This is a genomic window from Occultella kanbiaonis (genome assembly GCF_009708215.1).
GTDB lineage: Bacteria > Actinomycetota > Actinomycetes > Actinomycetales > Beutenbergiaceae > Occultella > Occultella kanbiaonis.
Map to the genome: position 1 here is coordinate 5,586,496 of NZ_CP046175.1, position 57,671 is coordinate 5,644,166.

48 protein-coding genes (1 of these 48 running past the window's edge) are annotated in these 57,671 nt (G+C 71.2%); 18 read left to right on the forward strand and 30 right to left on the reverse strand.

The genetic code is table 11. The features are described from left to right. The 6 genes in view from GKS42_RS25615 to GKS42_RS25640 are tightly spaced (at most 13 nt apart) and all read right to left on the reverse strand, a layout consistent with a single transcriptional unit that may run on beyond the window. A protein-coding gene (locus GKS42_RS25615) for a putative baseplate assembly protein (protein WP_154796409.1) crosses the window boundary here: on the reverse strand, positions 1 to 1,403 show its 5' portion. Its footprint begins 547 nt before the window's first position; the window shows 1,403 of its 1,950 coding nt (coding positions 1–1,403); it begins with the start codon at positions 1,401 to 1,403; its stop codon lies off the left edge, out of view. Position 1,404: 1 nt separating this feature from the next. Further along, positions 1,405 to 1,815 (reverse strand): GPW/gp25 family protein, encoded by a 411-nt coding sequence (locus GKS42_RS25620; RefSeq protein ID WP_154796410.1) that lies wholly within the window; start codon positions 1,813 to 1,815, stop codon positions 1,405 to 1,407. Between the two features lie 13 nt (positions 1,816 to 1,828). Further along, positions 1,829 to 3,664, reverse strand: coding sequence for a VgrG-related protein (locus tag GKS42_RS25625; protein ID WP_154796411.1), 1,836 nt, complete (start codon positions 3,662 to 3,664; stop codon positions 1,829 to 1,831). Next, on the reverse strand, positions 3,651 to 4,448 hold the full coding sequence (locus GKS42_RS25630; protein WP_154796412.1) for a CIS tube protein: 798 nt from the start codon (positions 4,446 to 4,448) through the stop codon (positions 3,651 to 3,653). Before GKS42_RS25630 ends, GKS42_RS25625 begins: the two co-directional genes overlap by 14 nt. 7 nt (positions 4,449 to 4,455) lie before the next feature. Continuing rightward, complete coding sequence (locus tag GKS42_RS25635) at positions 4,456 to 4,893, reverse strand: phage tail protein (RefSeq protein WP_154796413.1); 438 nt, start codon at positions 4,891 to 4,893, stop codon at positions 4,456 to 4,458. A 13-nt stretch (positions 4,894 to 4,906) separates the two neighbouring features. Further along, positions 4,907 to 6,121, reverse strand: coding sequence for a hypothetical protein (locus tag GKS42_RS25640; protein ID WP_154796414.1), 1,215 nt, complete (start codon positions 6,119 to 6,121; stop codon positions 4,907 to 4,909). Positions 6,122 to 6,869: 748 nt separating this feature from the next. Between GKS42_RS25640 and GKS42_RS25645 the strand changes: the two genes are divergently transcribed. After that, entirely contained in the window at positions 6,870 to 7,829 is a 960-nt protein-coding gene (locus GKS42_RS25645; RefSeq protein ID WP_154796415.1) for a hypothetical protein, read from the forward strand. A gap of 635 nt (positions 7,830 to 8,464) precedes the next feature. Here the strand turns inward: GKS42_RS25645 and GKS42_RS26085 are convergent. From GKS42_RS26085 to GKS42_RS25685, 9 genes are all read right to left on the reverse strand, one after another. Further along, entirely contained in the window at positions 8,465 to 8,623 is a 159-nt protein-coding gene (locus GKS42_RS26085) for a DUF6760 family protein (RefSeq protein ID WP_163541680.1), read from the reverse strand. Next, positions 8,620 to 9,069, reverse strand: coding sequence for a hypothetical protein (locus GKS42_RS25650; protein ID WP_154796416.1), 450 nt, complete (start codon positions 9,067 to 9,069; stop codon positions 8,620 to 8,622). Before GKS42_RS25650 ends, GKS42_RS26085 begins: the two co-directional genes overlap by 4 nt. After that, positions 9,069 to 9,515: a phage tail protein gene (locus tag GKS42_RS25655; protein WP_154796417.1), complete on the reverse strand. Its 447-nt coding sequence runs from the start codon at positions 9,513 to 9,515 to the stop codon at positions 9,069 to 9,071. Before GKS42_RS25655 ends, GKS42_RS25650 begins: the two co-directional genes overlap by 1 nt. A 13-nt stretch (positions 9,516 to 9,528) precedes the next feature. After that, a complete protein-coding gene (locus GKS42_RS25660; protein ID WP_232847849.1) occupies positions 9,529 to 10,971 on the reverse strand; it encodes a phage tail sheath family protein in 1,443 nt (480 codons plus the stop codon). Positions 10,972 to 11,208: 237 nt separating this feature from the next. Next, a complete protein-coding gene (locus GKS42_RS25665) occupies positions 11,209 to 11,913 on the reverse strand; it encodes an eCIS core domain-containing protein (RefSeq protein ID WP_154796419.1) in 705 nt (234 codons plus the stop codon). A 198-nt stretch (positions 11,914 to 12,111) separates the two neighbouring features. Beyond that, entirely contained in the window at positions 12,112 to 14,349 is a 2,238-nt protein-coding gene (locus tag GKS42_RS25670) for an ATP-binding protein (RefSeq protein ID WP_232847850.1), read from the reverse strand. Beyond that, a complete protein-coding gene (locus GKS42_RS25675) occupies positions 14,346 to 15,035 on the reverse strand; it encodes a Pvc16 family protein (RefSeq protein ID WP_154796420.1) in 690 nt (229 codons plus the stop codon). The genes GKS42_RS25670 and GKS42_RS25675 overlap by 4 nt, the downstream gene beginning before the upstream one ends. Positions 15,036 to 15,037: 2 nt before the next feature. Then, positions 15,038 to 18,304: a DUF11 domain-containing protein gene (locus tag GKS42_RS25680; RefSeq protein WP_154796421.1), complete on the reverse strand. Its 3,267-nt coding sequence runs from the start codon at positions 18,302 to 18,304 to the stop codon at positions 15,038 to 15,040. A gap of 165 nt (positions 18,305 to 18,469) precedes the next feature. Then, complete coding sequence (locus GKS42_RS25685) at positions 18,470 to 19,072, reverse strand: response regulator transcription factor (protein ID WP_232847851.1); 603 nt, start codon at positions 19,070 to 19,072, stop codon at positions 18,470 to 18,472. 190 nt (positions 19,073 to 19,262) lie between these two features. Here GKS42_RS25685 and GKS42_RS25690 point away from each other — a divergent pair, with 190 nt between their 5' ends. Together GKS42_RS25690 and GKS42_RS25695 are read left to right on the forward strand one after the other, a co-directional pair. Beyond that, the gene (locus GKS42_RS25690) at positions 19,263 to 20,588 is read left to right on the forward strand and encodes a COG1470 family protein (RefSeq protein ID WP_154796423.1); all 1,326 of its coding nucleotides are present in this window, start codon (positions 19,263 to 19,265) and stop codon (positions 20,586 to 20,588) included. Between the two features lie 11 nt (positions 20,589 to 20,599). Then, positions 20,600 to 20,917 carry a PAAR domain-containing protein gene (locus tag GKS42_RS25695; RefSeq protein WP_174791125.1) on the forward strand — a complete coding sequence of 106 codons (318 nt, stop codon included), beginning with the start codon at positions 20,600 to 20,602 and terminating at the stop codon, positions 20,915 to 20,917. A gap of 118 nt (positions 20,918 to 21,035) precedes the next feature. Here the strand turns inward: GKS42_RS25695 and rplI are convergent, their stop codons facing one another. The 5 genes from rplI to GKS42_RS25720 form a co-directional block, all read right to left on the reverse strand. Then, positions 21,036 to 21,482 (reverse strand): 50S ribosomal protein L9, encoded by a 447-nt coding sequence (rplI, locus tag GKS42_RS25700; RefSeq protein WP_154796424.1) that lies wholly within the window; start codon positions 21,480 to 21,482, stop codon positions 21,036 to 21,038. Positions 21,483 to 21,499: 17 nt separating this feature from the next. After that, on the reverse strand, positions 21,500 to 21,745 hold the full coding sequence (rpsR, locus tag GKS42_RS25705; protein ID WP_133105668.1) for a 30S ribosomal protein S18: 246 nt from the start codon (positions 21,743 to 21,745) through the stop codon (positions 21,500 to 21,502). Positions 21,746 to 21,804: 59 nt separating this feature from the next. Next, positions 21,805 to 22,368 (reverse strand): single-stranded DNA-binding protein, encoded by a 564-nt coding sequence (locus GKS42_RS25710; RefSeq protein ID WP_154796425.1) that lies wholly within the window; start codon positions 22,366 to 22,368, stop codon positions 21,805 to 21,807. A gap of 34 nt (positions 22,369 to 22,402) precedes the next feature. Beyond that, positions 22,403 to 22,693, reverse strand: coding sequence for a 30S ribosomal protein S6 (gene rpsF / locus GKS42_RS25715; protein WP_154796426.1), 291 nt, complete (start codon positions 22,691 to 22,693; stop codon positions 22,403 to 22,405). Positions 22,694 to 22,896: 203 nt separating this feature from the next. Beyond that, positions 22,897 to 25,236 carry a transglycosylase domain-containing protein gene (locus GKS42_RS25720; RefSeq protein ID WP_232847852.1) on the reverse strand — a complete coding sequence of 780 codons (2,340 nt, stop codon included), beginning with the start codon at positions 25,234 to 25,236 and terminating at the stop codon, positions 22,897 to 22,899. Between the two features lie 385 nt (positions 25,237 to 25,621). On the opposite strand from GKS42_RS25720, the gene GKS42_RS25725 reads away from it, so the two are divergent. Together GKS42_RS25725 and GKS42_RS25730 are read left to right on the forward strand one after the other, a co-directional pair. Next, entirely contained in the window at positions 25,622 to 26,287 is a 666-nt protein-coding gene (locus GKS42_RS25725; protein WP_154796428.1) for a PadR family transcriptional regulator, read from the forward strand. Next, positions 26,284 to 27,363 carry an inositol-3-phosphate synthase gene (locus GKS42_RS25730; protein WP_154796429.1) on the forward strand — a complete coding sequence of 360 codons (1,080 nt, stop codon included), beginning with the start codon at positions 26,284 to 26,286 and terminating at the stop codon, positions 27,361 to 27,363. The genes GKS42_RS25725 and GKS42_RS25730 overlap by 4 nt, the downstream gene beginning before the upstream one ends. Before the next feature lie 77 nt (positions 27,364 to 27,440). On the opposite strand, the gene GKS42_RS25735 is transcribed toward GKS42_RS25730, so the two are convergent. Next, positions 27,441 to 28,406: an NADP-dependent oxidoreductase gene (locus tag GKS42_RS25735; RefSeq protein WP_154796430.1), complete on the reverse strand. Its 966-nt coding sequence runs from the start codon at positions 28,404 to 28,406 to the stop codon at positions 27,441 to 27,443. A 93-nt stretch (positions 28,407 to 28,499) separates the two neighbouring features. Here GKS42_RS25735 and GKS42_RS25740 point away from each other — a divergent pair, with 93 nt between their 5' ends. After that, a complete protein-coding gene (locus tag GKS42_RS25740) occupies positions 28,500 to 29,099 on the forward strand; it encodes a TetR/AcrR family transcriptional regulator (RefSeq protein ID WP_154796431.1) in 600 nt (199 codons plus the stop codon). 91 nt (positions 29,100 to 29,190) lie between these two features. Here GKS42_RS25740 and GKS42_RS25745 read toward each other — a convergent pair whose 3' ends face one another. Then, complete coding sequence (locus GKS42_RS25745) at positions 29,191 to 29,520, reverse strand: TFIIB-type zinc ribbon-containing protein (RefSeq protein ID WP_154796432.1); 330 nt, start codon at positions 29,518 to 29,520, stop codon at positions 29,191 to 29,193. A 247-nt stretch (positions 29,521 to 29,767) separates the two neighbouring features. Here GKS42_RS25745 and GKS42_RS25750 point away from each other — a divergent pair, with 247 nt between their 5' ends. From GKS42_RS25750 to GKS42_RS25760, 3 genes are all read left to right on the forward strand, one after another. Continuing rightward, positions 29,768 to 31,015: an RNA polymerase sigma factor gene (locus GKS42_RS25750; RefSeq protein ID WP_154796433.1), complete on the forward strand. Its 1,248-nt coding sequence runs from the start codon at positions 29,768 to 29,770 to the stop codon at positions 31,013 to 31,015. 43 nt (positions 31,016 to 31,058) lie between these two features. Then, positions 31,059 to 32,300 carry a low temperature requirement protein A gene (locus GKS42_RS25755; protein WP_168217988.1) on the forward strand — a complete coding sequence of 414 codons (1,242 nt, stop codon included), beginning with the start codon at positions 31,059 to 31,061 and terminating at the stop codon, positions 32,298 to 32,300. A gap of 87 nt (positions 32,301 to 32,387) precedes the next feature. Beyond that, a complete protein-coding gene (locus GKS42_RS25760) occupies positions 32,388 to 33,164 on the forward strand; it encodes a glycerophosphodiester phosphodiesterase (protein WP_168217989.1) in 777 nt (258 codons plus the stop codon). Positions 33,165 to 33,414: 250 nt separating this feature from the next. Here GKS42_RS25760 and GKS42_RS25765 read toward each other — a convergent pair whose 3' ends face one another. The 4 genes from GKS42_RS25765 to GKS42_RS25780 form a co-directional block, all read right to left on the reverse strand. Then, a complete protein-coding gene (locus GKS42_RS25765) occupies positions 33,415 to 34,155 on the reverse strand; it encodes a glycerophosphodiester phosphodiesterase (protein WP_168217990.1) in 741 nt (246 codons plus the stop codon). Continuing rightward, on the reverse strand, positions 34,152 to 35,537 hold the full coding sequence (locus GKS42_RS25770) for an extracellular solute-binding protein (protein ID WP_154796437.1): 1,386 nt from the start codon (positions 35,535 to 35,537) through the stop codon (positions 34,152 to 34,154). The genes GKS42_RS25765 and GKS42_RS25770 overlap by 4 nt, the downstream gene beginning before the upstream one ends. Before the next feature lie 63 nt (positions 35,538 to 35,600). Further along, a complete protein-coding gene (locus tag GKS42_RS25775; RefSeq protein WP_232847853.1) occupies positions 35,601 to 36,551 on the reverse strand; it encodes a carbohydrate ABC transporter permease in 951 nt (316 codons plus the stop codon). Further along, positions 36,548 to 37,315: a carbohydrate ABC transporter permease gene (locus GKS42_RS25780; protein WP_232847854.1), complete on the reverse strand. Its 768-nt coding sequence runs from the start codon at positions 37,313 to 37,315 to the stop codon at positions 36,548 to 36,550. The genes GKS42_RS25775 and GKS42_RS25780 overlap by 4 nt, the downstream gene beginning before the upstream one ends. A gap of 436 nt (positions 37,316 to 37,751) precedes the next feature. On the opposite strand from GKS42_RS25780, the gene GKS42_RS25785 reads away from it, so the two are divergent. Beyond that, entirely contained in the window at positions 37,752 to 39,083 is a 1,332-nt protein-coding gene (locus tag GKS42_RS25785; RefSeq protein WP_154796439.1) for an MFS transporter, read from the forward strand. A gap of 101 nt (positions 39,084 to 39,184) precedes the next feature. After that, the gene (locus GKS42_RS25790) at positions 39,185 to 39,853 is read left to right on the forward strand and encodes a dihydrofolate reductase family protein (RefSeq protein WP_232847855.1); all 669 of its coding nucleotides are present in this window, start codon (positions 39,185 to 39,187) and stop codon (positions 39,851 to 39,853) included. Between the two features lie 15 nt (positions 39,854 to 39,868). Here the strand turns inward: GKS42_RS25790 and GKS42_RS25795 are convergent, their stop codons facing one another. Both GKS42_RS25795 and GKS42_RS25800 read right to left on the reverse strand, forming a co-directional pair. Further along, positions 39,869 to 40,228 (reverse strand): hypothetical protein, encoded by a 360-nt coding sequence (locus tag GKS42_RS25795; RefSeq protein WP_154796440.1) that lies wholly within the window; start codon positions 40,226 to 40,228, stop codon positions 39,869 to 39,871. A 51-nt stretch (positions 40,229 to 40,279) separates the two neighbouring features. Continuing rightward, entirely contained in the window at positions 40,280 to 41,749 is a 1,470-nt protein-coding gene (locus GKS42_RS25800; RefSeq protein ID WP_232847856.1) for a CCA tRNA nucleotidyltransferase, read from the reverse strand. A 135-nt stretch (positions 41,750 to 41,884) separates the two neighbouring features. Here GKS42_RS25800 and GKS42_RS25805 point away from each other — a divergent pair, with 135 nt between their 5' ends. The 7 genes from GKS42_RS25805 to GKS42_RS25835 all read left to right on the forward strand — a co-directional run bounded on the left by GKS42_RS25805 (position 41,885) and on the right by GKS42_RS25835 (position 52,937). Then, positions 41,885 to 42,409, forward strand: coding sequence for an NUDIX hydrolase (locus tag GKS42_RS25805; protein WP_154796441.1), 525 nt, complete (start codon positions 41,885 to 41,887; stop codon positions 42,407 to 42,409). A gap of 22 nt (positions 42,410 to 42,431) precedes the next feature. Continuing rightward, positions 42,432 to 44,687 carry a DUF6049 family protein gene (locus GKS42_RS25810; RefSeq protein WP_154796442.1) on the forward strand — a complete coding sequence of 752 codons (2,256 nt, stop codon included), beginning with the start codon at positions 42,432 to 42,434 and terminating at the stop codon, positions 44,685 to 44,687. Beyond that, complete coding sequence (murJ, locus tag GKS42_RS26840; RefSeq protein WP_290368039.1) at positions 44,684 to 48,979, forward strand: murein biosynthesis integral membrane protein MurJ; 4,296 nt, start codon at positions 44,684 to 44,686, stop codon at positions 48,977 to 48,979. Before GKS42_RS25810 ends, murJ begins: the two co-directional genes overlap by 4 nt. 74 nt (positions 48,980 to 49,053) lie before the next feature. Continuing rightward, complete coding sequence (gene trxB, locus GKS42_RS25820; RefSeq protein ID WP_154796443.1) at positions 49,054 to 50,049, forward strand: thioredoxin-disulfide reductase; 996 nt, start codon at positions 49,054 to 49,056, stop codon at positions 50,047 to 50,049. Between the two features lie 37 nt (positions 50,050 to 50,086). Next, complete coding sequence (gene trxA / locus GKS42_RS25825; RefSeq protein ID WP_154796444.1) at positions 50,087 to 50,416, forward strand: thioredoxin; 330 nt, start codon at positions 50,087 to 50,089, stop codon at positions 50,414 to 50,416. 298 nt (positions 50,417 to 50,714) lie between these two features. Further along, a complete protein-coding gene (locus tag GKS42_RS25830) occupies positions 50,715 to 51,947 on the forward strand; it encodes an aminotransferase-like domain-containing protein (RefSeq protein WP_232848146.1) in 1,233 nt (410 codons plus the stop codon). A 12-nt stretch (positions 51,948 to 51,959) separates the two neighbouring features. Next, positions 51,960 to 52,937, forward strand: a complete 978-nt coding sequence (locus GKS42_RS25835; RefSeq protein ID WP_154796446.1) for a D-alanine--D-alanine ligase family protein — start codon at positions 51,960 to 51,962, stop codon at positions 52,935 to 52,937. Positions 52,938 to 52,962: 25 nt separating this feature from the next. Here GKS42_RS25835 and GKS42_RS25840 read toward each other — a convergent pair whose 3' ends face one another. Then, on the reverse strand, positions 52,963 to 54,222 hold the full coding sequence (locus GKS42_RS25840) for a ParB/RepB/Spo0J family partition protein (RefSeq protein ID WP_154796447.1): 1,260 nt from the start codon (positions 54,220 to 54,222) through the stop codon (positions 52,963 to 52,965). Continuing rightward, positions 54,219 to 55,238, reverse strand: a complete 1,020-nt coding sequence (locus GKS42_RS25845) for a ParA family protein (RefSeq protein WP_210769456.1) — start codon at positions 55,236 to 55,238, stop codon at positions 54,219 to 54,221. Before GKS42_RS25845 ends, GKS42_RS25840 begins: the two co-directional genes overlap by 4 nt. Positions 55,239 to 57,671 lie beyond the last annotated feature (2,433 nt).

Genomic DNA, 57,671 nt, shown 5'->3' on the forward strand with positions numbered 1-57,671 from the left:
CCGGGCGCCGCCGCGCGGGCGAGCTGTTCGTAGTCCTCGGCCGTGATCGCCCGGTCCCGGGTCCGCAGCGCCAGCGGTCCACGAAGGCGCGCCTCGGCCACCGATTCCGCCGCCACCCCGCCGAGCGCCGGGCGCCGGTTCTCGACCCGGTCCACGAACGGGACCGTGGCACGCATCACGCTGATCGTCCGGGCGCCCACGTTGCCCGCCGGGCCGCCCCCGGTGCGGTAGCTGCGCACCCGTAGGGGCGCGCCCTTGGGCGGCACCGCGCCGTACCCGCGCAGCGAGCCGTCCACCTGACGCACCGCCGGACCGAGGTGCACCGCCCCCTGCGCCCGGTCGACCCAGAAGACGTGGTCATCCCGGCCGGCACCCGCGAACGAGTCCACCTCCGTCCAGCGCTGCCAGCCACCGCCGTCGGCCACATCGAGCTCGATCGGCGGGCCCCCCGCCACGACCGGGCGGTGCTCGAGCGGGAACACCTGCGCGGGCGTCCCCTCGGACAGGCCGAGCACCTCCTCGTCGATGGTCTCCGCGTGGACCACCGCCACCGTGCCGCCGATGGTGAAGGCACTCGCGGCGCTCATGGTCGGGGAGGCGCTGTAGAACGGGTAGCCCTCGTCCGCGGGAATCACCCGGCACCGCAGCCAGCCGGCGCGGATCCGCCCGATGACCGAGGCCGTGTGGGTCTCGGGGACATGCACCACGACGTCCCCGGCCCGGTTCAGCCCGCCGGTCCCGTCACTGTCCAGGTCACACCCGACCCAGCGCCGTCCGTCCCAGGCCTCCCAGACCAGGGGCGGGTTCCGCGGGTCGACGCCCACACCCTGCACGTCGCACTCGAAGCGCAGCACCACCGCGCACGACGGCGCCGGCTCGTCGAGGCCGAGGAGCAGCACATCGTCCTCGACCGGCTTCCCGGAGAAGACCTCGAACCCGTCCCCGCCGAGCAGGTCATCGTCGCGTGACAGCGGTTCGCCGTCGGCGCCGTGGGTCAGCACGTGCGCGAGGCGGCGCGGCGGCACCTCCAGCGGGCGGACCGTGGCGAACCTCGTGGCCGGGTCGTCCTCCGTGCGCAGCGTCGAGACCTCGAACCCCTCCGGCACCACGACCGTCTCCGGCTGCTCGGCGGAGAGCCAGAACGTGGCGTCCGCCGTGGCCGCCGTGGGTGGGAGCAGGCTCATCCCGAGCAGGTCCAGGAACGTGAGGTAGAGGCGGTCCGGGACCCGATTGAGCCGGTAGAACAGCTCGTCGGTCATGAACGCGACCGTCTCGATCAGCGTCACCCCGGGGTCGGACACGTTGTGGTCCGTCCACTCCGGGTTGTGCCGTTGGACCATCCGCTTGGCGTCGTCGACGAGGTCCTGGAAACGGCGGTCGTCGAGGTTCGGGGTGGGCAGCATGTCAGGCTCCGGCCTCGTCATGGGTGGGGATCACGTAGAACGGGAAGACCAGGTTGCGCGGCTCGTTGGTGCCGCGGACGGAGTAGACGACGTCGACGTACAGCACGCCATCGTCGACGGCGTCGAACCGCACCACCACGTCCTCGAGGTCGATGCGTGGCTCCCACCGCTCGAGCGCGACCCGCACGACGTAGGCGATGTCGCCCGCCGTCGCGGCATTCGCCGGTGCGAAGACATAGTCGTGGATGGCGCACCCGAACTCCGGGCGCATCGGCCGTTCGCCCGGCGAGGTCGCCAGGACGAGCCGGATGGCCTCCTCGATCTCGCGGGTCTCGCGGACCAGCGCGACCCGGCCGGTCCGGTCGAACCGCAGCGGGAAGGACCAGCCGGCCCCGATGAACTCCTGACCCATGCCTGCCTCCCGCCTAGTTGATCTTCACGAGGGCGCCGCGAATGGTCGCCATGGCGCCGGCGGAGAGCTCGGCCGAGGCCTGGCCGTTCACCTTCACGTTGGCGGCGGTCAGCTCCGCAGTCGCCTGGCCGGCGACCTTCACGGTGGCGCCCCCGGCCTCGAACCCGGCGCTGGCCTTGAGCTTGATGTTGATCGCCTCCATGGTGATGTCACCGCCGACGCTCTTCACCGAGATGTTGTTCTGCGCCTCGACGGCCACATCCTGCTTCGCCTTGATGCGCACCGGCCCCTCGGAGAAGATCTCGATGCCCGCCTGCTGCTTCTGGGTGAGGGTGATGCGCTGCTGGCCGGCGTTCGTGCTGATCACGAGGGACTCCTCGCCGGGCTTCTCGAGGAACTCCACCAGCATCCCGGTGCGCGAGACGAAGGCCCGCCGGGTGACCTTGCCGTCGCTGCCGACGTGCTGGGACCAGGCCTTGTCCGGCCGGTCCGGGCCGTTGTACAGGCCGCCGAGGATGTACGGCGAGCCGAACTCCCCCTCGGCGAACGCGACGAGCACCTCGTCGCCGACCTCGGGCAGCACCACCGTGCCGCGCGCCGCACCCGCGCCCACCTGGACGAGGCGGGCCCACTCGCTCTCGTAGTCGCCCGAGTAGGTCGGGAGCTTGATCTTCACCCGGCCAAGGCCGTCCGGGTCCTTGAGGTTCGTCACGATCGCCGGGATCACGCCCGACCGGACCTCCGAGCGGTCCTCACCGCGGGTGACCCCGAACAGGGACCGCTCGGAGGCACCGGAGGCGGTGAACGACGTGCGGAACCCCTCCGCGGTGAACTCGTGCCGGACCTGGGTGAGCGTGTACGTCCCCTCGAAGGTCTTCCCCACCCCGGCCACGCGCACGGCGACCCCGGCCGCGAGCGCCGGGTTGCCGAACCCGCCGCCCTCGATCTCCGCGAACCCGCCGCTGATCCGCTCGGTGAGCGCCGCCGCCTCGCCGTCGCACTCCGCCTGGGTGCTCAGCGCGGCGCGGGAGACCACGTGGCTGGCGGCACCGACCGTCGACGCGAGCTTGGCCGGGCTGTCCGCACCGGCGAGCGTGGCCACCTGGGTCCGGGCCGTGGCCAGCCCGACGAGTTCGCGCTTCTGGCCGGGGTCCCAGCCGCGGACCTCGACCTTGGGCACCTGACCCGCGGATGTCACCGTGGCCCTCACCCACTCGAGGTCGACACCCCGCTCGATGACCAGCGGGTTGTCGCGCCCACCGGGCGCGGGCGCGGAGGAGGAGTCGGTCGGGGCGACGAAGTCCAGCGCGCCGTCGCGCACCTTCGCCCGGGCGCCGACCCGGTCCCCGATCCTGGCGAGGAAGTCCCAGTCGCTGATCCCGTCCTGGGTGATGTGCGTGAAGATCGGCTTGCGCACGTCGATCTTCCCCACGCTCAGCCCGTGCGCCCCGGCGATGGTGCTGACGATGTCGCCGGGACCGACGTTCAGGTAGGCCTTGATCCGGGTGCCGTGCTGGAGCTTGTGGGAGGCGTCCAGCCCACGCACGATCGCGAACATGCCGGTCGGCCCGAGTTCCGTCTCGAGGGCGGTGACGTCACCGGTGAGCAGCTCCGTGGGTCCGCCGGGACCGCTGGTCTGCACCTTCAGAGCGATCTTGGACCCGATCTTCAGGCCCGCCTTCTCGATCAGGTCGGCCTGCGGGTCGGCGAAGCGCAGCGAGAACACGGCCGGCAGGCGGATCGCGTCCTCGATGTGCCCGGACACCAGCGCGGCCGCGAGGAGCGGGGACAGTGGCGACCCGTCCACAGTCACGATCAGGGCCGAGGTGAAGGTCTCAGTCGCCGGCACGGGCCACCTCCCGCGCTCGCTCGCCGCCAGGCAGGACCGCGCGCGGCAGTTCGTCGGCCGCGGGCAGCAGGAGCCGGCGCCCGGGCCTGAGCCGGACCGGGTCGTCCACCCCGTTGAGCTCGGCCACCGCCCGCCACAGCGACGGGTCCCCGTACTCGGCGTAGGCGATGCCGGCCAGCGTGTCCCCCGCCCGGAGCACGTGCTCCCGGCGCGGCACGAGCCCGCCCGAGGTGGGGTTCTGCCCGGGCTGCTCCCCGGCGATCTCGTTCAGGGTCACCGCGCACGTGGCCCGGACCGGCAACCCGGCGGACGTGAACAGGGTGTAGGTCGCCGTGACGGACTCGATGTAGGCGAGGAACCCGGTCAGGGCGCCCCACCGGAACAGCACCCACGGAGGTGAGGCCTTCTTCTGCCCGAACGACGCCGAGGTCGGCACACAGCAGGAGAACAGCCTCTCGACCTTCTTCACCACCGAGGAGTCCAGCGTGTCCGAGGCGTCGAAGAACATCTCCAGGGTGAGCGAGGTCGGCTGCGGCCCGGTGTACTGCGGGGGTCCGGCCTTCTTGTTGCCGGTGGCGGGGCTCTCCTTCCACACCGCACGCTTCGACAGGCTCAGCTCCTTGGGGTTGAACTGGAAGTCGATCCGGTCCAGCTTCGGCCCCGGCTTTGACAGCGATCCGTCCAGGGAGGGCTCGTGCAACTGCAGGTAGGCGTGCTCGAGCCGCGCGGGGGAGCCGGCACCGCCGGCCCCGGCGGCCTCGAACGCTACGGGTGCGGGAGGCATGACGTCCTCACTTCGATCCAGGGGCGAGGAACCCGTGGTGGGCGATCTCCACCGACTCGGTCAGCACGGCCGGGGAGTCCGGGTTGAACGTGGGGCCGGACCAGCGCACCGGAACGATGTCCATGAGCCCCCAGCTGGCGATCACCCGCCCGTCGACGGTCTTCGCCTCGATGGCTCCGGTGCGGCGCTTGTACCCCTTGGCGATGGAGGAGAACCACTCGGCGACCTTCGTGGTGTCCTTGCCGAGCGGCCGCGACAGGGTGATGTTCGGGTACTTCAGGCGGGTCGGCAGCTGCCACGGGTTGCCGTTGTTGCCGCCCTCCTCGCGCACCTCGATCACGACCTCGCAGCCCAGGCCGCTGCACGAGCTGAACGAGCCGAGGTCGACTCCGTCGAGTTTGACGGTGTACTGCACCCCGATGCCGGTCTCGATGTCTTCGAGCATGTTCGTCCTCTCCCTACCGCAGGTCCGTGCGCATGCCGCGGCGTTCACGGTCCACGAGCAGTTGCGTCCGAAGCCGTCGCAGGATCGGGCCGGCCAACCGATCTGCCAGTTCGTCGACGGCGCCCGCGGACAGGTCCCGCAGGCCCGCCGACCCACCGTCGGGCGGTGGTTCCGAGCGGGAGACCGTGGTCACCTCGGGCGTGGCTGCGGCAGCAGCCGGGGCGACGGCGGGGGTCGGGTTCGCCGTGGGGGCTGCGGTCGACGGCGGGCCGGGTTGGGCCGCGGACTGGTTCAGCGGCATCGCGGCGGACTGGGCGGCGCCGGATCCGTCGTCCGGCACGGTCGCGCCGGGCGCCGCGCCGCGACCGCGGTGGCCGCCGAGGAAGTTGGACCGCGCCCGCGGGGACGGACGGCTGGGTGGGCGGTTCGGCGCGAGGCTGGTCTCGATCCCGTCGATGCCGACCGCCCGCGCGACGGGCAGCTCGTCGGCGCCGACCGCTGTCCGGGACACGACCGGGCCGTCGACCGTGGTGGGCGAGGACCAGTCCTCCGACGCCGGATCCCAGTCCGGCGCGACGGGCGACGGGGCGGCCCGGCCGCCCGCAGCCCGGGCCTGGTCGGAGGCGGGTGGACCGGAGGCGGACATGCCGTCGGCGGCGGTCCGGGAGAGCATGGCCAACGGACCACGGCCGCTGTCCCCGATCAGGCCGATCGGACGCGGGGTCGACGCTGGGCTCGTCGTGGCCAGCGCAAGCCCTGCGGACCCAAGCCCTGTAGCCGGCGCGCCGGAGCGGGCCGCCCCGGAGGCGACGGCCCGGGCGACCACGGGGGCCACCGGAGCCACCGGAGCCACCGAGCCGAGGGTTCTCGCCGACTCGTGGGTCCGCGACGGCGCCAGGGTTCCCGATACCCAGGCAGCCGATGACGCATCGTCGCCCACCGGCGACCGAGCACCCACCGCCGTCTGTCTCTGTACCGACGACCCCACCGACGACCCGGTCCCCATCGACGGCCCGGTCGACGACTCGGCCCCAACGGACGGCTGACCTGACCCGCCACCGGCGGCCGCCGGACCGTCGACCGACGCGACGGGCAGCTCCACTCCCGGTCCACCGCGGCCGGAGCCACCGGAGATCGGGTCAAGGGTCGGGTCGAGGGCCGCATCCGACCCGACCGGGCCGATCGCGGCGCGCTGCGCGAGGATCCCGGTGTCCCTGAAGGTGCTCATCGGGTCACCGGAACTCGGCGTACTCGGCTCCGGTACGGCGCTCGATGCCTCGCCGAACGAGCTCGCCGCGAGTGCGCCGCTCGGCGATGAGGCCGGGCCCGGCGCCGTTCGCGGGTCCGAGGTCCCCGCGGGACCGGTCGCACGGACGGACGGTGCATGGTGCGTTTCGGCCGAGGCAGCAGCACCCGAGGCGGTGGCGCCCGAGGCGGTAGCGCCCGAGGCAGCGGCACTCGAGGCGACAGGACCCGAGGCGACAGGACCCGAGGCGACAGGACCTGAGGCGGCAGGACCGGAGGCGACAGGACCCGAGGCCGCAGCACCCGGGGCGGCGGCGGACTCGGACGCGGCCGCGCGCTGGACCAGTGGATGCTGCGCGGCGCGATCCGGCAGCGTACGACCCTGCGTCGGTGCACCGGCCCCGACTGCGCCCGCTCCACTGTTCCGCTGGTCGGCCACCCGCTGCAGCGGCGCGAGCGTCGGCCGATCCGCCGCGAGTCCGCCGGTCCCGGGCCCGACACCAGTCCCAGACCCGGCACCGGTCGCAGACGCGACACCATTCCCAGACCCGGCACCAATCACAGACCCGGCACCAGTCCCAGACCCGGCATCAATCACAGACCCGGCACCGGTGGCGGACCCGGCACCAGTCACGGACCCGGTCCCGGCTGCGCGGTCGAGGCCCGATGCCTGCGCCGCACTCGGTGCCGGCTCCGCGCCCGTAGCCGCTGCACTCTCAGTCGGCGCCGGTGTGGCACCCGTCTCCGCGACCCGCTGGACGGGCGCCCTGTCCGTGTCACCGCGCAGTGCCGGGCCACCGGGTGCGCCGGCTCCGACCCCGTCCGGCGTGCCGCCCGGAGCCGGCGAGGCGGCCGGCGGGGCGAGCGGCATCGGGGCGTGCGGTGGATCGACCGAGGGGACGGTCGGCACATCCACCGCACGCGGCTCGGGACCGACGCTGCCCACGATCGGGACCTCGGTCGGCGCCGCGACGATGCCCGGTGTCGCGGTCGGCGCCGCGACGATGCCCGGTGTCGCGGTCGACGTCGAGTCGTCCGGGGTCGCCGAACCGACCGGTTCCGTGCCCATCGGGCTCGCGCCGAGCGAGGGAGCGCCATCCGAGCCGACCGGCCCGAACCCCGAGGTGGACCGCTGGAGTGGCAGCGGCGCCGCGACAGGACCGGCGGGCCCAGCTGAGCCGATCGAGCCCGGTGCCGAACCGCCCGTACCGCCGCCCGGTGCCGAACCGCCCGTCACGCCACCCGGTGCCGAACCGCCCGTCGCGCCACCCGGTGCCGAACCGCCCGTCGCGCCACCCGGTGGCGGCCCGAGCGTGCCCGGCGTCGGCCCGAGGACGCCGACGGACGCCGTCGACCCGCCCGTCGATGCCCCGGCCACGGTTGGCTCGACCGTGGCCGGTGACCTCATGACCCGGGTCGCATCGCCCCGGGGGACGGTGCGCGCGACAGTCGGCGACGGCCCGGAGCCGGGTGGCTGCGCCGGCGCCACGCCCGGTGCCACGGTCGGTCCTGGGCTCGACCCGACCGGAGCCGAAGGTGCGACGGCGGTGTCCCGCGCGTCCGCCGTCGGCAGCGGTGCACCGAGCCCGAGGCGCGGGGGCACCACCTCCGACGCCGACCGCGCGAGGGGCGCGGGCGCCGCCGGGCCAGTCCGCTGCAGGGGCATGCCCGCGGCACCGATCCCCTCGTGACTCGACGGCTGCGGCTCGGCGACGATCGGCACGAACGTGGCACCCCCCTCGGTGTAGCCGACCCGATCGTCGGCGACCGGCTCGGGCTCCTCGGGTCCGGTATGGAGCGCCGCCGGGTCACTGGCGACGTCATCGCCGAACCCGTGCTCAGGCCCCGGATCGACCGGTGCGGTCGTATCGGGAACGACGGCGGGGCGGGACACCGGCAGCCCGCGCACCTCGGCGCCGGTCCGGGTCATTGCGCCCGGGGCGCCGAGGGCGGCCCGCTGGACGTGCGGCGTCGGCGGTGGGGGCGGCAGCAACCGGAGGTCCGATGCGTCGGCACGCGGCGTCGGTGCACCGGTGTCCGCGAGGCCACGGCGATCGCCGTCGACGACCCCCGACGGCGCGGACGCGTCCACCAGGTGGGTCATCGGCCCCATGAACGACGGCGACGACCAGGAACTCAGGGAGTGTGGGAACGCCGTCGGGCGGTGCACCAGCTGGACCGGCTCGATGGTGCGCTGCAGGGGCGGGAGGAACGCCCACCCGGCCGGCCCGGGCTCAGCCGGCGCCTGCCTGGCCGGCCCGGGCGAGGGGGACGGCAGCGCCGGTGGTGCCTTCTCCTTCGCTCGTTGCCAGGGCCATCGCATGGCTCACCTGTCCTCGGAAAGACGCCGGTTGATGTCCGCGATCTCGGACACGAAGCGCAGCCGCTGCGGGTGTTCCAGATCGAGGATCTCGTCACGGGACCAGTGGAAGTGGTAGGCGACGTACGCGACCTCCTGGTAGATGCGATCGGCCGCGTACGTCACGATTCCCCCAGGCGGCCACCCGAGAGGTCGAGGGTGAACCGGTGCGAACACGACGGACACGTGACCGCCGCCCGGGTGTGCCCCTCGGCGTTGATGCGGCGGTAGAAGTCCTGAAGGAACGCCACGTCGGAGGCGAACATGTTCTCGACCACGTTCGCGTTGACGACCCCGAGGGTGCCGAGGGAGGTGATCACCCGCCCGAGCAGCACCACCGTGGTGAACGCCGGGTTCTCCTGCACGCGCGCGTCATAGAGCGGCAGGAGCTCGTCACGCGCCGTGGCGAGGCGCATCGTGCCCCGACGATGCACCGTTCCGTCGCCGTCCATGAAACCGCGCGGCAACTCGAAGTCGAACTCGGTGCGCAGCGCCGAGCGATCCGGACCAGCAGGCTGGACGGCCTCCTGGTCCGGATCGGCCGGCGCCAACGTCGCGTGTGTGCGCTGCATCAGGCGATCGCGACCTCGTCGTAGCAGACGGTGGCCTTCTCGGTCGCCTGCTCCGTGGCTCCGGCCTTGAGGGAGGTCACCTCGAGGCTCCGGACCCAGCAGTTGGTGAAGTTGTAGGTCATGAGCAGCCCGTCCTGGTAGTCGAGCAGCTCGACCGCGGCGGTCTTGCGTGAGCCGGCCATGTCGCCCTGCATCACGGTCTTCAGCCAGTCGCTGATCGTTTTGGAGTCGGTGAGGCCCCGGGTGACGGTGAACTCCCCCGGCTTGGGACGGCCGACCATCTGACGGACGACGTACTTGCCGTCCTTCATCTGCTGTTTCATCTCGATCTTGTCCACCTCGGACTTCAGGCCACCGACCTCGATCACCTTGGGGATCTCGATGCCGTCGATGGTGACCCTGAAGGCGTAGGCGGAGGACGAGTCAAGTGCGTCTGCGAGTGGCATTGTTCGGCTCCTTCTATTCGCTCACGAGTGATGTGCCGCCGGAGAACTGCGACAGCTGGAAGATCACGAACTCCGCCGGCTTCACCGGCGCGATCCCGATCTGGCAGACGACCTGACCGGCATCGATGCCCTCCGCCGGGTTCGTCTCGTCGTCACACTTGACGAAGTACGCCTCGTCGGGGGTGCTACCGAACAGGGCGCCCTTGCGCCACTCGTTCACCAGGAACGCCGAGATCGTGCGCCGGATCCGGGCCCAGAGGGCTCGGTCGTTCGGCTCGAAGACCACCCATTGGGTGCCACCGAGGATCGACTCCTCCAGGTAGTTGAAGAGCCGCCGCACGTTGATGTAGCGCCACGCCGGGTCCGAGGAGAGCGTCCGCGCACCCCAGACCCGCACGCCCCGGCCCGGGAAGGTCCGGATCGCGTTCACGCCGACCGGGTTGAGCAGGTCATGCTCCGCCTTCGTGATCTGCGTCTGCAGGGTGATGGCACCGCGCACGACCTCGTTCGCCGGGGCCTTGTGCACGCCACGCTCACCGTCGCTGCGGGCCCAGATGCCGGCCATGTGGCCCGACGGCGGCACGAACCTGGTCGAGCCGTCGCCCGGGTCGAAGATCTTGACGTACGGCCAGTACAGCGCCGCGTACTTGGAGTCGTAGCCGGCGCCGCCGACCCGCCAGTCCTTGACCTGCTGCGCATTGAGGTTCGGCGGTGGGTCCAGGATCGCCATCCGGTCGCCCATCAGCTCGCAGTGGGCGATCATCGCGAGCTGCACGGCCTGGAACGTCTCCAGATCGATGGCCTCCTGCTCCAGCGCGGCGACCAGGTCCGGGACGGCCACGATGGTCACCTCGTCGATGGCCTCGAGGCCGCTGAACCCGGTGCGGTCGGCGGCGTCACCGATGTAGTCGTCGGCGCCGAGGTCGGTGGTCGACGGCGGCACCGGCTCGGGCTCCGGGGCGACGAGGTCCGCTGAGCCCTTGTCCGGCTTGGCGAGGGCACTGCCGGAGGCGACCTCCTCGATCGTGATGAGCTTGGAGTGCTGGTTCACCTTCGTGGCGACGTTGTCCGCGCCGCGCTTGGTCGTGACGTTGTCGAAGGTCTCCGTCTCCTTGCCCTCGACGTTGATCACCAGTTTGAACTGGTCGTCCGGCGGGTTCTCCCCACCGGCGTCGGCGACCTGGACGCTGACCTTCTTGCCCTTCGGCGCGTCGTCCTTGGCCACCACGCGGTAGCCGCCGATCTGCGCATGGGCCGGCCCTGCGGGCAACGCCTTCGGCGCCCGCGACCGTCCCGACTTGGCGCCGTTGTCCGCGCCGATCCGGACGACGTAGCAGTTGCCGCCGCCGTTCAGGAAGTACCCGTACACGGAGTGGGCCAGGTACGACCCCGAGATGAAGTCCCCGAAGGTCTCGGAGAACTGGGTCCAGTTGGATACGAGCGTCGGCTCGTTCACCGGGCCCTTCGCAGCCAGGCCGACGAATGCTGCGACTGAGGTACCGACCCCTTCGATCGGTCGTGACCCAGCCTCAACCTCCTCGACATATACGCCTGGCGAGAGATACGTCGGCATGTCGCCTCCTCGGGCGCTTCGATGGTGGAGAGGCCAGCCTGCCGGGCGCAGCGGGCGGGCACAGTGTCCGCGCGGACGAGCAGTCGGGAAGCAGCGGGTGCGCGAACGGGCACCCCCGGTTCACGCCTCGAGCTGGTCCTCTTCCGCCTCGCGCTGCACGAAGGCCCCTTGGAGCTCCTCCTCCTCGGCTTCGCGCTGCACGAACGCGCCCTGGAGCTCCTCCTCCTCGGCGCCGTCGCGCTGCACCGGCGCCGGCCCGGACATGACCCGCTCCGCGTTCGCCGCCGCCTCCCGCTCGAACCGGTCGGACGGGTCGCTGACCCGCACCCCGTCACCGGTGGACGTGCCGTCCACCGGACCGGTGCGCTGCTGCACCACGTGGGTGAGTTCGTGCGCGAGCATCGTGCGGCCCGCCTGGGAGCCCGGGTCGTACCGGTCCCGCTGGAACACCACGTTCGAGCCGACCGTGTAGGCGTGCGCGTTGACGGCGGCGGCCGAGTCGCTGGCGGCCCCGTCGGTGTGCACCCGCACGTCGCTGAAGTCGTGCCCCAGGCGTGCCTCCATGTCGGTGCGGACGCCGTCGTCGAGGGCGCTCCCGCCACCCGACCCGATGACGTCGAGGACCGGGGACCGCTCCTGCTCGACCAGCTCGGAGACGCCCGCGTTGCCGATCGCGCGCTGCAGGCGCAGCAGCCCCACGGAACCGAGCCGGTCCGGCCGGCCGGGTCGCGCGGCCACCGGGGACGCGCCGGCGTCCTCACTGGTGCGCCTGGTCGAGCCCGGCCGGACCGGGCCGATCTCGTCGGCGTGGTCGTGGCTGTGCATCACACACCCCTCTTCAGACGCGGAGTCCCGGGTCGGTGGACAGCGATGCTGCCACCTCCTGGCCCTGCGGCGCATGCTCGCCGGTGCGCCCGATCGGGCACCGCGAGGGGACCGTCCGGGCAGCCCGGCCGGGTCCCTCCGCGCCGTCGGCGGCCCGCTGGGGCACCGGGTCCCGAGCACGCCGGGCGCGGCGCGCGGTCAACCGATGAGATCCCAGTACCTGCCGAACTCGGCGGGCAGGCTGAGGCGCCCCATCTTGCGGTACTCACGCTGCACGGCGGTGACGAGGTGGCCCATGCCGAGCGGGGCGCCGTCGGCGGCGGCGAGGTAGGCGGCGGTGACCGCCGAGGAGCGGATCGCCCCGCCCGCGAGCGCGAACGCTTCCGCGCAGAAGGTCAGATCGAGGTCGTCCGCCCGGGGCACCACGGTGCCGAGGCAGCGGTCCCAGAGCGCGAGCCGGTGGCCGGGGTCGGGGAGCGGGAAGTCCACGAGCACGTCGAGCCGTCGGGTGAACGCGTCGTCGATGTTGGACCGCAGGTTCGTGGTCAGGATGAGCAGACCGTCGAAGCTCTCGATGCGCTGGAGCAGGTAGGCGCTCTCGACGTTCGCGTACCGGTCGTGGGCGTCCTTGACCTCGGAACGCTTGCCGAAGACGGCGTCCGCCTCGTCGAAGAGCAGCACGGCGTTCATCCGGGCGGCGCCGGCGAAGATCCGTTCGAGGTTCTTCTCCGTCTCACCGATGTACTTGTCCACCACGGTGGCCAGGTCCACGACGTACAGCTCCAGGCCGAGGTCCCCGGCGACGACCTCCGCGGACATCGTCTTCCCCGTGCCGGAGTCCCCCGCGAACAGGGCGGCCACGCCGTGCCCGCGGCCACCGCCGGGTCGCATCCGCCAGTCGCCGAGCACGCGTTCGCGGTGCCGCGCGCGCAGGCTCAGCTCCCGCAGACCCGTCAGCGTCGCCGGTGGCAGCACCAGGTCCTCCCACCCGACGGCCGGTTCGATCCGGCGGGCCAGCCGGTCAAGGGCGGTTCCGTTCTCCGCCCGGGCACCCCGGCGCAGGTGCTCGGCCGCGATCCGGCCGCCGTCGAGCCGCGCCTGGACCTGAGCCGCCCGCGCGGCCCGGACCACCTGTTCGGGGTTCAGGCGGTACTGCGAGGTGGCGGCCGCGACGTCCAGCGTCTGTGCGTCGAACGCCGCGCCGTCGTCCGGATCCCCCTCGCCCGAGGTCGGTGGGGGCCCGTCGGTCGCCGGGGCACCCGGATCGGACAGGGCGAGCGCCCAGAGCCGGGCCCGTTCGGCGTCCGTGCTGGCCGGCGCGTCGACCAGCAGCGGCGTCCGCGGCGCCCATGCCGGATCCCACGGGGCGGCACCGACGAGGAGCACCGGCAGACCGGGGCATCCGGCGAGGCCGGCAAGTCCGGCTCGCGCCGCGGGCGCCTCGCCGAGTGCCTCCACGGGACCGGCCACCAGGCCCGCCCCGCCGAGCATGGCCTCCCGCACCGCCAGGTCCACGAGCTCGGCCGGCTCCGCCCCCGCGGCCAGGTGCTGCAGGTCGAGCACGACGGCGTCCCGGCCGAGCGCACGCAGCGCACCGATGGCGAGCAGCCGGCCCGAACCCGTGGCCGCCTCGTGCACGTGGATGAGGTCCACCCCGGCGTCGAGCGCGCGGGCCAGCGGGGCCACGTCCCCCCACACGGCGTCCGAGGCCGGGATCAGGGCACCGGCCAGTGTCGGGTCCGGGTTGTCATCGCCGAGCAGATGAGCGGCCACCCGGTCCGGTATCCGCAGGGTCCGCACCGGCAGCGGCTGGTCGGCGTCGTCCACCTGCACCAGGCGCCCGGTGATGAGCGGACCGTGCACGAGATGGGCCCGGGCCGCGCCCGAGCCGAGCGGCCGGCCACACAGTGTCAGCGCCGTCGCGACGGTCGGCCGCCGCCGGGTCACGTCATCGTTGAGGTAGCCGAAGAGCTGCCCGAACCGGGGATCGACGTCGGCGGCCAGCGCGAGCAGGAGCAGGTCGACGTCGAGGGCGTCGAGACCGAACCGGTCCGCGACCTCCCGCAGCCGCAGCCGCGCACCGGACCGTTGCGCGGTGTCCGCCGCCCGCTCGCACTCCGTCAGGCGTGCGGACGCCGTGGTCGCCACCGGCGGTTCCGGGCGGCGCTCGAGGATCGTCTCGACCGCCTCGTCGCTGAGATAGAGGCCTCGGAAGGGATCGTCGGGCTGTGGGTCATGGGCCCGCCGCTCGGCGACGAGGCCGCGGATCCGCTCCTCGATCACGCCGAGGCGGCCGAGCAGATGCGTGATGCTCGGCTCCTCCCCGGCGCTCCGGCCCGGCGCGAGCGCTCCCAACGCCGGAGAACGCTCGGTATCGGCCGTCAGGCGCTCGGCCTGCGACGACTCGACCCGGGCCGGGTCCTGGGTCGTCGTCACCGGCGCCGCGCCCGGGCCTTCGGCGACGTCGGTGCCGACGGTTCCTCCGCGCCGGCAGGCGCGGTCACCTCGGTGCGCGGCGGCGGACTGTGCTTGCGCCGCCCGACGTCCGCTCCGCCGTCGGGCACCACATCCCGCGCATCGAGGACGAGCGGTTCGCGCACGGGCGGGCCGGCCGCCGGCCCCAGCCGCACCGCGAGCGGCGCCACCACGACCACGTCGATCGACGGCTTCAGCTCCCCGCCGAGCGCACTCCACACGTCGGCGAAGCCACGGTCCTCCGGGGGCGGCAGCCCGACGAGCAGCTGCACGAGCGGGTCCGCGCCCGGCGGGAGCACCAGGTCATGGTCCGGGAGGACCTCGTGCTGGACGAGATGGGCGAGCACCACCTCGAGCAGCCGGTGCTCGTCCTCGGGCCGCTGCGTCCAGGCCGTGACGAGATAGGACATGCGGAAGTACCGCGGCGGGTGGGACCGGGTGACCCCCTCCGGCGTCCGCGTCTGGATGGTTCCCCGGGTCCGGCGGCGCAGGTCCTCGCGCAGGTCGTAGAGGTAGAGGTTGACGGTCGGGGCGTTGCGCCGCGCGGCCCACTCGGTGGTCGGCGCGTCGAGGACCACCTCCGCCTCGGCGCCGCCGAGCGCCGCACGCACCATCGCGCGCAGGGCGGTGTCGATCTCGGTGATCATGGTCACCCCCTGAACAGGAAGTTGGGCGCCTGGATGGACCTCGCGACCACCAGCAGCGGGCCGCGGACCTCACCGAACGCGCCGGCCGGTGAGAGCGCGATGACGTCCCGCTCCCCGAGCAGGTCGCGGGAGACGAGCACGAGGGGGATGACCAGCCGGCCCTCCGCACTGACCACGTACGGTCCCGGATTGACCGTGATGCCCTGGCTCCAGGTCAGCGTGACCGCCTGGCCGGGTGGGAAGTCCTCGCCGTAGGCCAGGACCGCGTCGCCTGGGCGGGCCACCGACGGCAGCAGCCGGATCTCCGGCTGAAGGACCGTGACGACGGCGCGCGCGGCGTCATTCGTCGGGTCGACGTCCACGCCGGCGCCGGAGCCCGGCCCCACCGCGACGACCGCCGTGACCTCCCCGGTCTGCGCCGGCCCGATCGGGAGCAGGCCCGCGACCAGCACGGCCGACTCGCCCGGCGCGAGCGGGCCGACGGTACACACCCCGGCCCCGGTCAGGCAGGCCACCGCCGCGGGGTCGGCGACCGGTGGCGGCGTCGCCGGAGGCGTCGCCGAGACCGACGGGGCGACGGCGGCCGGGTAGCCGGTCGTGACCGTCGCCTCCGTCACGGGCGCGGTTCCGGTGTTGGTGACCGTGTAGGTGGCGAGCACGGGCTGGCCGCCGACCCACGCCGTCGGGGCGCTCAGGGTGAGCGTGACGGCCAGGTCCACCTGGCCGTCCGTCGTACCGGGCACACCCGAGATGTTGATCGTCGTAGCGACGGAGTTGTTGTCGACGTCCCGGTCGGGCCCACCGGGCAGGACCACGGCGGTGACCTCCGGGTTCGTGCCCGGCACCCGGCCCAGGACGGTGATGGTCAGGATGCTCACGCCGAGCGGGCCGAGCGGCTCGGTGGGCAGACAGGTGAGCACGAGGTCATCGAGGGTGCAGCCGGTTGGCAGCTCCCCGAACTGCAGCTCCGCCGGCACTTCCAGCAGCACCCGATACGTGCCCACCGGGCGCTGCCCCTCGTTGCGGACCGTGAGGGTGAGCTCGCTGGCGCCACCGACCGGGACCACGTTCGGGCTGGCGGTCATGGTCAGGGACAGATCCACGTCGGGCTGGACGGCCGGCTCGGTCTCCGGTCCCGGCTCCTGGGTGACCTCGCGCAGCCCGGTGCCGTCGGGCGCGATGGCATAGATGCCCCAGTCGTTGGCGACACCCGCCGCTTGCCCCGCGAGGTAGATCTCGGACCCGTCCGGGGACCAGGCCGGGTCGGTCGCTGCGCTGAGGACCTCCCGGCTCGGCGTCGCAAACTCGTCGGGCCCGAACCCGACGAGCGGAGTCACCGTCGACACGGGCCCGGTCCGGTCGTCCGGGTTGAGGGTGACCAGGCCGATCCCGCCGCGAAGGTCGAACGCGTCCTCGGCAGACGAGCCGAACAAGGGAAGGTTCGCATCGGCGAGCGCGATGACGGTGCCGTCCGGAGACCACGCCGGGGAGCGTCCGGCGACAGGCACCGGGATGCACCCGGATCCTTCGCAGTCCTCGGCAAGATGACTGATCGGCGTCAGGACCGGTGCGCTGGGATCGGAGAGGTCGATCAGGGTGAGCCGCTGGTCGATCCCGCCGACGGCTGCGGTGGAGAAGGCCGTCCACCCGGTCGCCGCAAGGGTGCGGCCGTCCGGCGCCCAACTGGGCTCGGCGAAGTAGCCGTCCTCGAAGGGATCGGTGATCAGCACGGTCTCGCCCACGGAGCCGTCCGTCACGAACTGCGCCACCATGATCTGCTCGGTGATCCCCTCGCCCGCGTAGCGACGCTCGAACGCGATCCGGGTCCCATCCGGTGACCATGCGGGGTTGACGTCCACGGCAGGTGGTCCGGACCCGTCGCCGGTGCCTGGGTCCCAGGCATAGCCGAGCGGCGCGACGGTGCTGCCGTCGGCTGCGGCGAGCATCAGGCGGCGGCCCACCTGCTCGCTCTCGGTGACGACCTCGGTGCTGAACACGAGCCAGGCGCCGTCCGGTGAATAGGCGGCGCCGCCGTCGTCCTGCTCGGTGGAGCCGGGGAACACGCGCGGGTTCGCACCGGTTGCTGCCCCGACGTCCCCGACATCGTCGGGAGTGGAGCCGGCGGTCGCCCGGAGGATCGTGTCGATCTCACCCTGCGCGGGGAACCCGGAGGGCGGGTCGGTCCAGGCCGCGTGGGACTCGGCGACGCCGGGTGTGGCGAGCACGGGGTAGGACTCACCGAGTGACGCCTCGAAGTCCTCGAACTCGAAGAGATCGATCGAGAGTTCGGTCGCGAGGACGTCGCCGTACGGGTCGTACTCGGCGCTGGTGAAGGTCAGGACCGCCTCACCGCCCTGGAAGCCTCCCTCTGTTTCCACGATGATCGGCTCGCTGCCCTGCAGGGTGGTCAGTCCCGTGTTCGCCCAGGGATCCTCGACGGAGTCCTCCCACATCTCGGGCGACCCGACGAGGTAGATCAGGGCGATCGATCCGTCGGGACGGTAACGGCTGGTCCCGAACGCAAGGACCGGAACCTGTGCCTGCTCCTCCCACATCAGCCCGGTCGCGCTGGGCTGCACGTCCGCGCCGGGATCGTCGGTGATCCGGATCGGCTCCGCGGTGGGCTGCGCCGTGTCGACGATGTAGAGGTCGCCGAGCGGATCCTCCCGCGTCGAGGAGAACGCGAGATCCCAGGAGAACCCGAGCCCCACCGGCAACCAGGTCGGCCACACGTCGTCGCCCGGACCGCGAGGCACGGTGTCGACGGTCCCACCGGTACAGGGCGGAGCCCCGATCGTGGCGATGTCGATGTGCCAGGTCTCGTCGCCGCTCCTGGTGGCGTACGCGACCCGGGTTCCGTCCGGCGAGACCACGGGGTGGGAGACCCGCGCGTCATCGCAGGTGATCCGGATCGGGTCGCCCTCGTCGTAGCGCACGTACACATCTCCGACCGGGGACTCCGTGGTGCCCACCCAAGAGGAGGCGGACGTCGCGGCGGAACTCACCGTGAACGTCGTCGAGAGCTCGCGGTCGCCCTCGGACCCGGGTACGGGTTCCACGTCGGGATCGGCGAGATACTCGACCCCGCCGGCCGAGCCGATGCTGTAGGCGGCTTCCACGAGACCCCCGGACCCCTGCGTGAACGCGACCCGCGTCGCGACCGCGTCCGGCGCCGGGAGCTGCGCCGTGACCGGGGGCATGGGCACGGCGGCGACCGCGGCCGGGGCGAGCAGCCCCAGCGCCGCGGTCACCGCCAACGTGCGTGCCATGTCCCTCTTCCCTGAATCCGGCTCGTCCTACTCGGGGGACAGGCCGATCGCCGCATCCAACCCCACGGTGCCCAGTCGGGGCGCCCACGTCAGCGGCACCGGGCCCGCCCTGCGCGCACCGGTGCCTGCCCGATCGGGCAGGCGCCTGCGCCCACCGGGTCCCGTCTAGATCAGGCCTTCGCGCAGCGCGTACGCGACGGCGTGCGACCGGTTCCGCAGCTGGAGCCGGGTCGTGACGTCATGCAGCACGTTCTTCACCGTACGCTCGGAGTAGGCCAGGTGCTGGGCGATCTCGGCCGTGTCCAGACCGTCCGCGATCAACCGCAGCACCTCGATCTCGCGGGTCGCCAGACCGGTGAAGGTCAGGCCCCGGGGACGCAGCACCTGACGCTGCAACGTCCCCACCTGGTCGAGCAGCCGCCCGAGCAGGTCCGGCGGCACGCTGCCCTCCCCGACGGCGGCGCCGGTGATCACCTGCACCAACCGGTCCGGCGTCGCCTCGCTGCGACGCACCAGACCGACGGCCCCGGCCTCGACCGACGTGACCACGTCCGTGCCGTCCAGGGTGCCGGCCACCAGGACCGGCCTGCTCAGTCCCCGACGATGCACGACCCGGATCGTCCGGAGCGCGTCCTCATCGACTGCGTCCGTGACGACCACGACCACCCGCGCATCATCCGCCTCATCCGACCGAAGGACCCGAACCTCGGGTCGTGGCCGGAGCGCACTGACCACGCCCGCCTCCGAGATCGGATCGCGGGCACTCACCCACACTTCTACGCGTTCCATGTCCAGTTGTCCCATCCCCCACCCGATCTCTGATACCGAGTGCTCGGGTACCAGTGTGCTCAGCGCACTGATCGTGCAATCAACGCTGACTCACCGGGCAGCAGCGTTGCCCGCATGGCCCGCCTCCCGGGCGGTCCGGGGACGACCGCGCGGGAATACGGTCGAGGCCATGACGACCTTGGCGAAACTCGACTCCACGAGCCTGCGGCTGGCCGCCGGCTCGGAGGCCGTGGTGCCGCTGAGCATCCGCAACACCGGCACGATCGTGGAGGGCTACCGGATCGAGGTGCTCGGCACCCCCGGCGCCTGGGCGACGGTCGAGCCGGCCCAGATCGACGGCCTCTACCCGGACACCTCCACCACGGCCTCCATCACGTTCCGGCCACCGAAGGACGGAACGGTCCCGGCCGGCTCCTTCGACTTCGGCGTGCGCGTGGTGCCGATGGAGCACCCCGAGGAGGCCGTGATCCCCGAGGGGGTCGTCGAGGTACTGCCGTACCTGGACACGACCGCCGAGCTGGTGCCCCGCTCCTCACACGGGCGCCGCGGCGCGACGCACCAGGTCGCCGTGGACAACCGCGGGAACGTGCCGGTCACCGTGAACCTGGCCGGCACCGACGACAAGTCCCAGCTGGTGTTCAGGATCCAGCCGCCGCAGCTGGTCGTCGAGCCGGGTCAGGCCGCCTTCGCGAAGGTGCACGTCAAGCCGGTGAAGTCGTTCTGGCGTGGCCCGGACGTGACCCACCCGTTCGTGGTGTCCGCCGCCGCGGACGCGACCACCCCGGTGGCCCTGGACGGCTCGCACGTGCAGACGGCGATGCTGCCGAAGTGGTTCTTCAAGGCCCTGCTCGCGCTGCTCGCACTACTCGCGCTGCTGGCGCTGCTCTGGTTCACGGTGCTGCGCCCGACCATCGAGTCCGCCGCGCAGGCCGCCGTCGCCGAGGAGCGCCAGGAGGCCGTCGAGGCGGCCGAGCAGGCCCAGCAGGCAGCGGCACAGGCCCAGGAGGCCGCCGCCGGCGCGCAGACCGCCGCGGAGACGGCCGGGAACTCCGCCGCCGCGGCCGAGGAGCGCGTCGTCGAGGTCGAGGAGGCGGTGACGAACATTCTCGGCGGCTCCGAGATCGTGGTTCCGGCGAGCCTGCGCCTCCAGGTGGACACCGGGCAGGGCGCGACGGCCACCACCTCGCACACCGTGCCGGAGAACACCACGCTCCGGGTCACCGACTGGGTGTTCTCGAACCCGCAGGGCGACTTCGGCCGGGTGGTCGTCCGGCACGGGGAGACGATCGTCTTCGACCTCGCCCTGGAGAACTTCCGCACGGTCGACTTCCACTTCCAGTCGCCGCTGGTGGTGGCCGACGGCGAGACTCTGGATGTGACGGTCACGTGCAGTCAGGTGGGGGCGCCGCCCGCCGTCGATCCGCCGGCCACCTGCGACACGGCCGTCCTGATCGGCGGCACGAACGCCACGCCCGCGCCGCCGGCCACACCCTAGGCGGCGGCGCCATGCCCATGGGACCCGCGCTGCGCGCCGGCGACGTGGCCCTCTGCTCCCTGTTCGACGGGCCGAAGCCGCATGTGGGCGGCCCGATCACGCCGGCGGCCGCGGTCCCGACGGTGCTCATCGGAGGCATGCCCGCGGCCGTCGCGAACAACGTTCCCGGCGGGGTCGCCTGCGTCTCGCCGGCCCCGAACGGGATCGCCATGGGCTCGGTCACCGTCATGATCGGGAACTTCCCCGCCGCCCGGCTCGGCGATCTGACCATGCACGGACAACCGATCGCCCCCGGGCCCGGCTGCCTCACCGTCATCATCGGCGGCTGACCACCCGCGCCGGCTCGACCCGCCCCAGCAACGGGACCCTCCGCCGTCGGGCGTCGTGGAACACGCGAGGGCCCGGCGTCGCAACGCCGGGCCCTCGCGGGTACTGCTGGGTACTACGTCAGGCCGGGACGACCTGGATGTCCACCGTCGCGGAGACGTCCGTGTGCAGACGGACCTTGACGGAGTGGGTGCCGAGGGACTTGATCGGGTTGCCGATCTCGACCTTGCGGCGGTCCACCGACGGGCCACCGGCGGCCGCGATGGCCTCGGTGATGTCCGTGGTGGTGACCGCACCGAAGAGCCGGTCGCCCTTGCCGGCGCGGACCTTCACGACCACGGGCTTGGACTGCAGCGAGTCACGAACCGAACGGGCGTCCTCGATGGTCGAGATCTCGCGCTTGCGTCGAGCCGCCTGGATCTGGTCGATCTGCTTCTGCGCACCCTTGGTCCAGCCTGTGGCCAGGCCACGCGGGAGGAGGAAGTTGCGGGCGTACCCGTCCTTGACCTCGATCACGTCGCCGGGGGTGCCGAGGCCGGTGACCTCGTGGGTGAGAATGAGCTTCATGGTGTGCTCCTCCAGCCTCAGCGAGCAGAGCTCGAGTAGGGCAGCAGAGCCATCTCACGGGCGTTCTTCACGGCCCGGGCGATCTCACGCTGCTGCTGAACGTTGACACCGGTCACGCGGCGCGCGCGGATCTTGCCGCGGTCCGAGATGAACTTCCGCAGCAGCACGGTGTCCTTGTAGTCGATCGGTCCCTCGAGCTTGACGGCCTTGAGGGGGTTCGCCTTCTTCTTGATGATGGGCTTGCGCGACTCACGCTTCGCCATGGTGGTACTCCTTCGCTACTCGCGCGTCAGGCCGGGGCCGCGCGCGATCAGATGATGATCTAGAAAGGGGGCTCGTCGCCGAAGCTCGAGCCGCCCGTTGCCCACGGGTCGTCCGCGGGGGCGTTGCCGCCGCCGCTGGTACCGCCGCCGCCGTTGCCACCGCCGCTGTTGCCGCTGTAGCCACCGCCACCGCCGCCGCCCTGGAAACCGCCGCCACCGCCACCGCCACCGAAGTTGCCGCCGCCACCGCCGCCACCACGCTGGGTGCGGGTGACCTTGGCACTGGCGTACCGCAGCGACGGGCCGACCTCGTCGACCTGAAGCTCGACGACCGTGCGCTTCTCGCCCTCGCGGGTCTCGTACGAGCGCTGGACGAGCCGGCCCTGAGCGATCACGCGCATCCCCTTGGTGAGGGACTCCGCGATGTTCTCCGCGGCCTCACGCCAGATGGAGCAGCGCATGAACAGGGTGTCGCCGTCCTTCCACTCGTTCGACTGGCGGTCGAACTGGCGGGGGGTCGAGGCGATCGTGAAGTTCGCCACGGCCGCACCGGACGGCGTGAACCGCAGCTCGGGGTCGGCCGTGAGGTTTCCGATCACTGTGATGACGGTGTCGCCTGCCATGAACGCTCCTTCTTCGGTTGGCGGTCAGTCGCGCTCAGTGCGCGTCGGGACGGATGAGCTTGGTGCGAAGCACGGACTCGTTGAGCCCGAGCTGACGATCGAGCTCCTGAGCGAGCTCGGAGGTCGCGGTCAGATTCACCACGGCGTAGATGCCCTCGGACCGCTTCGCGATCTCGAAAGCCAGGCGGCGCTTGCCCCAGATGTCGATCTTGTCGACACTGCCACCACCAGTGGTGATGACGCCCAGGAACTTGTCCAGGGACGGAGCAACGGTGCGCTCGTCGATCTCGGGGTCGAGGATCACCATCAGTTCGTATTGACGCATGCTTGAACCCACCTCCTTCGGACTTTACGGTCACGGTCTCTCCGTGACAGGAGGGTGCTGCGTGCTCCCCGGGTCCGCCCGGACACATGGATGACCACGGTTCCGGACGAGGGGGAATACCCGACCAGCCTACCGGACCGTCACGACCCCGACCGACGCGCGGTCGCAGGTGTGGACAACGTCACGGTGCCGGCGGGGCGGGATCAGGGGTCGGTGCGGCCGGGCGGCGTGAACAGGTCACCCCAGCCCGGCAGGCCGGTGCCGTTCGTCGGTTCGTCCGTCGGTTCGTCCGTCGGCTCCTCGGTCGGCTCCTCGGTGGGCTCCTCGGTGGTCGGCTCCTCCGTCGGCTCCTCCGTGGTCGGCTCCTCGGTCGGCTCCGGCGTGGTGGGCTCCTGCGTGGGCTCCTCCGTGGTCGGCTCCTCGGTCGGCTCCGGCGTGGTCGGCTCCTGGGTCGGCTGCCAGGTCGGCCGCTCCGGCTCGGTGCGTTCCGGGAACTCCTCGACCGGCAGGTCCGCGACCGCCGTGGTCATGTACTCGGTCCAGATGTCGGTGGGGAACGACCCGCCGGAGATCGGACTGACGCCGCCGAACCCGTCCACCATCGAGACCTCCTCGCCGTTCTCGCCGACCTGATACATGGCCACGGAGGTGGTGATCTGGGGGACGAAGCCTACGAACCAGGCCGACCTGTAGTCGTTCGAGCTGCCTGTCTTGCCGGCTGCGGGGCGACCGATCTCGCTGGCGGTCTCGCCGGTGCCGCTCTCCACGACCTGCTGCATGGCGTAGGTCGCGTCCGCGATCACGTCCGCCTCGAACTCCTGCTCGCCCTCCGAGCCCCCGGTGTAGAGGACCTGACCGTCACCGGTCGTGGCCGAGGCGACGATGAAACGGTCCCGGTGGACGCCGCCGGAGGCGATCGTGGAGTAGGCCTCGGCCATGTCCGCCGGGTGCGGGGCCGCCGGGCCGAGCACGTTGGCGGGCACCGGGTCGATCACGGTCTCCTCCGGGATCCCCAGCCGGTGCGCGACGTCGACCAGCCGCTCGGGGCCGACGTCCGAGTTCAGTTGCACGTACACGGTGTTGACCGAGTTCTCGGTCGCCTCGACCAGATCGATGTTGCCGCGGTTGATCCGGTCGAAGTTGCGGACCTCGTAGCCGTCGAAGTCCATCGGTGAGTAGCTCGCATACCGCTCCTCCAGTGAGACACCGCTCTCGAGGGCGGCGATCAGCCCGAACACCTTGAAGGTCGAGCCACCCTGGGCCACGTCCTGGGTCGCCGCGTTGCGCTGGATGGTCAGATAGTCCGCGCCGCCGTAGAGCGCGACGATCGCGCCCGTCTCGTTGTCGATCGAGGTCAGCGCCACCCGGACCCCCTCCGGGGTGTCCTCCGGCACGTTCTGCGAGGCCGTGATGGCCGCCTGCTGCAGCTCGGGATCGATCGTGGACACGATGTCCAGGCCGCCGCCGTCGATCTGGTCTGCGGTCAGGCCGGCCTCGAGCAGTTCGACCCGGATCATCTCGAGCAGGTATCCGGTGGGTCCGGCGTAGGTGTCGGTGCGGGTCGGCTCGATCGTGGCCGGGAACTCCTGGGCGTTGCGCTCGGCCTCGGTGATGAAGCCACCGTCGACCATGAAGTCGAGCGTCCGGTTCCAGCGCACCTCCGCCTGCTCCGGACTGATGGCCGGGTCCCAGTTGGACGGCGACGGGATGATCCCGGCGATCAGCGCGGACTCGGACAGGGTCAGTTCCGCGGCGGAGTGACCGAAGTACTCCTGCGCGGCCCGCTCGATGCCGTAGGCACCCCGGCCGAAGTAGATCGTGTTCATGTAGTTGCCGAGGATCTCGTCCTTGCTCTGCTCACGGTCGATCTTGATCGCGAGGATCGCCTCCCGGAACTTGTCCGCGTAGCTCGAGGTCTGACCGGTGTAGTACCGCTCGACATACTGCTGGGTGAGGGTCGAGCCGCCCTGGGTCGGGTTGCCGCGGAGGTTGTTCCACAGTGCCCGGGCGATCCCGATCGGGTCCACCCCGGCGTTGGAGTAGAAGCGACGGTCCTCGGAGGCGACGATGGCCTGGCCGACGTGGTCCGGCAGCGCCGAGGGATCGTCGATGATCTCCCGGTTCACCTCGGCGAAGGTGCCCATCGGCGTGGTCCCGTCCGCGAAGTAGACGGTGCTGCCCTCGGCCAGCGCGACATCCTCCGGCTCGGGCACGTCGGTCATCTGGTAGGCGTACACGAACAGACCGACGCCGAGCAGGAGGAACGTCACGAACGTGCCGAGCACGAACCGCCAGCTCGGCAGCCAGCGGTGGATGGGGCCCTTGTTCGGGCGCGGGTAGTTCCAGAACCGGCGGGGCTGCTGGTACGGGCGGCCCTTGTAGCCCTTCTTCGCCCTGGCCTTCCTACCGCTCTTCGCGGAACGGCCCGACGGCGCAGCGGCGCTCCTCGTGGTCGTGGTCCTTCTCGTGGGCTGCTCCGAGCGCGCCGTGGCGGTCTTCTTCCACTGTGCACCGGAGCCGGCCCCGGAGGCCGGCGGGATCACGGGCGGCCGCGTGCCGCTCGAAGGGGTCGCGGCGGGTTCGGCAGGGCTGGACCCCTGGCGGCCACGCACGCTCCGACGGGTCGGCGGCGTCGCCGGGTCGCGGGGGTCTGGAGCGCCGGGACGTCGTCCTTCTGCCACGTTCGAACCTCTCTGATGGGTCACGCCGGTACCCATCCGGCGGGCACAAGCGCCTCCCAGTATGCGTCCGAAGTCTGGGAGAACGCCGGATCCAGGCCGGTTTCACCGGCCCCACACAGGATCCGCCACTCGCCGGTGACCGCCGCCACAGCCGACGTCGAGGACCCGCCCGCGGCACCCGGCACCACGCTGGTCCTTGACGCCGAACGCGGGTTCGATGTATCAATTCGATACATCGGAGGTGCATATGGCGTCACGTGGTGAGGTGCTGGAGCTGGCCATTCTCGGCCAGCTGCGCGGTTCACCGCTGCACGGATACGAGTTGCGCAAGCGCCTCAACGCCACGCTCGGGATGTTCCGGGCGTTGTCCTACGGGTCCCTCTATCCGTGCCTGCGTGCGCTGCAGGGCGGGGGGTGGATCCAACCCGTCGACACGGCGGCACTACCGCACGCCCTGGCCGGCAAGCGGACCCGAATCGTCTACGAGCTGACCGACTCCGGGCGGGACCGGCTGGGCGACTCGCTCGCCCGGGCCGAGCCCGCGGCGTGGGACGACGAGACCTTCGATGTCCGGTTCAGCCTGTTCTCCGACACCGACGCCGAGACCCGGCTGCGCATCCTTGAGGGGCGCCGGATGCGCATGGTCGAGCGGCACGAGGTGATGCGCCAGCACGCCCAACGCAGCCGCGAGCGCCGGGACCGCTACACCCTGGCCCTGCAGCAGCACGGCCTCGACCAGATCGAGCGTGAGGTCCGCTGGCTCGAGGACCTCATCCACGCCGAACGGCACCCGGACACACCGACCGCACCCACGCCGTCGGACACCACCGGCCCACCGCCCACCCGGCCCGGACGGACCGGGGCCGAACCACTCACCACGACTTCAACCACCCACAGCAAGGAGCAAGGATGAGCACCATCCGCGTGGCCATCGCCGGCGTCGGGAACTGCGCCGCCTCCCTCGTCCAGGGCGTGCACTTCTACGCCGGTGCGGACCCGTCCGCCAGCGTGCCGGGCCTCATGCACGTCGAGTTCGGGCCGTACCACGTCCGTGACATCGAGTTCGTTGCCGCATTCGACGTCGACGCGAAGAAGGTCGGCTTCGACCTCTCCGAAGCGATCCTGGCGAGCGAGAACAACACCATCAAGATCTGTGACGTGCCGCCGCTGGACGTCCCGGTACAGCGCGGGCACACCCTCGACGGCCTCGGCAAGTACTACCGCGAGACCATCGAGGAGTCCGGTGCGCAGCCCGTGGACGTGGTCGCTGCGCTGCGTGAGTCCGGCGCGGACGTGCTGATCTGCTACCTGCCGGTCGGGTCGGAGGACGCCGCCAAGTTCTACGCCCAGGCTGCGATCGATGCCGGCGTGGCGTTCGTGAACGCGCTGCCGGTCTTCATCGCGGGCACCAAGGAGTGGGCGGACAAGTTCACGGCCGCCGGGGTGCCGATCGTCGGCGACGACATCAAGTCCCAGGTCGGCGCGACCATCACCCACCGCGTGATGGCGAAGCTGTTCCAGGACCGCGGCGTGGTCCTGGACCGCACGTACCAGCTCAACGTCGGCGGCAACATGGACTTCAAGAACATGCTGGAGCGGGACCGGCTCGAGTCGAAGAAGATCTCCAAGACCCAGGCCGTCACGTCCAACGTGGATCACGACCTCGGTGCGAGGAACGTGCACATCGGCCCCTCGGACTACATCCAGTGGCTCGACGACCGCAAGTGGGCGTACGTGCGCCTCGAGGGCCGTGCGTTCGGCGAGGTCCCCCTGAACCTCGAGTACAAGCTGGAGGTCTGGGACTCTCCGAACTCGGCCGGCATCATCATCGACGCGCTCCGGGCCGCGAAGATCGCCAAGGACCGCGGCATCGGCGGCCCGATCCTGTCCGCGGCCAGCTACTTCATGAAGTCCCCGCCGGAGCAGTACGACGACGAGACCGCCCGGGCGAAGGTGGAGGCCTTCATCCGCGGCGAGATCGAGCGCTGAGCCGGCGCCCCACGCACGCCCGAACGCCCACCGCCGCAGTCCTCCGGCGGTGGGCGTTCGCACGCCGGCCCTGGCCCCTAGATCCGGACCACGAGCTTTCCGGTGGTGTGGCGGGTGGCGAAGTCCGCGACCGCCCGTGGGCCTTCGTCGAGCGTGTAGCGCCGACCGATGTGGGCGCTCAGCTCGCCGCGGGCGGCAGCATCGGCGACCTCCGCCATGCCGCCGAGGCGGCCGTCCATGTCGAGGACGAAACGCAGGTCGACGTCATCACGGCCGAGCCACTCGGGTCGGGTGACGGGGAAGGTGATGCTGATCAGGCGACCACCGACGCGGACCGCGGTCGCCAGCTCGGTGAGCCGGTCACCCGGTCGCACGAGGTTGAAGGCGGCATCGACGTCACGCGGGTACTCGGCCGGGTCATAGCCGATGACCTGCGCCGCGCCGAGTCTGCGGATCGCTTCGGCATCCTCGGGCCTCGTCGTGGCGATCACTCGGGCGACCGGGGCCAGCAGCGGCAGGAGGGTGGTGCCGACGCCGACGGTCGCACCCACGACGAGCACCGTCTCGCCGGGCCGGACCCCGGCGGAGGCCACGAGGGCGCGCGCGGTCAGACCCACCGTCGGCAGCGCGGCAGCCGCCTCGACGTCCAGACCCGACGGGCGGTGGGCGATGAACGGGGTGTCCGCCTCGAAGACGGCGTACTCGGCGAGCGCCCCGGTGCCCAGCGACGGTCGCGCGGCACCGGCCATGTCCCTCAGCGCGCGCGGGAGCGCCTGGCCGAACACCTCGTCGCCCACGCGATAGCCGCTCACCCCGGGGCCGACCTCGCTCACAGTGCCGGCGAAGTCATTGCCGGGGACGTGCGGGAACTCCAGCGGGAACGCGTCACGGAACTCACCACTCGGGACCTTCACGTCGGCGGGGTTGATCGAGGCCGCCCGGATCCGCACCTGGAACTGGCCAGGTCCCGGGCTCGGGGCCGGGATCTCGGCGACCGTGTACGTCTCGGGCGACCCGTAGTCATTGGCGACGACTGCCTTCATGGAGCATCCTCCTCTAAGCGGACCACGCGGTCAGGTTCGGTTGGGCACGCTAGCACCAACCGGACCACGCGGTCGACTTAGTAGGCTGCGGGTGTGACCAGCACCCGTCTCCCACGCGCCGACGCCGCCCGCAACAGGCGGCTACTCCTGGCCGCCGCCGCCGAGGAGTTCGCCGAGCACGGCCTGGACGCTTCCGTCGCCGACATCGCCCGGCGCGCAGGGGTGGGCAAGGGCACGGTCTTCCGCCACTTCGCCACCAAGGACGATCTCATCGCCGCGATCCTCATCGACCGCATGGCGGAGCTGAGCGACCTCGGCGAGCGTCTCCTCGACGCCGATGACGCCGAAGCCGGGCTGCGCGAGTTCCTGACGGCGGCAGCGCGCCAGCGGCAGGAGCGCGACCTCTCCTTCCTCGCCGCCGCGAGCGAGTCGAGCGCCGAGGTGGCCGGCGCGCGGGAGCGGATGCTCGATGCGATCGACCGCCTCGTCGAACGTTCCCGCGCGCAGGGCGTGGTGCGCGACGACATCACCGGCACCGACGTGTTCCTGTTGATGTGCGCCCCGAACTACGTCGCCGGGTACGTGCCGAACGCGTCCCCGGACCTGTGGCGCCGCTACCTCGCGGTGATCCTCGACGGCCTACGGCCCGAGGGCGCCCGTCCGCTCCCGGCCGCGGCACCCGAGCTGACCTGACCGCCGAGGCGGCACGCGTCGGTCAGGTGCGCATGCTCCCGGGCAGCCGACCCCGTGGCGTTCTCGTCGCAGCGCACGGGGCCCACGGCGGTCAGTCGTCGAACAGCTCCGACAGCCAGTGCTCCCGCCGCTTGCGCGGCCGCCGACGGTCCTCGCGGTACGGCTCCTGGTAGCCGTCGTACCCGGGGCGCGGGGGACTCGGGTCCCGCCGTGGGGCCGGGAAGGCCTCGGGCCTGGGCTCTTGACCCCAGGGGGCCGCGGGCGTCGGCGGTCCAGCCGGGAGCTCCGCGGTCGCCCGGTCGAGGATCTTGTCGAGCTCACCCCGGTCCAGCCAGATCCCGCGGCACACGGGGCAGTAGTCGATCTCGACACCGGCACGGTCGCTCATCACGAGCGTCGCGTCGTCGTTCGGGCATTTCATCTCGGTCTCCTCATCTCGACTCCGTGGTCCAACGAGCGCCGCGGCCATCAGGTTCCCGACGCGGAGTCCCGACCGTCGGTGGGCAGTGCGCCGGACGCCGTCGATCGCTAGCGTGGACACCGGAGCCAACCCGAGGGGGATCATGTCGAGCGTGCCGCTGGGCCCGGACGTCACCGGCCCGCTCGCTCCTGGCGGCGCGGGCCACCTACGATCCGCCGCGGCCGCGGCGTAGCCGGGCCGGTTCGACATGCCCGACGGCGTCGCCACGGTTCTCGAGGAGACGTTGCGCGCTCAGTGGGGCCGGCTGCTGGCCCTGCTGGCCGTACGGTTCCGTCGCCTCGATCTCGCCGAGGACGCGCTCGCGGACGCCTTCGAGGCGGCGGCCCGCACGTGGCCGGCCGAGGGGGTGCCGGCGAACCCACCCGCCTGGCTGTTCACGGCGGCCCGGCGCCGCATCCTCGACCGGCTCCGCGCGGAGTCCGTCGCGGCACGCAAGGAGCGCCTACTGGTCGTCGACGCCGCCCTCGCGAGCGCACCGGTGATGGCCGACCCGGGTGGGCTCATCGCCGACGAGCGGCTGCGGCTGGTGTTCCTGTGCGCCCACCCGGTGCTCGCGCCGGAGAACGCCGCTGCCCTGACCCTGCGCCTGGTCCTCGGGATCCCGACGGCGGACGTCGCGGCCCTCTTCCACGTCCCCGAGGCCACCATGGCTGCCCGTCTCACCCGCGCCAAGCGCCGGGTCGCCGACGCAGGTGTCCCGTTCGTGGTCCCCGAGGCACCCGCCCGCGCCGAGCGGCTCGACACCGTGGCGGAGGTCGCCTATCTGACGTTCACGGCCGGGTACGCGCCGGCCACCGGCGAGGCCGCGATCCGTCGTGAGCTGGCGGATGCGGCGGTGCGCCTGGTCCGCACGTTGCGCGAGCTGATGCCGGGTGAGCCCGTGGTGGAGACCCTGCTCGCGCTCGTCCTGCTCCAGCACTCGCGTCGGGACGCCCGCACCGACGCGGCCGGCACCCTCGTGCTGCTTCCCGACCAGGACCGGAGCCGCTGGCACCGCGCCGAGATCGAGGAGGCACTCGCGATCCTGACGCCGCTCGTCACCACCGAGGTGAGCGGGCCGGCGCAGTCATACCTGCTCCAGGGGCTGATCGCGGCCGAGCACGCGATTGCCCCGAGCGCGCCGGCCACCCGGTGGGGCGTGATCGCCGCACACTACGCCGAGCTCGAGCAGCTGACGGGGTCCCCGGTGGTCCGGCTCAACCACGCCGTCGCCGTCGCCGAGGCCCGCGGTCCCGCCGACGGTCTCGCGCTGCTCGAGGGACTCGAGGACCGGTTGCCGCGCAGTCACCGCCTGCCCGCCGTCCGTGGCGAGCTCCTGAGCCGGCTCGGTGACGTCGTCGGTGCCCGAGCCGAGTTCGACCTGGCGATCGAGCGCTGCGCGAACACGGCCGAGGTCGCGTTGCTGCGCGCACGGCGCGCCCGTCCGACCGACTGAACCCTCGCCGTCGGGCCCTGGTGCTGGTGGCAGGATGCACGCCATGGACGGACCCGTCACCCGCGGCACCTGGGGCATGCGCACGAACGTGCTGCGGCGCGGCCAGGGGCACGACTCGAACCGGGTCGGATACATCGAGCTGTTCTTCGACCTGGTGTTCGTCTTCGCGGTGACCCAGCTCTCGCACTCACTCATCACGCACCCGGACCTGACCACCCTCGGGCACACCCTGATCCTCGCGGCCGCCGTCTGGTACATGTGGATCGACACCACCTGGGTGACCAACTGGCTCGACCCCGAGCGGCTCCCGGTGCGGGCCCTGCTCATCACGATGATGCTGTTCGGGCTGGTGATGTCCGGCGCGATCCCCGAGGCATTCGGGCCCAAGGCGCTCCTGTTCGCGGTCACGTTCGTGACGATCCAGGTGGGCCGCTCACTGTTCACGGTCCTCGCGCTGGCCCGGCACTGGCCCGTGAATGCGGTCAACTTCGCGCGGATCACGATCTGGCTGGCCGTGTCCGGAGTCTTCTGGATCGTCGGCGCCCTGGTCGGCGACGACCGGCTGCAGCTGGCCCTGTGGGCACTGGCGGTCGTGATCGACTACTGCGGGCCGCGGGCGATGTTCCGGGTGCCGGTCCTCGGCGCGACGGACCCGGCCACCTGGACGGTGCGTGGGGAGCACATGGCCGAGCGGGTCGGGCTGTTCATGATCATCACGCTCGGCGAGTCGATCATCATCACGGGCTCGGCGTTCGCGGAACTGGACCTCGCCCCGGTCACCGTCGCCGCGTTCCTGGCGGCCTTCGCGAGCACGGTGCTGATGTGGCTGCTCTACTTCGACCGCGCGGAGGGCCGCGCAACGGCCTACTTCGCCGGCTCCGAGCGGACCGGGATGATCGCGCAGACCGGCTACACCTACGTACCCCTGCTGATGGTCCTCGGCATCGTCGGCACCGCCGTCGCGGACGAGTTGGTGCTGCTGCACCCGATGGGGCACGACGGCGTCGGTCACGCCGATCCGTGGACGGCGGGCCTGATCTGTGGTGCCGCGGCCGTCTTCCTGGTCGGCAACGTGCTGTTCCGCCGCGCCACCGGACGAGCCTGGTCGCGCCCGCACCTCGCCGGGGTGGCCGCCCTCGCCCTGCTGTACGCCGCGCACGTGGTGCTCACGCCGCTCGCGCTGAACTGGATCTCCAACGCCGTGCTGCTGGGCGTGATCTGTTGGGACCTGGCCGGCACGGACGATGCGGTCGGGACCGCCCCGGAACCGACCTCGGATCAGTGAGCAAGAGCGTTCACCCGCCTGCCACCGCCGGTTCAGCGGCACCACATAGGGTGCTTGCGTCATCCATTCCACATGGTCAGGAGCATCATGCACGTCTATGCACACCGCGGCGCGTCGATCGAGCTTCCGGAGAATACTCTGGCGGCTTTCGCAAAGGCGCTCGAATACGGCGCCGAGGGAATCGAGCTCGACTGCTACAGGGCGAAGGACGGCCGCGTCGTCGTCATTCATGACGAGACCCTCGACCGCACCACCGATGCCACCGGGCCGGTGAACGAGCGGACGTCGGAGGAATTGCGTCAGGTCGATGCCGGCCAGGGTGAGTATGTGCCGACCCTCGACGAGGTTCTTGCCCTGGTCACAGGGAAGATGCGCGTCAACATCGAGATCAAGGACCCCGAGGCGGTGGACGGCGTGATCGCCGCCGTCGCGGCGTTCGACGACCTCGACTGGTTCGCCTCGTCCGGTCACTGGGACGCCCTCGAGCAGATCCACGAGCGGACCGGTGCGCAGGTGTACCCACTCACGATCGGGACGAAGGAGAACGCCGAGGCGATGCTGGAGCGGTACCGCGACCAGGTCACTCCCGAGCAGGCCGCCGCGCTGGAACGGATCGCGCGGGACTGGACCGACGCCGTCGCGTTCGGCAGGAGCGTGAACGCGCCCGGGATCTCGATCTACGAACAGAACCTCACGCCGGAGATCATCGAAGGCATCCACGCGGCCGGCATGGAGGCGTGGGTGTGGACCGTGAACGATCCGGCGCGCGCCCTGGAGGTGGCCGCGATGGGAGCCGACGCCATCTGCACCGATGCCCCGCGCGAGATCCTGACCGCCCGGGACGCCGCACCGGCAACCGCCTGACCTGATCCGTCGCCGGCCCGCTGAGATCGCACCCATGCCGCTGACCTCGCACCATCACACAGTGCGAGGTCAGCACGGCGGGTGCGAGGTCAGCACGGCGGGTGCGAGGTCAGCACGGCGGGTGCGAGGTCAGCACGGCGGGTGCGAGGTCAGCACGGCAGGTGCGATCTCGACGCCGGCCAGGCGCACCGGGCGGATTCCTGCCGGGCGAGGCAGAGGTCAGGTCCGCCGGGTCCCGGCGAGGCAGAGGTCAGGTCCGCCGGGTCCCGGCGAGCCAGCCGAGCAGCCGGTCCGGCCGGTCGGTGATGATGGCGTCCGCGCCTGCCTCGAGCGCCGCGGCCCAGCCGTCGGGCTCGTTCAGCGTCCAGACCATCGCGCGCAGACCGCGGTCGTGGATGGCGTCGACCGCGCCGAACCCGCCCTCGAGGACATCCGCCCGTGGGTTGCACCAGCGGGCGCCGGTGTCCGTGCACGTCTCGAGGACGTCGTCGGACCAGGTCGCGGTCAGGTACCCCCGCGGCAGATCCGGGGCGAGGTCGCGCGCGAGGCTCAACGACTCGGCGCTGAAGCTCTGCACGATCACCCGGCCGGCCAGGCCGGCGTCGGCGATGGTGGCCAGTTCGCGGCCCAACGCCGAAGCCGTCCACGGACCGCTCACCTCGAGCAGCAGGCCGAGGTCGTCGTACCGAGCGAGGACGCCCAGCACGTCCGCCAACAGCGGCACCGGCGTGCCCGAGTAGGCCGGGTCGAACCAGGACCCGACCTCGAGGCGAGCGACGCCGTCGAGGTCGAGGTCCCGGAGCAGCCCGGACCCGGGCGCGGTCCGCCCCAGCGAGTGGTCATGGAAGACCACCCCGACGCCGTCGACGGTCAGCTGCAGGTCGATCTCGACCAGGTGGGCGCCGGTCCGGGCGGCGCTGACGAGCGCCGCCACGGTGTTCTCCGGCGCCACCGACGAGTTCCCGCGGTGGGCGACGACGAGCGGTGTCACAGGTGCGGTTCGACGTTCTGCTCGAAGGCCCGCTGCAGCTCGTTCGTGAGGTCGGCGAAGACGGGCTCGGCGTCTTCGCCGCTGAGGATGATCCGCTCGAAGTGCTCGGAGATCAGCAGGTCGCCGCCGGGCAGGAGGGCGCGGGCGTAGTCCTGGACCTTCGTGATCTCGAGCTGGTCGATCGGGATCTGACGGTCCGGGACCTCGGCGATGGCCGCCTGCATGGTCTCGGTCTCGATCGCGGCCTTGCGGGTCGGCATGTAGCCGGTGAAGACGGCCCACCTGGCCGAGTTCTCGGGGGTGGTGAGGTGGCGCAGGAGCATTCCGCCGGCGAGCTGCTTCTCCGGGGTCGGCCCGGAGATCGTGAGCCCGTTCCCTCCGGTCGGGACCCGGGGTGCGTCAGCCGGGATTGTGCCGCCGGGCATGAAGGCGACGCCAAGGGTCGGGAGCATCTCGCGGTAGGAGACGATGCCGCCGGTCGAGCCCATGATCGCCCCGTACAGGCCGGCGGCGAACTCGGCGGCCTGGTCGACGGCCACCTTGGACCAGGCGTCCGGTCCGTTGAACGCGTCGCGGTAGAAGTTGCCGACCCAGAGGGCTTCCTCGGTGTCCAGGGACCACTCCCATTCGTGGGAGAACGCGGCGTCGTGCGCCCACAGGATGCTCTGGCCGAACCAGGCGGTGTTCGAGGGCCCGGGGGCACTCCAGCCCATCGCGGCACCGTCGGCCGGCAGCACGGACTGGATCTGCGGCGACCACTCCTGGAACTCGGTCCAGGTGTCGGGACCCCGGTCCGGCAGGCCCGCGGACTCCCACACGGCCTTGTTGTAGTAGAACATCGGCGTCGAGCGACCGTACGGCACGGCCCAGTGCTGGCCGTCGAACTCGTAGTCGCCGTAGAGAGCCTCCTGGAAGTCGTCCACCTCGACCTCGAGGTGCTCCAGCAGCCCGTCGACCGGGATCGTGTTGCCGGAGGTCAGGTACTGGAACCAGAACACGTCCGAGGCCTGTGCGACGTCCGGCTGCTCGGACGTCCCGGCCGAGGCACGGAAGTTCTGCGCAAGCTCCTCGTACGAGCCGCCGCCGGAGATGTGGTTGATGGCGATGCCGGTCTCGGCGGAGAACTCCGCGACCAGCTCCTGCTCGAGCTCGGTGCCCTGCTGCAGGGACATGAACGTGATCTGCTCGGCCGGCTCGACCGTGGACCAGTCGGTCCCGGCAGCGGTCTCGGCGTTGCCGCCACCCTCGCTGGAACCGACGGACGGGCCGGAGCAGGCCGCGAGGAACCCGGCCCCGAGGCCGAGCCCACCGAACTGCAGGAGCCTTCGGCGGGAGGGCTGGCGGAGGGACTCGGGCAGGATGAGACCGCTACGAGAACGCATGGGGGAGTACTCCTTGTGGGGGTTTCTGCTCGGGGTTGGGAGGGGTTCGAGGGGGTGGCCGGCTCAGCCGGTGACCGCCCCGGCGGTGAGGCCGGCCACGAGCCGGCGCTGCAGGACCAGGAACACGGCCAGCATCGGGAGCTTCAGCAACGTGGTGGCTGCCAGCAGCACACCCCAGTTCTGGATGCCCTCGAGGTCCTGCAGGTGGGTCAGGCCCACCGGCAGGGTCATCAGGTCCGGGCTCTTGGCCACCAGGGAGGGCCAGAGGTACTCGTTCCACTCGCCGACCAGGGTCACGAGGGTGACCGCGGCGATGGTGGGGACCGAGATCGGAACGACCACCCGGAACAGCCGGCGCAGGTGCCCGGCCCCGTCCAGCTCCGCGGCCTCGAGCAGGGACCGGGGCAACTGCATGAACTGCTGCCGGAACAGGAACGTCCCGAACGCGCTGGCCAGGCCGGGCAGGATGATGCCCAGGTAGGTGTTCGTCCAGTCCAGGCCGGCCACCAGCACGTAGTTCGGGATGATCGTGATCTGGCCCGGGATCAGCAGCGTGAACAGCACGAGCATGAACGCGAGCTTCTTGAACGGGACGTCCACGAAGACGAGGGCGTAGGCGCAGGCCAGGCCGAGAACCACCTTGAGGAACGTGCTGACCACCGTGATGAACACGCTGTTGAAGATCATCCGGCCGATCGGGATCGAGTTCGCGACCGCGATGAAGTTGTCGAAGTTCCACTCCTGCGGCAACCACTGGATCGGCCAGGTGGAGATCTCCGGGTTCGACTTGAAGCTCGCCAGCAGCATCCAGATCAGGGGAAACGCCATGACGAGCGCGGCCAGCACGAGCGTCACGTAGAGGCCGCCGTCCAGGGCGATCGCGCCCGGGCTGCGCCGACGTCGACGGCGCTCGGGCGGCTCGGGCGGTTCCGGCGCCTGCCCGCGGGGGCTCGGGTCGCCCGCCGTGGCCGGCACGACCGGAGCGGCCGGGGTGTCGGTGGTGCTCGTGCTCACTGGTAGTGCACCCGCCTCTCGACGAACTTCATCTGGATGGCCGTGACCAGGAGCAGGATCACGAAGAGGATCGTCGCGACCGCGGAGCCGTACCCGCCGCGGCCGATCTGGAAGCCCTCGACGTAGACCTGGTACATGAGCGTCTTGGTGGAGCCGAGCGGGCCACCGTTCGTCATCGAGCGGATCAGGTCGAAGGACTGCAGCGCGCTGAGGGTGAGCGTGATCAGCAGGAAGAAGGTGATCGGCCCGAGCAGTGGCAGCACGATCGCCCGGAACACCCGCCAGGTGCCGGCGCCGTCGAGTGCGGCGGCGTCACGCAGGTCCTGAGGCACGGACTGCAGGCCCGCCAGGTAGATCAGCGCGACGTACCCGACGTGCTTCCACAACGTGACGATGACGATCATGATCAGCGGCCATGGCTCCTGCGTGAACCACGGCGGCGAGGAGAGCCCGAACCAGCCGAGCACCGTGCGGAGCAGACCGATGTTCGGGTTGAAGATGTACATCCACAGGAACCCGACGGCGATCCCGGACAGGACGTACGGGGCGAACGTGACCGTGCGGACGATCCCGCGTCCGAACAGCTTGCGGTTCAGGGCGAGCGCCAGGGCCAGGCCGATCGCCATGCCGCCCGCCACGGTGGCGACCGTATAGAGCAGGGTCGTGACGACGATCCGGGCGGACTCCGGGTCGTTGAACCACTCGACGTAGTTCCCGAACCCGATGAATTGTGCGAAGTCCGAGCCGACGTTCCAATTGAGCATCGAATAGTAGAAGCTCAGGAACATCGGGCGATAAGTGAATATCAGAAGCAGCGCAAGGTTCGGTCCCGCGAGCAGAGCGAAGACGCCGATATTGCGCCACAGCTTCTTTCTTCGGGCCGTCCGCCGCCCCGGCGGGGCAGCACTGGATAGCGCATGCGAACTCATGGAGATGCATTCCGATCGTGACGGTGGCGTTTCTTGGTGGCGCGGCGGTCAGAATGCGCGCCTGCAATTCCAGAGAGGACGCTACCCCTGGCGTTCGCGCGGGGTCGACCGTCCGCAGCGCATCCGACCGCTTGTTCCGTCAACGTTCACCTGACGTCAGGGACCGGACACCGTGCCGTCGACGTCGTCCCGAGTTCGGGACCGGCCCCGCACTCCCGCGCGCCGACGTACTCCCCGAGGGGAGCGTCCTCGACCGCGATAGCCTGCGTTGGTGAGTGTGATCGCGGACCTCCGCACCGTCCTCGTCCACCGGGACTTCCGCAAGCTGTTCTCGGTCCGCCTCGTCTCGCAGTGCGGGGACGGCATGTTCCAGGCGGGGCTGGCCACACTGTTCTTCTTCTCACCGGAGAACCTCGCGACCGCCGGGGCGGTCGCCGCTGCCTTCGCGGTGCTGCTGCTCCCGTTCACGATCGTCGGGCCGTTCGCCGGGCCGCTCCTCGACCGTTGGCGACGGCGTCAGGTGCTTGCCGTCGGCAACGCGATCCGGGTGGTGCTCGCCCTCGCGCTTGCGGTCATCATGGCCACCCAGGGTGTCGGCCCGGCGGTGTACATCCTCGCTCTGCTCACGCTCGGCGTGAACCGGTTCCTGCTCGCAGCGCTCTCGGCCGGGCTGCCACGCGTGGTGCCACGCGAACAGCTCCTGATGGCGAACACCCTCACGCCGACCCTCGGGGCGGTCTCGGCGGTGGTGGGCGCCGGGCTCGGTTTCGGGCTCGGATGGCTCGTCCCGGCGGGCCCAGGCAAGGACGGGCTGGTGCTCGCCACCGCGGCGGTGCTGTTCGGTTGTGCGGCACTGCTCGCGCTGCGCATGGCCCCGGACCTGCTCGGCCCCGCGCGGGCGGCACGCACCCTGACCGGGTTCGCGGCGTTCTCCGCCGATGTGCGGGCCACGCTCCGCGACCTGGTCGACGGTGCCGGCTACCTGATCCGACGGCGCACTCCGGGCATGGCGCTCGCGGTGATGGCGCTGCACCGGTTCCTGTACGGGCTGAACTTCATCGCGCTGATCCTGATCTCCCGGAACCTGCTCTCCGATCCGACGGACGCGGCCGCCGGCCTCGCGATGTTCGCCGTGCTCACTTCGGTCTCGTTCGCCGGGAACGGACTGGCGATCGTGGCCACCCCGATCGCGCACGAGCGGATGTCACCCTCGACGTGGATCGTCGTCTGCCTCGGCCTGGGCGCCGCCAGCCAGGTCCTGATGGCGGCGGCGCCGGAGTTCGCCGTGATCGCGGCGGCAGCGGTCCTGATGGGCCTGGCCGTCCAGGGGGCGAAGATCGCCGTCGACACGATCGTGCAGCGGGATACCCACGACTCGTTCCGCGGCCGCGCGTTCTCCCTCTACGACATGCTCTACAACGCCGCGTTCGCCGGGGCCGCGGCGCTGGCGGCGGCCGCGCTGCCGGACACCGGCTGGTCGAGGCCGGTGTTCGCGGCCCTCGCGGTCGCCTACGTGGTGATCGCCGTGGCCTACCGCCGTGGGGTGCGCCGGGTGCACGATCGTCCGGTGCCGGTGCTCGACGGCGAGCGCTCCCCGGTCTGACGCCGCACCTCGACCGCGGTGTACGCACGGCGCGGCCGACGATGAGTTCGCCGCGCTCGATCGGTCTACCTCGACAACCGACCCGATCGAGAGTAGGCAGGATGACCATGCGGCTGACCGTGCACGAGTTCCTCACCCTGGACGGCGTGATGCAGGGGCCCGGTGGCCCGGACGAGGACACCACCGGCGGCTTCACCCAGGGCGGCTGGATGGTGCCGTTCGGGGACGAGGACTTCGGCACCATCGTCGACAGCTGGTTCGCCCGGACCGGCGCCTTCCTGCTCGGCCGGACCACCTACGACATGATGCAGGAGTACTGGTCGAGGATCACCGACCCGGACAACGCCGTCGCCGTCGCCCTGAACACGCTGCGCAAGTACGTGGTCACCTCGTCCGGAACCACGGCCCAGTGGGCGAACACCGAACCGATCCCCGCCGTCGGGGAGGCCGACGTCGTCGAAGCGGTCCGCGCACTCAGGGGCGGACCGGGCCAGGGTGAGCTCCAGGTGCACGGCAGTCACCGGCTCGCCCGGTCCCTGCATATCGCCGGGCTCGTCGACACCTACCGTCTGATCACGTTCCCGGTCCTGGTCGGCGCCGGCAAGCGACTGTTCGAGCCCGGGGACCACCCGACGGCTCTGACCGTGCTGGAGACCCGGATCACCTCCACCGGCGGCGTCTACCAGGTGCTCGAGCCCAGCGCCGCCGCACCGGCGCGCGCGGAGTATGTCGTCGGCGAGGACGGCAAGGAGTCCGTCCGCTGGGAGTGAGGCGGCCCGACGCTCTCAGGACACGTCCACGCCGGCGTCCCGGAAGGGCGCGAGCGCGATCTCGAACACTTCGGGCGCCACCCGGTCGCGGTGCCAGATCAGCCGCGCAGCCAGCATCGTCGTTGCGATGGCACCGCTGATCGTCGCGACCCCGGCCAGCGTCCTCAGCTCATCGCCGCGTGGGCGGAGCCGGCCGCGCACGTACGTGTCGAGCGCCGCGGACTCGGACGCGGACAGCAGCGGACCTCGTGTCCCGTAGAGCTCGGCCACCTCGTCGGAGTCGAGGTGGGCGTCTTCGATCGCCTGGTAGCGGGTGCCGTCGAGCGTCGTGGCCCGATCGATGAAGTCGGTCACAGCGGGGGGAAGTGCAGCCATTCCGGTCTCCTTTGGCGGTCCGGGGGCGCGACGTCACGCCTCGTGGACTGGTCAGTCGGCCCCGCGGGCCGCCCACCAGGAGCGTAGTTCGGCCTCGGCACGCTCGGGGCCGAGCGGGCCGTGCTCCATCCGGAGCGCGAGCAGGTGCTTGTACGCGGCGCCGACGTCCCGGCCGGCCGGGATCTGGAGGATCTCCATGATCCGCGTGCCGTCGAGGTCCGGTCGGATCGCCTTGAGCTCCTCCTCGGCGGAGAGCGCCGCGATCCGGCGCTCGAGATCGTCGTAGGCGTGTGAGAGCCGGGCCGCCTTGCGCTGGTTCCGGGTGGTGCAATCGGCCCGGGTCAGCCGGTGCAGCCGCTCGAGCTGGTCGCCGGCGTCGGTGATGTACCGGCGCACAGCCGAGTCCGTCCAGGCCGCCTCCCCGTACCCGTGGAAGCGCAGGTGCAGCGCGACCAGGTGGGATACGGCCTTGATGGTCGCCTTGTCGAAGCGCAGCTCCCGCAACCGCTTTGTGGCCAGCTTCGCGCCGACGATCTCGTGATGGTGGAAGCTCACGCCACCGCCCGGCTCGAGCCGCCGGGTGGCCGGCTTGCCGACGTCGTGGAGCAGCGCCGCGAGGCGCAGCACCAGGTCCGGCCCAGGCACCGGGCCGTCCGGACCGGTCTCGAGGTCGATGGCCTGGTCGAGCACGGTGAGCGAGTGCTCGTAGACGTCCTTGTGCCGGTGGTGCTCGTCGATGGTCAGCTGCATGCCGGGCAACTCGGGCAGCACGTGCTCGGCCAGCCCGGTGTAGACCATCAGCTCGAGGCCGCGCCGCGGAGCGGCCGACATCAGCAGTCGGACGAGCTCGGACTGGACCCGCTCGGCCGAGACGATCGTGATCCGCTCCGCCATCGCCGTCATCGCCTTCAGCACGGACTCATCGACGTCGAACCCGAGCTGGGCGGTGAACCGGGCCGCGCGCATCATCCGCAGCGGGTCGTCGTCGAACGACTGCTCCGCGGTGACAGGGGTGCGCAGCAGCCCGTTCGCGAGGTCGGTGAGCCCGTCGAACGGGTCCACGAACGTCAGGTCCGGCAGCCGGACCGCCATCGAGTTGACGGTGAAGTCCCGGCGGGACAGGTCGCCGTCGAGCGAGTCGCCGTACGCCACCTGCGGCTTGCGGGAGGTCGGGTCGTAGGCCTCGGTGCGGTAGGTGGTGACCTCGACGATGACGTCCCCGCGCCGGGCTCCGATGGTGCCGAACTCCCGGCCCATGTCCCAGTGGGCATCCCCCCACGCGGCCAGGATCCGCTCCGTGTCGTCCGGGCGCGCGGAGGTCGCGAAGTCCAGGTCGACGCCCGCCCGGCCGAGGAAGGCGTCCCGCACCGGGCCGCCGACCAGCGCGAGCTCATGGCCGGCGTCCGCGAACGCCGTCCCGAGCTCGATCGCGTCCGGTGCGTACTCGGCGAGCACACCGAGCGCGACGCGCAGCAGTTCCGCGGGAGACTCTCGGGGCGGTATCGGTGACGTGGGGGGCACAACTGTCAAGCGTGCCACGTGCGGGCCCGGCGCTGCCAGCCGGTGCCCGCCGATCCGCCGCAGCTCGGTGCCCACCCGGCCCGAAGACGCGTGCCGAGTACCCCACCTTCGCGTGGCCTTGATTACAGTGTCGTTATGTCCGCCGCAGCTCCGACCCCTCGACCACGGGCGCCACGGCCCCCGGTCACGCGCCTGCGGCGCACCCACGCGCACTCGCTCCCGGTGGTCGACGAGACCTCCGCCGGCGGCCTCGTGGTGCGGGTCGTCGGTGGCGAGGCGTACACCGCGGTGATCGCGCGCCGCAACCGCGCGGGCCGGCTGGAATGGTGCCTGCCGAAGGGGCACCTCGAGGGCGCCGAGACCGCCGAGGAGGCCGCGGTCCGGGAGATCGCCGAGGAGACCGGGATCGAGGGACAGGTGCTTCGTCACCTCGCCACGATCGACTACTGGTTCGCGGGTTCGGACCGGCGCGTGCACAAGGTGGTCCACCACTATCTGCTCGAGGCGCTCGGCGGCGACCTCACCACGGAGAACGACCCCGACCACGAGGCCGAGGCGGTGGCCTGGGTGGCGCTGACCGATGTCGCGGCCCGGCTGGCCTACCCGAACGAGCGCCGGGTCGTGGCAACCGCCCGGGACATGCTCACCGGGCGCTCATGACGATCCACCGCGTGAGCCTGGGATGACGCGCCGAGAACCCCGCACCTTCCACGTGCGGGCCGCGCTCGTGGCGTGCCTGCTCGGGATCCTCGCCGCGGTCGGCCCACTCGCTCCCGCCGTGACCGTGCCGGCCGCGCATGCCGCGCCCGGGGACGTCACCGTCGACATCACCGGCACGACCCCGGCCGTGCTCCGACCCGGCCTGGATCTCGTCGTCACCGGCACGATCACCAACGAGACGGACGAGGTCCTCACGGATCCGTTCGTGCGCCTGCGGATGCAGACGCAGGTCCCGGACTCCCGGAACGGCCTGGCCCGGTGGCTGAACGATGACTCCACGTCCGGCCGGGTCGAGACCCTGACCCTGGCGAACCTCGGCCAGGACGTCGCACCCGGCGCCACCGCACCCTTCACGGTCTCGATCCCGGCCGACCGCTCACCGTTCGGCGGCACCCCGGCCTGGGGTCCCCGCGGCTTCGAGATCGTCGTGTCCGACGGCGGCGTCACCGGGCGGGCCAGATCCGTCCTGCTCTGGTACCCGGAGGCGATCGAGTCCGCCGGACCCACCGAGCTGACCGTGCTGCTCCCACTGACCCCCACGGCGCAGGAGTGGAGTACCGCCGCCGAGGAGGGGGTCCTCGTCGGGCAGGTGGCCGCGGGTCGGATCACCGCTCTGGTCGAGGCGACCCGGGACCTGCCGGTCGCGTGGGGCCTCGACCCCGTCCTCCTCGAGCTGCCGACCGGCCCGGTACCGTCCGGCGAGGGCCCCGACGGGCAGGAGCCGACCCAGGACGCCGGCCCGACCGAGCCGGCGGACGAGGAGAGCACCGGCACCCCGGACGACGATGCGACGACCGACCCCCCGCCGTCGGGCACGGCGCCCGACGACGACGCCACCGAGGGTGACGACGAGGAACGTGACGACCCGGTCCTGACCGCGGCGCAACTCCCCGCGTTCGTCCAGCTGCTCGTGGACGCCAGCGCCCAGCGGGACGTCGTCGCCCTGTCCTACGGGGACGCCGACGCCATCACCATGGCCCGGGCGGACGACAGCACGCTGATCGATGCGGCCACCGACCGGACCGCCGCGCTGCTCGCCGAACGGGAGGTGACCGTCCTCGACGACGTGATCTGGCCGGCGGCCACCGACGAGTCGACCCTCACCGCGATCGCCCGGTCCGGGTCGGCGACGGTCGTGCTCCCCGCCGACGAGGTGCCGACCACCGGGGACCTGACCTACACGCCGTCGGGCCGGACCGAGATCACCACTGTGGGCGGGGACGTCGAGGCGGTGCTCTGGGACGGACCGCTCTCCGACACCCTCACCGACCCGGACCTGACCACGGCGGAGGCGCAGCAGTCCTTCCTCGCGCAGACCGCCGTGATCACGCGGGAACGTCCGAACGACCCGCGTGGGCTCATGGCCGCAATGCCGCGCGATCTCGGCACCGACCCGTCCGAGATGGAGCGCCTCGGCACCATCCTCGACTCGCTCGCGGAGGCGCCCTGGCTCGAGGTCACCAGCCTGCGCAGCCTGCTCGGCCGCTCCGTCGGCACGGAGGGCCGGTCGTACGAGCCGGCCCCACCCGACGGTGACCGTCTGACCACCGCGGAGCTCGCCCGGCTGGGCGAGACCTGGACGGAACTCGACGCCTTCAACCACGTCCTCGCCGAACCGGGCGCCCTCACGAACGGGCCTGCCGTCGCCCTGCTGAGCACGCCCTCGGCCGCGCTCATCGAGGTGCCGAGGGTCCGCACCACGCTCGCCGACGGCGCAGCGGACGCCGTCGCCGAGCTGCGCTCGATGATCACGGTCCAGGCCGGGAGCAGCGTGCTGCTCATCTCGGACGCGAGCGAGGTGCCGATCACGATCGACAACGCGCTCGACGCGGACGCGGACGTCGTGATCCAGCTCGACCCGAACGACCCGCGCCTGCAGGCCGACGAGGTGGTGCCGGCGACCATCCCGGCGAACGGCACCACCACGGTGCGGATCCCGGTGACGGCGGTCGCGAACGGGGACGTCACCGTGGTGGTCCTTGTGCTGCCCGAGGCGGGTGGCACACCCGTGGCCGAGCCATCGTCGTTCGACGTCCGGGTCCGCGCGGACTGGGAGAGCACGGGACTGACGGCAGCCGTCGTCGTGCTCGGAGTCGCGTTCGTGTTCGGCCTGTTCCGCACCATCCGCCGGGGCGGGCGGCGGTACCCACCGGAGGCCGCGGCCGCACTCGCCGAGGCCGACACCCCATCACCCACAGACACCGAGGACCCCCGATGAGCGAACCGCGCGGAGGACTGGCCGGTTCGGCAGCGCTGATGTTCTCCGGGACGCTCGTCTCCCGGATCCTCGGCCTGATCCGCAACGCCCTACTGGTGGCGGCGATCTTCTCGGCCGGCGGTGCCGCGGACGCGTTCTCGGTGGCGAACAAGCTTCCGAACATCATCTACATGCTGCTCGCCGGCGGGATCCTGAACGCCGTCCTGGTGCCACAGATCGTTCGGGCGATGCGCCGCAAGGACGGCGGCCAGGAGTACGTGAACCGGCTACTCACCCTCGCCGGGGCGTTCCTGCTCCTTGTGACGGTGGCGCTGACCCTCGCCTCCAGCCTGCTGGTCACCCTGTACGCGGCACAGTTCCAGAACGGGCCCTGGGGAGCGCTGTCGGTCTCGTTCGCGTTCTGGTGCATCCCTCAGCTCTTCTTCTACGGGATGTACGCGCTGCTCGGTCAGGTCCTGAACGCCCGCTCGGTGTTCGGCCCGTACATGTGGGCCCCGGCGGCGAACAACGTCATCGCGATCGCCGGGCTCGTGACCTACCTGATCATCTTCGGCGGCTTCGACGAGGCCAACCCGCCCCCGGTCGAGGCCTGGGACGCCGGCCGGATCGCGCTCCTCGCGGGGAGCGCGACGCTCGGCGTCGCGGTGCAGGCACTCGTCCTGATCATCCCGCTGGCCCGCAGCGGCTTCCGGTTCCGCCCGGTCTGGGGTCTGCGCAACACGGGCCTGGCCACCGCCGGCCGCGTGGCGACATGGGCGTTCGCCGCACTCGCCGTGGGCCAGGTCGGGTATCTGGCCGTGTCCAACCTGGCGGCGTCGGCAGGTGTCGCAAGCGACAACGACCTCGGCGTGGCCGGGAACGCCGCCTACGACAACGCGTTCCTGATCTTCATGCTGCCGCAGTCGCTGATCACCGTGTCCCTGGTGACGGCGATGTTCACCCGACTGTCGGAGCAGGCCGCGTCCGCCGACACCCGCGCGGTCCGGGACAGCCTGTCCTTCGGGCTGCGGACCCTGGCCGTGTTCACGGTCTTCGCGGCGGCGGCACTGATGGTGCTGGCCATCCCGGTCACGCAGGTGATCCAGTTCGACACCGCCTCGTTCCCGGCGTACCGGGCCGTCGGCGGCGTGCTCGTCGCGATGCTCGCCGGCCTGCCGGCGATCGCGATCTGGACGATGGCCCAGCGGGTCTACTTCGCGTTCGAGGACACGAAGTCGCTGTTCGGCATCCAGGTTCCGATGGCGGTGATCCTCATCGTCGGCAGCGTGCTCAGCTACTTCCTGCTCGACGTGCAGTGGTGGGTCGCCGGTGCCGGTGCGGCCACGACCGTCGCGAACACCGTCGGCGCCCTGGTCGCCTACCTGGCACTGCGCCGGCGGCTCCCGAGCCTCGACGGCAGCCGGGTCTTCCTGACCCACCTGCGGGTGTTCATGGCCGCCGTGCCCGCCGCCCTGATCGGGTGGGGTCTGCTGCACCTGTGGGGCGTCGAGACGGGGTTCGCCGGGGCGCTGCTGCGGGTGCTCGTGCTCGGTGCGCTGATGCTGGCGATCTACCTGATCCTGCTGCGCCGGCTGCGGGTGGGAGAGCTCGATGCCCTGATGCGCAGGGTGTCCACGATGGCGGCCCCCGCAACCCGGCCACTCGCCGCGCTGGCCGCGCGCGTCCCGATACCCGCGCCGTTGCGTACCATGTGGGGAAAGATCAGCGGAGTTCCACAGCGTATCGGAGGCGCCCCCGTGAATCGAGGCACCGCCACGGACCTGGTGGTCGGATCAACCATCGCGGACCGGTACGTCCTGCTCGCGCGGCTCGCGGCCCCCCTGGCACAGAGCAGTTACTGGACCGCACGGGACGAGATCCTGCAGCGCGAGGTCCGGATCGTCACCCTCGGCGGGCCCCATCGCGAGGAGGCGCTCGACGCCGCCCGCCGCGCCGCGCTGGTCGGGGACGAACGCCTGGCCCGAATCCTGCGCGTGGGAACCTCCGACGGTCTGGGCTACCTCGTCACCGAGTTGTCGGACTCCCCGTCCCTCGCCGATCTCGTCCGCTCCGGTCCGCTGCCCGCGGCCGCGGCGCGCGCCATGGTCGGAGAGGCCGCCGGAGCCGTGGAGGCCGCCCGCAAGCGCGGCGTCCACCACCTGCACCTGCGACCGGCTTCACTGTTGGTCGGCGAGCGCGGCGTGGTGCTCACCGGTCTCGCCGTGGACGCGGCCCAGCTCGGCATCGACGGCGGCGACGCGCGCGCGGCGGCACGCACGGACAGCGTCGACCTCGTCGCCCTGCTGTACACGGCGCTGACCGGTACCTGGCCGGGCGAACCCGCTCGTGCCGGCGGGCTGCCACTCGCGCCGCGCCACGGCGGTGCGCCGGTGCCGCCCGGAGACGTGGTCGAGGGCATCCCGCACGACCTCGACACGCTGTGCTCCGTCACGTTCGGTCCGCACGAGGACGGCCCGTACACCCCGGGCGAGCTGGTCCGTGACCTCGCGCCGTGGGACGACCTCGACCCGAGCGTGCTCGCGGCGGCTCGAACCGCGGACGACGGCGGAACTTCCGTGCCGCCGTCGGGCGTGGGTCATGGAGCCGCGCCGCAGGGCGCGGGACCGGATCGGTCATCGTCGGCCGGGGTGGCTGGTGCGGCCGCCGTGGCCGGCGCCGCGGGTGCGGCTGCCGCCGCTGGTGCCGGCTCCGCGGCTGCCGCTGGCTCCACGGCCACCGGAGCGGCCGGGGCCGATTCCGGCGCCGCAACTGGCGCGGGGGCGACGGTCGGATCCGGGACCACCGCGCGCTACGCAACCGGGGCCGACGCCGGGCCGACCGACGCCGCCTTTCCGGTGCCCGACGGGGACCCTGGAAACGTCGGCCCGCCGGACGCGACCACCCAGCTGTCCCCGGTGCGTGGACCCGTGGACCCGAGTACGTGGACCTTGAAGCCGCCGCCCGAGCCTGGCCGGCAGCGACCCTTCGACGATGTGGTGCGAGTGGACGAGCAGAACCCGGACCGTACCCAGATCATCGACAGCTACCACGCCCGTCATGAGCACGCGGGCGGCAGCCCGACGGGGCCGGTGTCGCAGGGGTCGCTGTGGCAGCGTCTCGGCGCCAAGGGCCGTGCCCTCGTCGGTGCGGTCACCGGAGCGCTCGCGGGCGTCGGAGCAGGCGCGGGCACCCGCGCTGCCGAGACCGGAGCCGAAGCCGCCGGCGCGTCCGGCATCGCGGGCGCCACGACGGCGTTCGACGGCGGGCCGGCCGCCATCGACGGCGCTCCCACCATCGGGGCCGGACCGCGCCCTGCCCCGGCTCCCGTGCAGGCGGGCTGGGACCTGCCCGCCGGACCCGAGGGCGGTGCCGACGTCGATGCGACTCAGGCCGGGATCGACGACGCACCACTCGCTCCTGCGATCGGCGCCGGACCGCTGCCAACCCTCGGCGCGCCGTTGGCGGGCTGGGACCTGCCCCACGATGGCACCGACGACGACCTCGACGGTGCCTCGGACGCTGACCGGTCCCGCTCCGCCGTCGGCGCCGGGGCCGTGGCCGCCGTCGCCGGTTCGCAACGGGCCATCGGTGCCCTGAAGGAGAACGCGCGAGCGGTCGGAGACCGGTTCCGACGTCCCGAGGCCCACGAGGACGCCGACGACGAGCCGAGCGAGCCCCGCCCACGATTCAATCCGACCCCGATCGTCATCGTGCTGATGATCGCCCTCGTCATTCTCGCGGGGGTCCTCGCCTTCAACTCGCTCAACGAGGCACGCACGTCCTACGCACCTTCGACCGACCCGACGGCGACGGTGCCGGCCGACGGCACCGACCCCGCCGCGACGACGGAGCCGGCCCCGGAACCGACCACGCCAGCACCACCGGTCGTCGCCACGTTCGTCTCGGCGCAGTCGCTCGACCCGGCCTCCGGTGTCGGCGACAACGAGGACACGGCCGGCCGGGCGATCGACGGCAACCCGGAGACCACCTGGAACTCGCTCCGGTACAACAACCCGAACTACGGGATCAAGGACGGCCTCGGGTTCGCCGTCGAGCTCGAGGCGCCCACGCTGATCACGACCGTCACCCTCGACGTGCACGGCAGCGGCGGCATCGTGCAGATCCGCAACACCGACCCGAGCGCACCCAACGGCGGCGAGGTCCTCGCCGAGGGCCCGATGGGACCGAACACGACGTACACCCTGTCCACACCCACCGAGCTCAGCTCGATCGTCCTGTGGTTCCCTGAACTGCCGGTCGCGGAGTCCGACGGCCGGAACCGGATCGAACTCGCGGAGATCACGGTCGGCTGAGCCGCTCGAAGGAACAATGCCGGGGCGGCCGTGGTTCACCTGAACAGCACCCACCACCCACCGAAGGACCGAGCATGACCGAAGCCACGCCCACCGTCCACGACGTCGTCATCATCGGCTCCGGGCCGTCCGGCTACACCGCGGCCGTCTACGCGGCCCGCGCCGGCCTCGCCCCGATCGTGTTCGCCGGGTCGGTGACCGCGGGCGGTGCGCTGATGAACACCACGGACGTCGAGAACTTCCCCGGATTCCCCACCGGCGTGCTCGGGCCGGAGCTCATGGAGAAGATGCAGGAGCAGGCCGAACGCTTCGGCGCGGACGTGCGCTACGAGGACGTGACCTCGGTGCGGCTCGCCGGTGACATCAAGACGGTCACCACAGAGGAGGGCGAGGACGTCCTGGCCCGTGCGGTGATCCTGGCCACCGGATCGGCGTACAAGGAGATGGGCCTGCCCGAGGAGAAGCAGTTCTCCGGTCGCGGTGTCTCCTGGTGTGCCACCTGCGACGGCTTCTTCTTCAAGGATCAGGACATCCTCGTGGTCGGCGGCGGCGACTCCGCGATGGAGGAGGCACTGTTCCTGACCCGGTTCGGCAGGACGGTCACCGTGGTGCACCGCCGCGACGAACTCCGCGCCTCGAAGATCATGGCCGAGCGGGCCCTGAACGATCCGAAGATCACCTTCGCGTGGAACAGCGAGATCGTGGCCATCCACGGCGACGCCAAGGTCAGCGGGGCCACCCTGCGCGACACCGTGACCGGTGCGACGCGCGAGGTCGGCGCCAGCGGCATCTTCGTGGCGATCGGGCACCTGCCCCGCACGGAGCTGCTCGCCGGGCAGATCGATCTGAACAGCGAGGGCTACGTCGACGTCGAGCACCCGAGCACCCGCACGAACCTGCCGGGCGTCTTCGCGGCGGGTGACGTCGTCGACCACCACTACCGCCAGGCCATCACGGCAGCCGGTACCGGCTGCGCCGCGGCCCTGGACGCCGAGCGCTACCTGGCCGCGTTGGATGCGACGAACTCCGGGGACCCCGTCGGTGCGTTAGCCGCGGCCCTGGCCGAATGACCATCCCCATTCCCACACTCGAGATCCGAGGACACGCATGAGCAACAACGTCACCCACGCCACCGACGACTCGTTCGGCCAGGACGTACTGCAGGCCGACCAGCCGGTGATCGTCGACTTCTGGGCCAGTTGGTGCCCGCCCTGCCTCCAGTTCGCACCGATCCTCGAGGAGATCGCGGACGAGTACGCCGGCAAGATCAAGGTCGTCAAGGTGGACGTGGACGCCAACCCCGACGTGGCCCGGGACTACAACGTGGTCTCGATCCCCACGATCAACGTCTACACCGGCGGTGAGCTGTCCAAGTCCCTGGTGGGCTCGCGCCCGAAGAAGAAGTTCCTCGACGAGATCTCCGAGTACATCGCCTGACGGGCCGGGCGCTGGCGCCCGCCGAGCCGTTAGCACTCCGACCCCCCGAGACGTGAAACACTCGGGGGGTCGGTCGTTTCCGGACCGGCGACCCATTTTCCGGAAGGCAACAGCAATGAACGAACGCAGCCAGCAGGCACCCGTCGAGCCGACGACCACCGTCGCCGCCGCCGCCGCTGCTGCTGCTGCCGTCGCCCCCGCAGCCGGACCCGCGGCCGCGGCCATCCGCGGCGCCACACCCGCCCGCGGCACTCGCCTGGACCCGTGGCTCGGCAACTACGCCGACCGGACCCACGGCATGAAGGCCTCGGAGATCCGGGCCCTGTTCGCCGTCGCGAACCGCCCCGAGGTGGTCTCCCTTGCCGGTGGCATGCCGTTCCTGGCCGGACTGCCGCTGGACAACATCGCCGACCTCACCCAGCGGCTCCTCACCGAGCGGGGCGCCGTCGCCCTGCAGTACGGCTCCGGTCAGGGCGAGGAGGCACTGCGTGAGCAGATCCTCGAGGTGATGTCCCTCGAGGGCATCAAGGCGCACTCCGACGACGTCGTGGTGACCACAGGCTCCCAGCAGGCACTGGATCTGGTGACGCGGATCTTTGTCGACCCGGGCGACGTGGTCGTCGCCGAGGCCCCGAGCTACGTGGGCGCGCTCGGCGTCTTCCGCGCCTACCAGGCGGATGTCGTGCATGTGGACATGGACGACGCGGGGCTCATCCCCGAGGCCCTGGAGGCCACCCTCACCCGGCTCGACGCGGAGGGGCGCCGGGTCAAGCTGCTGTACACGGTCCCGAACTTCCACAACCCCGCCGGGGTCACGCTCTCCCTCGAACGACGCCCGCGGATCGTCGAGATCGCCAAGCGGCACGGCGTCCTGGTGCTCGAGGACAACCCGTACGGTCTCCTCGGCTTCGACGGCGACCCGTTGCCCGCACTGCACTCCTACGACCCCGAGGCGGTCGTCTACCTCGGCTCGTTCTCGAAGACGTTCGCCCCCGGGTACCGCGTGGGCTGGGCCGTGGCCCCGCACGCCGTGCGGGAACGCCTCGTGCTGGCCAGCGAGTCGGCGATCCTGTGCCCGTCGATGATGAGCCAGCTCTCGGTCTCCACCTACCTGAGCACCTGCGACTGGCGGGGGCAGGTCAAGTCCTTCCGGGAGGTCTACCGGGAACGTCGGGACGCCATGCTCGCCGCCCTGGCCGAGCACATGCCGGCCGCCACCTGGACGGTGCCCGCCGGCGGGTTCTACACCTGGGTCACGTTGCCCGCGGGCCTCGACGCGCAGGCGATGCTTCCGCGCGCCGTCACCGGCCTGGTCGCCTACGTGCCGGGCACGGCCTTCTACGCGGATGGTCAGGGTCAGGACCACATGCGGCTCTCGTTCTGCTATCCCACACCCGAACGCATCCAGGAGGGCGTCCGCCGCCTCGCGACCGTCGTCAACGACGAGTACGAACTGGTGCGGATGTTCGGGACCGGGGCCGCCACCCAGGTGGTCCGCGGGACCCAAGCCCCCTCCCCGAACCAGGCCTGAGGACGCAACACCATGGACGCCGCCGCACCCGACGCTGCCGGAGCACCCCTCGAACTGCTGATCCTCGCAGGGGGTCTGTCCCATGAACGGGACGTCTCGCTACGGTCCGGCCGTCGGGTGGCGGAGGCGCTTCGGGCGCTCGGGATGTCCGTCAGCGTTCGCGACGTCGACGCGGGACTGCTCGGCTACCTGGAGTCGGCGCGGCCGGACGTCGTGTGGCCGATCCTGCACGGTGCCACGGGCGAGGACGGCTCGATCCGGGACCTGCTCGAGCTCGTCGGCGTGCCCTATGTGGGTACCGACTCGGCCGGCTCCCGGATCGCTTGGAGCAAGCCTGTCTCGAAGACGCTGATGGCACGGGCCGGTGCGTACACCCCGGAGTTCGCGAGCCTGCCCCAGTCGCTGTTCCGGGAGGTCGGCGCACAGGCTGTTCTCGACATCGTGCTCCAGCAGCTCGCGCTCCCGCTGGTGGTCAAGCCGGCCAAGGGGGGCTCCGCGCTTGGCGTGTCCGTGGTGACCGACGCCATGGAGCTGCCGCGGGCGATGGTCACCTGCTTCTCCTACGGGGAGAACGCCCTGCTCGAGCGGGTGATCGTCGGTACCGAGCTGGCGGTGTCCGTCGTCGATGTGGGTGATGGTCCCGTCGCGTTGCCCGCGGTGGAGATCTCCACCGAGGGTGCCTACGACTACGACGCCCGGTACAACCCTGGCCGGACCGAGTACTTCGCGCCGGCGCGGCTGACCCCGGAGGCCGCGCGCGCGGCGGCCGACCTCGCGGTCCTGGCCCATCGCACCCTTGGCCTGAGCCACCTCTCCCGGACGGACATGATCGTCGACGCCGACGGCGTGCCGTGGTTCCTGGAGGTGAACGTCGCCCCAGGTATGACCGAGACCTCGTTGCTCCCGCAGGCGGCCCAGGCCGGCACCCAGCCGCTGGGTGACCTGTACCGGAGCATCGTGGCCGCGGCCCGGGTCACCCAGCGGGACTGACGGCGAGGCGGTCAGCCCCGCAGCCTCAGTCTGCAGTCGGCTGGAGGACGCCCGGATCGTCGGGGGTGAGCGCGTTCAGGATGCGATTGAGGTCTTGAACGCTTGCAAACTCGATATTGATCCGGCCTTTACGCTGACCGAGGTTCACCTTGACCTTCGTGTCCAGCCGGTCCGAGAGCCGGCTCGCGAGGTTGTCGAGGGCCTCGCTGTGCTCGCCCGCCCGCGGTCGACGGCGCATCTCCGGTTGAGTCGGATCGTCGCCGAGCGTGACGATCTCCTCGGTCGCCCGGACACTTAGCCCTTCGGCCACGATCCGTTGCGCGAGCCGCTCCATCGCACCACCGTCGGGCAGCCCGAGCAGGGCGCGAGCATGGCCCGCGGACAGGACCCCGGCCGCGACCCGTCGCTGCACCAGCGGCGGCAGCTTGAGCAGCCGAAGGGTGTTGGAGATCTGCGGCCGCGACCGGGCAATCTTGGTTGCCAGCTGATCGTGCGTGCAGCCGAAGTCGTCCAGGAGCTGCTGGTACGCGGCCGCCTCCTCCAGCGGGTTCAGTTGTGCCCGGTGCAGGTTCTCCAGGAGCGCATCCCGGAGCATGTCGTCCTGGGCGGTGTCCCGGATGATGGCGGGAACCGTGTCATTGCCGGCGAGCCGGGATGCGCGCCACCGGCGCTCACCCATGATGAGCTCGTAGGTGGGGCGCCCTTCGACGTCGTAGCCCGAGGGGCGCACGACGACCGGCTGCAGGACGCCGACCTCACGGATGGAGCCCGAGAGTTCCTCGAGCTCGTCCTCATCGAACACCTGACGGGGCTGACTCGCGTTCGGCCGGATCGCATCCAGCGGGAGTTCGGCGAACCTCGCCCCGGGGACCGGCTGCAGGTCACCATCATCGAAGGCAGGTTGGGGCGCCGGGGCCTCGGTGGCCCGGTCAGCTCCTTCTGAGGTCTTGCCCACCGGGCCTGTGACCGGCTCGGACGAGTCCACCGGGCGTTCGTCCGTGCCGAGGGAGGACTCGAGCTCCGATGCGGACCCGGCGGCCTCGGAGTCGACCGAGTCGGAGACCGACGCGACGGGTGGGTCGTTCGGGCTCGGGGCCGCCGGGGACTGCGGACTCGTCGTCGGATCCACAACGGGCTCGGGTGGCGTCGCAACGGCCGTGGCCGCGCCGCGGGAGTCCGGGAAGAACACATCGACCGGGCGGCCTGGGCCGCCGCTGCCCGAGGGGGGTGCGGTCGGGATCAGCGCTCCGAGCCCTCGGCCAAGCCCTCGTCGACGCTCGCTCATCGGTTCGCTCCTTCTACCTCGGGCGCCTCGGTGGACGCTTCGCCGGCTCCCTGGTCCACGGACGGTTCCGCGGTGGACGCCTCGCCGGACGCCTGACCAAGAGGCTGCTCCGGGGGCAGCGCCCCTCGCTTCGCGATCTCCCGAGCTGCCTCGAGGTAGGCGAGCGCACCGGAGGAGCCCGCGTCATAGGTCAGGACGGTCTGCCCGTAGCTGGGCGCCTCCGAGATGCGGACCGACCGCGGGATGGAGGTGTGGAGGGTCTGGTCCGGGAAGTGCTCGCGGACCTCTTCGGCCACCTGGTGGGCCAGGTTCGTGCGACCGTCGAACATCGTCAACAGGATCGTGGACACGTGCAGTGCGGGGTTCAGGTGGGCCCGAATGAGGTTGATGTTGTTCAGGAGTTGGCTGAGGCCCTCCAGTGCGTAGTACTCGCACTGGATCGGGATCAACACCTCGCGTGCCGTGACGAACGCGTTGACGGTGAGCAATCCGAGGCTGGGCGGGCAATCCACAAAGACGTAGTCGATCCGTGGTTGACCCTTTCGTGACCGTTCCTTGAGATAAGTGGCCAGCGCGTTGCGGAGGCGGTTCTCCCTCGCCACGACCGAGACCAGTTCGATCTCCGCACCGGAGAGGTCGATCGTAGCCGGGACGCAGTACAGGCCCGGGATCGCCTCGCTCTCCTGAATGACCTCGGAGATCGGCACGTCGTTGATGAGGACGTCGTACGTCGAGGGGATACCGCTGTGGTGTTCGATTCCAAGCGCCGTGGACGCGTTTCCTTGAGGATCATTATCAATAACGAGCACCTTCAGGCCGGCCTTCGCGAGCGCCGCGGCCAGGTTCACGGTCGTCGTGGTCTTCCCGACGCCACCCTTCTGGTTCGCCACGGTGAAGACTCGGGTCTGCCACGGCGGAGGGAACCTCCGGCCTGCCAGTTCGATCCGCCGGCGTGCGTCAAGCGCAAGCTCGGCCGCGAGAGGAGTCGTCTCGTCCATGACCGGAATTGCCGACATCAGCTCGAGTCGGCGCTCCTCCTCGGGCGAGAGCGGTGATGTGACATCCGTGGGTGTCTGACCGACGACACCGGTGTCTTCCTGGTCCACGTGGAGCGTCCATTCGAGGGGGATTGGCGTACCGTCCCAGCCTAAGCGTGATCCGGTGTCGCTCAGACCATCCACACCCGCGCGTCGTGTACGCATCGTCACGTGTCGGTGCCGGGCCCGGGGATTCGTTCCACGTGAAACGGGACGAACCCGGCAGGCAGGAACTCAGGACCGGTCGGCCTTCGCTGCGGCCCGGCCGGTCTGCGGAAACCGTCGCTGCCAGAGATCCGACGGGGGTGTCCGCGGCGCGCGAACTCAGTACATGCGGCGACGTGACGCTGTGCGGCGAGGGCGATGGAACGAGCACCGCACGTTGTGCGCTCTCGCTGATCCCCAGCAAGGGAGGACACGTCGTTCCACGTGGAACAAGGTCATGGATGCGCCCTCAGAGCCCTGGCATGGGTGCAGCTCACAGCATCCGGCCGAGCACCAGCACCAGCAGGTGCATCAACGGCCCGACATGCCAATGCCACCACGGAGGCCCCGTCCACCAGCTGGCGTGGGCGACCGCCACAAGCGGCCACACGCGTGAGGAACACGCATTCAACGCGACGGGTCACCGATCTTGGGCCGGCCTCCTGGAGGGAGCGAACGTTTCACGTGAAACCCGTCCGAGAAGATCGCGCAATTCGGTGCCCAATGCAAGAGAGAGCCGGAATTTGTGATCCCGGTCGAGGGCCTTACCTCACGCCGTGGCTATCTTGGGCACGGCCCAGGGACACGGTGGCGGACCCAGCAACGGGACCTGTCAACAAGTCTCGCGGCGTTCCACGTGAAACTGTGCTGCCCGACGCCGGTCGAACCACCAGGCGACCTCCGACCGCACACACGGCAATCTCATCGAGCGCCCTTACCGAGGGACGGGCCTGAGCTACCGACGCAGCAGTGGCCTCGACCCACACGACGCCGCGATCAGCGGCGGAGGGACTGCGCGCCGCGGAAGCCAAGGATCCGCAGCGAGACCCCTCGCTGCGCCACCTGACTAAGAACGCAACGCACCCGGGGAAGTCCGTTTCACGTGAAACGGAGCGGCTGTTTCACGGGTACATCTCGAACGAGGACAAGCGCCCTGCCGGGTTCCGTTTCACGTGAGAAGGAGCGGCTGACTCACGAGTACATCTCGACGGAAAACGGGCCGCTGCCAGATTCCGTTTCACGTGAAACGGAGCGTTGTTCAAGTAGCGCACTTCAAAGGGAGACCAGGGGCCCAGCCGGAGATCTGTTTCACGTGAAACAGAGCCCCCCACGTGGTCCCCGTCCAGACGCGGAATTGGACTTGGGCGCAAGCCGGCGACCTGCCCGACGACGCCACAGCGCCGTAGCGCCCGACGTCTGCCGCTCAGTCACCTCGCAGATCGAACCAAGATGCACCTTCCAGGCGAGGGGCGTGCGCCAGTCCCACCGAGAGCTCCGTGTCGAGACAGTTCCGCCAACCCACACACCGCGCCGGCATCACCCCCGAGACGGTGCCCCGCGGGACAGCGACCGTCGATCTGGATCGGGCCGACCACGGAGCCGCCCGGGACCGTTTCACATGAAACAGATCCCTTGGCCACGCCGTTCCGATCCGGGGGCACAATCAGCAGTCCACGTTGCAGGGGGCCACGGTCGTGGCACCCCACGAATCGAACTGCGGCGAGCGAACCTCCAGTCGGCTCCAGCAGCCACCGGGGACGAGTGGATGACCTTCGCCCTCAGCGAGATCCGTCTCACGAGACATCGTGCCGACGAGAGCGATCGCGCCGTTCGATCAGATCCGGGCGGAAGGATGACGTGACACGAACCCGAGCGAAGGCTTCGCGGTCAAGACGTCCTTCGGACCGTTCCACGTGAAACGTGTCCAGGCGAAACACCATCCAGTCAGCACGCACCTCTGCACAGGGCCCGACTCCCGCCCCGCCACAAGGCCTCACGCACCGGCGTGACAGTCGAACATCTCTACCTGAACGCCACACGCGCTTCGCACATCGTCGCCGGACCCGCAGCCAGCGCAGTACCTGGAGTCACGATCCGAGGCCAGACCCAATGTCGGCAGAGCAACGACTGGCGTTCACACCGTCCGACGCTGCCCACACGCAGCGCTCGCGACACCCAGCCGTTCCACGTGAAACTGCACGAGTATGGCGCACCGCTTCGATGCCCAGGCGCCGGCCCCGCGACACGTGCACTCGCACCGACTCGAGACCCGTGCTCGGAGCGAGCCTCGGCCACCAGACCGACGGCGCGGCTCCTGGCTCATCAACGGTCTGCGGATCCGGGCGACCTTCAACATCGTTTCACGTGAAACTGCCAGCCAGGGAGCGGTGGCGTGGTAGTTCCGAACGGAACCGCAAAGCACCGCTG

Coding starts and splice junctions, on each gene's coding strand:
- rpsF (WP_154796426.1), bottom strand. CDS start 22,693: ATGCGTCAATACGAACTGATGGTGATCCTCGACCCCGAGATCGACGAG.
- murJ (WP_290368039.1), top strand. CDS start 44,684: ATGAGCGAACCGCGCGGAGGACTGGCCGGTTCGGCAGCGCTGATGTTC.
- GKS42_RS25655 (WP_154796417.1), bottom strand. CDS start 9,515: ATGCCACTCGCAGACGCACTTGACTCGTCCTCCGCCTACGCCTTCAGG.
- GKS42_RS25745 (WP_154796432.1), bottom strand. CDS start 29,520: ATGAAATGCCCGAACGACGACGCGACGCTCGTGATGAGCGACCGTGCC.
- GKS42_RS25805 (WP_154796441.1), top strand. CDS start 41,885: ATGTCCGCCGCAGCTCCGACCCCTCGACCACGGGCGCCACGGCCCCCG.
- GKS42_RS25650 (WP_154796416.1), bottom strand. CDS start 9,069: ATGCAGCGCACACACGCGACGTTGGCGCCGGCCGATCCGGACCAGGAG.
- GKS42_RS25795 (WP_154796440.1), bottom strand. CDS start 40,228: ATGGCTGCACTTCCCCCCGCTGTGACCGACTTCATCGATCGGGCCACG.
- GKS42_RS25675 (WP_154796420.1), bottom strand. CDS start 15,035: ATGATCACCGAGATCGACACCGCCCTGCGCGCGATGGTGCGTGCGGCG.
- GKS42_RS25830 (WP_232848146.1), top strand. CDS start 50,715: ATGAAGGCCTCGGAGATCCGGGCCCTGTTCGCCGTCGCGAACCGCCCC.
- GKS42_RS25790 (WP_232847855.1), top strand. CDS start 39,185: ATGACCATGCGGCTGACCGTGCACGAGTTCCTCACCCTGGACGGCGTG.
- GKS42_RS25810 (WP_154796442.1), top strand. CDS start 42,432: ATGACGCGCCGAGAACCCCGCACCTTCCACGTGCGGGCCGCGCTCGTG.
- GKS42_RS25680 (WP_154796421.1), bottom strand. CDS start 18,304: ATGGCACGCACGTTGGCGGTGACCGCGGCGCTGGGGCTGCTCGCCCCG.
- GKS42_RS25780 (WP_232847854.1), bottom strand. CDS start 37,315: ATGCTCAATTGGAACGTCGGCTCGGACTTCGCACAATTCATCGGGTTC.
- GKS42_RS25710 (WP_154796425.1), bottom strand. CDS start 22,368: ATGGCAGGCGACACCGTCATCACAGTGATCGGAAACCTCACGGCCGAC.
- GKS42_RS25690 (WP_154796423.1), top strand. CDS start 19,263: ATGACGACCTTGGCGAAACTCGACTCCACGAGCCTGCGGCTGGCCGCC.
- GKS42_RS25755 (WP_168217988.1), top strand. CDS start 31,059: ATGGACGGACCCGTCACCCGCGGCACCTGGGGCATGCGCACGAACGTG.
- GKS42_RS25845 (WP_210769456.1), bottom strand. CDS start 55,238: ATGTCGGCAATTCCGGTCATGGACGAGACGACTCCTCTCGCGGCCGAG.
- GKS42_RS25760 (WP_168217989.1), top strand. CDS start 32,388: ATGCACGTCTATGCACACCGCGGCGCGTCGATCGAGCTTCCGGAGAAT.
- GKS42_RS25750 (WP_154796433.1), top strand. CDS start 29,768: ATGCCCGACGGCGTCGCCACGGTTCTCGAGGAGACGTTGCGCGCTCAG.
- GKS42_RS25630 (WP_154796412.1), bottom strand. CDS start 4,448: ATGCCTCCCGCACCCGTAGCGTTCGAGGCCGCCGGGGCCGGCGGTGCC.
- GKS42_RS25725 (WP_154796428.1), top strand. CDS start 25,622: ATGGCGTCACGTGGTGAGGTGCTGGAGCTGGCCATTCTCGGCCAGCTG.
- trxB (WP_154796443.1), top strand. CDS start 49,054: ATGACCGAAGCCACGCCCACCGTCCACGACGTCGTCATCATCGGCTCC.
- GKS42_RS25635 (WP_154796413.1), bottom strand. CDS start 4,893: ATGCTCGAAGACATCGAGACCGGCATCGGGGTGCAGTACACCGTCAAA.
- GKS42_RS25730 (WP_154796429.1), top strand. CDS start 26,284: ATGAGCACCATCCGCGTGGCCATCGCCGGCGTCGGGAACTGCGCCGCC.
- GKS42_RS25665 (WP_154796419.1), bottom strand. CDS start 11,913: ATGCACAGCCACGACCACGCCGACGAGATCGGCCCGGTCCGGCCGGGC.
- GKS42_RS25620 (WP_154796410.1), bottom strand. CDS start 1,815: ATGGGTCAGGAGTTCATCGGGGCCGGCTGGTCCTTCCCGCTGCGGTTC.
- rpsR (WP_133105668.1), bottom strand. CDS start 21,745: ATGGCGAAGCGTGAGTCGCGCAAGCCCATCATCAAGAAGAAGGCGAAC.
- rplI (WP_154796424.1), bottom strand. CDS start 21,482: ATGAAGCTCATTCTCACCCACGAGGTCACCGGCCTCGGCACCCCCGGC.
- trxA (WP_154796444.1), top strand. CDS start 50,087: ATGAGCAACAACGTCACCCACGCCACCGACGACTCGTTCGGCCAGGAC.
- GKS42_RS25770 (WP_154796437.1), bottom strand. CDS start 35,537: ATGCGTTCTCGTAGCGGTCTCATCCTGCCCGAGTCCCTCCGCCAGCCC.
- GKS42_RS25840 (WP_154796447.1), bottom strand. CDS start 54,222: ATGAGCGAGCGTCGACGAGGGCTTGGCCGAGGGCTCGGAGCGCTGATC.
- GKS42_RS25835 (WP_154796446.1), top strand. CDS start 51,960: ATGGACGCCGCCGCACCCGACGCTGCCGGAGCACCCCTCGAACTGCTG.
- GKS42_RS25735 (WP_154796430.1), bottom strand. CDS start 28,406: ATGAAGGCAGTCGTCGCCAATGACTACGGGTCGCCCGAGACGTACACG.
- GKS42_RS25640 (WP_154796414.1), bottom strand. CDS start 6,121: ATGAGCACCTTCAGGGACACCGGGATCCTCGCGCAGCGCGCCGCGATC.
- GKS42_RS25695 (WP_174791125.1), top strand. CDS start 20,600: ATGCCCATGGGACCCGCGCTGCGCGCCGGCGACGTGGCCCTCTGCTCC.